The sequence below is a fragment of the Phyllobacterium sp. T2-21 genome (assembly GCF_055378485.1).
In genome coordinates this window covers 2,689,864-2,745,324 of the sequence record NZ_AP027912.1, presented here as the reverse complement: position 1 = coordinate 2,745,324, position 55,461 = coordinate 2,689,864, and the positions used below count along the sequence as shown (strand labels likewise).

Genomic DNA, 55,461 nt, shown 5'->3' with positions numbered 1-55,461 from the left:
CCTTTTGCGGAATTCCGGGTCCTGAGGATAGAAGTGGTTCTCCGGATCCTCCTCGGCATTAAGGTGGTAAAGATTGCCAAAGAACTCGTCGAAGCCGTGATTGGTCGGCAGATATTCATCTTTATCGCCCAAATGGTTCTTGCCGAACTGCCCGGTGGCATAGCCCAGCGGCTTGAGCAGTTCCGCGAGGGTCGCATCTCTCGCTTGCAAACCCACGCTCGCGCCGGGCAGACCCACCTTTGACAGTCCGGTGCGCAGGGTGCATTGGCCCGTAATGAAGGTCGAACGGCCCGCCGTGCAGCTCTGCTCCGCATAGTAATCGGTGAACATCATGCCTTCGCGGGCGACGCGATCAATGTTGGGCGTCGGATATCCCATCAAGCCAAACGAATAGGCACTGAGGTTGGTCTGGCCGATATCGTCGCCAAAGATGACGAGAATATTCGGCTTTTTGCCGCTCGGGGTCGGGGGCTGCTGTTGAGCCTGTGCGGTGCCGACTGACGGGCTTGACGCCATCATCGATGCGGCTGCGAGTGCCGTGCCGCCCATGAGAAGTCTGCGGCGACTGAGATTGAGTGGAGAGAAGTCTGTCTCAGATGTAGGGGAGGTCTCGTGGACGTCGTCAGCCGCGCTCATGGCTTGTTCTCCTTGGTTCAGACCGTTGGCCGGACAAATTGGAAATTCAGCATCCGGATAGTGATCGACGAAACCCAGGAAACAAGTACGTTACTGTTAATGTTGCCCTTCAACATGGCTCGGGCGGAGGTGGCAGCCAGTCAACGAAATTTGGAGGCTCGCGTGTCGCGCTGCGTAACCGAAGCTCAATGCGTCAAACCGATCATAGAAATCGATATGGCTGATGCCAGTTTATCAATCAAACAGATATGGTCTTTGACCTCGGCTTAGCACCAAACTTGACGGACACCACGCGGAGTGAAATTGCACCGTGAGGAGATTCCTTGCCATTTGTGGCGTTGATGTTGCCCAATCTAACGCGGCCTTAGTTGGGCACGCCAGGAATGTCATTCAAAAAGAAAAAGCCCAAACCATGAGTTTGGGCTTTTCGCTTTCTTGAGTTCCCCAACCCTTGGGAAACCCGTTTTCTCCGGAAATAGTTTTTCAGCTAAGTCTTTGACTTCGTTGGTAGCAGAACGGAACATTGGGTCCTAAATACAGAACTTTGGGTCTCCCACCAACAACTCGGCTGGTTTAGCTGCAGCCGGACGTGCTTCCGCATGTATCGCACTTCAGGCAGGTGCCGTTGCGCACCATGGTGAAGTTCGAGCATTCCGAGCAGCTGTCGCCGGTATAGCCCTGCATCATCGACTTGATGCGGCGGTCGGACATCACCTTCTTTGCTTCGGCCTTGGCTTCTTCCGCCGCGGCTTCGGCGCTGGCATCCCCAAACAGGGCGGAGGCAGCGGATGTGTCTTCTTCCAGCTGGTCCTTGGCGCGTTCCTCATAGTCACGCTTGAAGCCCGTGGCCTCGTCCTGCGCCTGGGCAATGGCCGGCTTGGTCGCGATGGCAACGGCGGAGCGGGTCGCAAGGGCCGTGACGTTCGACGCCATGACGGCCTTCGGTGCACCCGAGCCGAAACCCTTGGGATCAGGAGCGCCGGGGCTGACCATCTTCAGGACGGCGCCGCGGGTCAGACCCTTGGATACCGGCTCGGTCTTGCCTTCGGAGATGCCGCGGCCAAGCGAAGTATTGGAGAAGTCGGACTGATCGACATGGGCAAGATCGTGGCGGTCGAGATAGGAGACAGCCAGCTCACGGAACACATAGTCGAGGATCGACGTGGCGTTCTTGATCGCGTCATTGCCTTGAACCATGCCGGCCGGTTCGAATTTGGTGAAGGTGAATGCCTCCACATATTCTTCCAGCGGCACGCCATATTGCAGGCCGAGCGAGATGGCGATGGCAAAGTTGTTCATCATCGCCCGGAAGGCTGCGCCTTCCTTGTGCATGTCGATGAAGATCTCGCCGAGGCGGCCATCGTCGAACTCACCGGTGCGCAGGTAGACCTTGTGGCCGCCGACGACGGCTTTCTGGGTGTACCCCTTGCGGCGGTTCGGCAGTTTCTCGCGGTCGTGGATATATTTCTCGACGATGCGCTCGACGATCTTTTCGGTGACCTGCACCGCGCGGGCGGCGGCAGGCGCATCGATCAGCGCCTCGATGGCATCGTCCTCGTCGTCATCCACGTCGGCGAGCAGCGAGGAGTTCAGCGGCTGCGACAGTTTCGAACCGTCGCGGTAGAGCGCATTGGCCTTCAGCGCCAGTTTCCATGACAACATGTAGGCCGACTTGCAATCGTCGACGGTTGCTTCATTGGCCATGTTGATCGTCTTGGAGATCGCGCCGGAGATGAAGGGCTGGGCGGCGGCCATCATGCGGATGTGGCTGTCGACCGAGAGATAGCGCTTGCCGATCTTGCCGCACGGATTGGCGCAATCGAAAACCGGATAATGCTCTTCCTTCAGGAAGGGCGCGCCTTCCAGTGTCATCGCACCGCAGATGTGGATGTTGGCGGCTTCGATTTCCTTCTTGGAGAAGCCGAGTGCCGGCAGCATTTCGAAGGAGAAATCGTTGAGCTGTTCATCGGTGAAGCCGAGAACATTCTTGGCGAAGTCTTCGCCGACCGTCCATTTGTTGACTGCAAACTTGATGTCGAAGGCCGACTTCAACGCCGTGTTCAGCGTCGCGATGATCTCGTCCGTAAAGCCCTTGGCCTTCAGCGAACCCGGGTTGATGGCGGGTGCCTGGTTGAGATTGCCGTGACCGACGGCATAGGCTTCGATTTCAGCAATCTGGCTTTCGGAATAACCGAGCGTGCGCAGGGCTTCCGGCACGGCGCGGTTGATGATCTTGAAGTATCCGCCACCGGCGAGCTTCTTGAACTTGACCAGAGCGAAATCCGGCTCGATGCCCGTGGTATCGCAGTCCATGACGAGACCGATCGTGCCGGTCGGCGCGATGACGGTGGCCTGCGCATTGCGGTAGCCGTGCTTTTCGCCGAGTTCCAGCGCCTTGTCCCAGGCCGAACGGGCATGGGCGATCAGGTCCTGGTCCGGGCAGTCGGAAGCAATCAGCGCAACCGGGTTGACGGCGAGGCCCTCATAACCCTGGGTTTCGCCATGGGCAGCGCGGCGATGGTTGCGGATGACGCGCAGCATGTTGGCGGCGTTCGGCGCATAGCCGTTGAAAGCACCCAGCTCCTTGGCCATTTCGGCCGAGGTTGCATAGGAAATGCCGGTCATGATGGCGGTGAGGGCGCCGCCGATGGCGCGGCCTTCGGCGCTGTCATAGGGAATGCCCGAGGTCATCAGCAGGCCGCCGATATTGGCGTAGCCGAGACCGAGCGTGCGGTATTCATAGGAGAGGCGGGCGATTTCCTTGGACGGAAACTGCGCCATCATCACGGAGATTTCGAGGACGATGGTCCACAGGCGGGCCGTGTGCTCGTAGCCCGTCACGTCGAATTTGCCGTCCTTGCCGCGATAGGTGAGGAGGTTGATCGATGCGAGGTTGCAGGCCGTGTCATCGAGGAACATGTATTCCGAGCACGGGTTGGAGGCACGGATCGGGCCGGCCGCCGGGCACGTGTGCCAGTCGTTCATCGTGGTGTTGAAATGCAGGCCCGGATCAGCGGACGCCCAGGCGGCGTAACCGATCTTTTCCCAGAGGTCGCGGGCTTTCAGGGTCTTCATGACCTTGCCGTCCTTGCGGGCGGTCAGGCTCCAGTCGCCATCATTCTCGACGGCGCGCAGGAATTCATCCTTGAGCGACACGGAATTGTTGGAATTCTGGCCGGCAACGGTGAGATAGGCTTCCGAATCCCAGTCGGTGTCGTAGGTCTTGAAATCGATATCCGTGTAGCCCTGCTTGGCGAACTGGATAACCCGGTAAATGTAGTTTTCCGGGACCTGGTTCTTCTTGGCCGCCTTGATCTCGCGCTTCAGCGCCGGGTTTTTGGCGGGTTCGTAGCAATCACCATTGTCGGCTTCGCAGTTGACGCAGGCCTTCATGATGGCAGCCAGATGCTGCTTGACGATCTTGGAACCGGTAACGAGAGCGGCAACCTTCTGCTCTTCCTTCACCTTCCAGTCGATATATTCCTCGATATCGGGGTGATCGACATCAACCACCACCATCTTGGCCGCGCGGCGGGTCGTGCCGCCTGACTTGATGGCGCCGGCAGCGCGGTCACCGATCTTGAGGAAGGACATCAGGCCGGAGGAGCGTCCGCCGCCGGAAAGCTTTTCGCCTTCGCCGCGCAGGAACGAGAAATTGGAGCCGGTGCCGGAGCCGTACTTGAACAGGCGGGCTTCGCGAACCCACAGGTCCATGATGCCGCCTTCATTGACCAGATCGTCGGCGACGGACTGGATGAAGCAGGCATGCGGCTGCGGATGTTCATAGGACGATTTTGACTTCGTCAGCTTGCCGGTGTCCGGGTCGACGTAATAGTGGCCCTGGCCGGGGCCGTCGATGCCATAGGCCCAATGCAGGCCTGTGTTGAACCATTGCGGGGAATTGGGGGCGACGCGCTGGGTGGCGAGCATGTAGGCAAGCTCATCGCGGAAGGCGAGGGCGTCTTTCTCCGAATCGAAATATTTGCCCTTCCAGCCCCAGTAGGTCCAGGTGCCGGCAAGGCGATCGAAAACCTGACGCGCATCCATTTCCGAGCCATAGCGTGCGTCGGCCGGCAGCGCTGCCAAAGCTTCCTCATCGGCAACCGAACGCCACAGCCATGAAGGGACGGAATTTTCCTCAACCTTCTTCAGCTTGGCCGGTACGCCTGCCTTACGGAAATATTTCTGCGCGAGAATGTCGGCCGCGACCTGACTGAACTGGGCCGGCACATCGATATTCTCCAGACGGAACACAACAGAGCCGTCGGGATTCTTGATCTCGCTCGTCGCTACACGGAATTCGATGTCCGCATAGGCTGATTGATTCTCTTTGGTAAAACGCCGTTCGATCCGCATCTGCTTCGTCCTTGTCTCTATATATAGTGTTCGTTGGGCGCCATGTGAAGAGCTGCGCGCATCAAGAACACAAACCCGTCCTATCCGGATTCAGGAGCTGAATCCGGTGCTGTCGCCGCGACCTGTCCTCGATGCGGTTTTCACCGCTTCAGTCCTGGGCCCGGCGGCCCTTTTTTGACGCCTGTTTTGTGACTCGCCCCAAATGAGAATGTCACATTATCTGGTGTCTAACATACCTGTAAACACTAAATATTGTGTTAAGACACCATTTACCCAACAAATATTTCTCTGTGCACAATGGTATTCTTCCGGCTGCAGACACAGGTCATCACCGGCGTGCGCCATAGGGCGCAAGCTGTGAAAAACACTGCATAAACTGGGAAAAAGACCGGTCACATTACTCCCCGGTCACGCCACAAACGCAACGACTGCCCTATAAAAAGTGACTCGGGGTCGAGCGTCAAGAATTAGTTTTTTACATATTTGTGACCGCAACATCTTGTGTGTCACATATGTGGATAACGGGGAGAACTTTCGCTTGTTTTTCCGGTAGCTGGCTACGGATGGAAACGTGGCGCCAATGGCGTCCAACACCACCTATTGTGGGTTCTTGTCCTTCAGGCGCTCATATTCGAGGGCGTCGCGTGTGGCATTTTCCGTATCGCCCTTGGCGTTATAGGCAATGGCACGGTTGTAAAAGGCGGTGGGATAGTCCGGCTTGAGGCGGATAACGGCGGTGTAACCGGCAATCGCCGCGTCGAGATCGCCTTTCTTTTGAGAGGCATAGGCTTTGCCATACAGGCTGTCGATGTCTTCGGGGGCCAGTTTGAGCGCCGTGTCGTAGTCCTCGATTGCCTGATCGTAATTGCCCAGGTCGTGCCTGGCGTAGCCTCGGCTGTACCAGGCATCCTTGAAGTCCGGCTTCAGGGCGATGGCATGGGAATAATCGGCAACCGCAAGATCAAGCTTCTGGACATCCAGATAGGCGTTGCCCCTGTCATAATAGGCCTTGGCGCGCAGCTTATCCGGCGCGCTGTCAATCCAGTTGTTGCAGTTGCTGATTCGCTCTTCCGGCGATGATGATGCGGTCTCGTCGATGCAGCCATGCTCGATCTTCTGCAATTGCGTATTGTCGAGAGCGAGGGCAGGGCTGGAAAGGATGGCGATGATGGCGAGCGAAAGATTGAGGCGGATCATATCGCTCGTCCCGACCATCAGCGCGGGGTGACGAGCGCCGGATCAAAACTCGCAATGAGGGCCTTCAGTTCCGGTTCTTCGACCCGGCGGGCGCATTCTTCGACGCTGACCCATTCGAGGCGGCGTTCGCCGCGTTCGGGCCAGCTCTTTTCCTGATGGGAAAAATGCATGGGAAAGACGTCGACGACGAAATCGCCGCATTCGCCTTCCGACATGTCATGCTTTTCATAGCGATAGACACCGATGGAGAAGGGGGCGATATCACCGCGCGCACCGGCTTCCTCATAGGCCTCGGTCTTGGCCGAATGGGCGAAGGTTTTGCCAACCTGCGGCCAGCCCTTGGGCAGCACCCATCGCCCCGTGCCGCGACTGGTGATCAGAAGAATCTCTGTCTGGTGCTTTTTGACCCGGTAAACGAGAGCGGCAACCTGGCGGATTCTGCCGTCCGGCATTTCAATCCGCTTTTCCGTCACGATCTCGTTGGTGTAATTTAAGTTCAATGCTCCGCTCTTTTTTTGCGATTTGTTTCAATGATTGTGAACCGATTCTTGCAAATCGCAATCACTCTCAGGCTACTGTTCCTAGCTTATATGCGACTTGTGTCGATTTTTTGAACAGCAGTGCAAAAAAACCACAGCGGATCCTGCGGAGGCAATATCACTTCGAAGGCAGGGAATCCATTCTACGGAAGAATGAGAGGCAGCCGGAATGAACGGCGCCGGTCAGGATATACCATGGCCTCCAGCGAGGTCATGGTTCCATTCGTGTTTGGGCGGAGGCAGTTCGGGCTACCCCCGCAGGAAATGGCTGGTTAGCCCCGGTGTCCCTTGGTGATCGGTTCCTGATAGGTCAGGCCCATATCCCAGGGGAAATAGATCCAGGTGTCCTGCGAGACTTCCGTGACGAACGTATCGATCAGCGGGCGGCCCTTCGGCTTGGCGTAGACCGTGGCAAAATGCGCCTTGGGCATCATGGCGCGCACGACCGCAGCGGTTTTTCCCGTATCGGTCAGGTCGTCGATGACGAGAATGCCCTCGCCACCATCTTGCAGAAGGCGCGGATCGACGTCCTTCAGCACCTTGAGTTCGCCCTGTTCCTCATAGTCGTGGTAGGAGGCGATGCAGACGGTTTCGATCATGCGGATGCCGAGCTCGCGGCAGATGATTGCCGCCGGCACGAGGCCGCCGCGGGTGATGGCAACCATGGCGCGCCATTCGCGCTGCATGCCCGCTACACGCCAGGCAAGGGCACGGGCATCCCGATGGAACTGGTCCCAGGACACCGGAAAAGCTTTATCGGGAAGAGACATGGCGCACTCCATCAAGAAAACACGAAACAGGCGGAGCTAATCCGCTAGGGAATGCGTCTCGCAATAGCGGGAAATGCCTGCCCATGGCAAGCCGCTTGCGCAGCCTGTCCTTTGCAAGGGGGCAGAAACATGTGATTTACGGCTCTATCCGCTCAATCGTCAGCGTGACATCAGCGTCAGGCAGGGCATGTCCGATATGAACGAGCTCGTCACACCGCCGAATACCCATTCCTTGAGGCGCGACTGGCTATAGGCACCCATGACGATCAGATCCACCTTGTCGTCGGCAATCTTGCGGCGCAGGATCTTGTCGGCGGCCTCGCCATTGGATTCAATCGTGAAAGGATTGACGTTGACGCCGTGGCGGCGCAGGGCGTCCGAGAGCGGGGTGCCCGGAATATCCATGTTCGGGTCGGTGGTTTTCTTCGGATCGATCCAGACGACATCCGTGCGCTCGGCCTTGATCAGGAAGGGCAGGGAATCGAACGCCGCCCGCGAAGCCTCGCGCTTGCCGTTGAAGGCAACAAGCACGCGGTTGATTTTCGTGGGGAGTTCGATCTTGTAGGGGACAAACAGCACGGGACGCCCGCTTTCCATGACAAGCGGGTCGGTGACATCGTTGACGCTGTCCGGATCATCCGGGTCCGGTTGCCCGGCCACGATGATATCCGCACGCAGGGCGCTCTGGGTGACACCGGCCGACGGGCTGCTGCTCTCCGAGCGGACGATGCGGAACTCGTGGGAAATCCTGCCCTTGCCCATTTCCTTGTTGAACAGCGCAGAGATCGCCTCCGAATTCTCCTTGTGGCGCTGTTCGTGCGCCTCGAACAGGGTCGTATCGGCAAAACCGGTGGGATCTGCGTAAACGATGGGAGAGGGGATCGTGTAAAGGCCGATGATGTGGGCTCGTTCGCTTGAAGAGGCGATCAGCTTTGCCGCGCCCATAACCCTTGGCGCCTCGCGCTCGCTGCGGATAAAAGCGATGATCGTGCGAAATGCCATGCGGGCCTCCATCGGTTGACAGGTCGATCTTGCTATTCAGAGCATTATACGCTCCGAACGCAAGACCGGCGCGTGTGATTTTATCGCAGGTGCGAACCGGAACGTTGGCCGCAGGCCTATGGTTCCTCAGATTTGTTTGGCCGATGCGAGTTGGTCCACCATGGCCCGTACGGCCTGCTCTGCGGCGGCAAGCTTGTCCTCGTCACGGGCGCGGACAACCAATTCCGTTGAAAACCTGTTGTTTTCGTACTTCGGATAGGAGCCGATGATCGTATCGGGGTGCGCCGCCTGGATATCGCGCAGCGGTATGGCAATCGTGCCTTCGCCGAACGGGCAATTGACCGAACGGGAAAGCAGCTGCTTGCCGACCCTCAGCGTGGGAATCACATTGTCGAGCATCGCCTGAAAAATCGAGGGAACACCTGCCATCACGTAGACATTGCCGATGTTGAACCCGGGCGCGGTCGAGACGGGATTGTCGATATGCACGGAACCGCGCGGCATGCGCGCCATGCGCTGGCGGCTTTCGGTGAACTCCATGCCGCGCGCCGCGTAATTGTCGCCCATCAGCTGCATGGCCTTGGCATCATGCTCGCAAGGCACGCCAAATGCCTTGGAAACGGCGTCCGCCGTAATGTCGTCGTGGGTCGGGCCGATGCCGCCTGAGGTGAAGACATAATCATAGGCGCCGCGCAGGGCATTCAACGCGTCAACGATGCGGTCTTCCTCATCCGGAACAATCCGCACTTCCTTCAGATCGATGCCGACCGCCGTCAGAATATCGGCGAGATGGCCAATGTTCTTGTCCTTGGTCCGGCCGGACAGCAACTCGTCGCCAATGGCAAGCATGGCAGCGCTCACGACTTCATTCGTCATCTGGATTCTCCTATCGCGGGGGCGACCGTAATGGGCGCAAACAGCCGCCGCAAGCCATTTCAAATGGTGAACAGTTTGTCGCGACAATGTCTGTTTTAACGAACAGCGAAAAGCTTAACCTACGGGACATGGCGGCATTTTCCCGTCCAACCGATGTCAACGATGGAGACGATCATGGCCAAGGTGTTGGTGCTTTATTATTCAAGCTGGGGACATATGGAGCAGATGGCCTATGCCGCTGCGGACGGCGCACGGGAAGCCGGCGCCGAGGTCACTGTCCGGCGGGTGCCGGAACTGGTTCCGCTCGATGTGGCGAAGGCCTATCACTACAAGCTCGACCAGAAGGCAGAGATTGCCACGGTGGACGAGCTCGAAACCTATGACGCGATCATTGTCGGCGTATCCTCGCGCTTTGGCTCGATGTCGGCGCAGATGAAGAATTTTTTCGACCAGACCGGCGGTCTCTGGGTCAAGGGCGCGCTGATCAACAAGGTCGGCTCGGTCATGGCGTCTTCCGCCACCCAGCACGGCGGCCAGGAACTGGCGCTGGTTTCCACCCAGTGGCAGATGCAGCACCATGGCATGATCATCGTGCCACTCTCCTATGCCTATCAGGCGCAGATGGGCAATGACGTCGTGCGCGGCGGTGCGCCCTATGGCATGACCACGACGGCCGATGGCGACGGCTCGCGGCAGCCTTCGGCGCAGGAACTGGAAGGCGCAAAATTCCAGGGCAAGCGCGTTGCCGAGATCACCATCAAGCTGCACGGCTGATTGAATCAGCCAGCCGGCGCAAGCCGCCTGAGCGGTCCTGCCGCCAATTCATCAGGACGCAGCGTCAGTACGGACACACCGGAGGTTGTAACGGCAACGGTGTGTTCAAACTGTGCGGAAAGTAACCCGTCTCTCGTCACGACAGTCCAGCCGTCGGCTTGCGTTTTTACGGTCCGTCGGCCCTGATTGAGCATCGGCTCGATGGTGAAAACCATGCCCTCACGCAGGGTGAGGCCGGTTCCCGGTTTTCCGAAGTGCAGGATCTGGGGTTCCTCATGCATTTCCCGGCCGATGCCGTGGCCGCAATATTCATGCACCACGGAATAGCCATGGCGCTTGGCATGGCGTTCGATTGCCCAGCCGATGTCGCCAAGCCGCGCACCCGGTCGAACGGCGCGGATACCCATCCACATGGCTTCGTAAGCGGTGTGGACCAGCCGCCTGGCGGCCGGATTGACGCTGCCAACGAGATAGGTCTTGCTGGAATCTGCGATATAGCCGTTCTTCTCCAGCGTGATGTCGAAATTGACGATGTCGCCGTCCCGAAGCACCTCCGATTGGGACGGGACGCCATGGCAGACCACATCGTTCACCGAAGAATTCAGCACAAAACCATAGCCGTACTGGCCTTTGCTCGCAGGGCGGGCCTGAAGATCATGGACGATGAAACGCTCGGCCATTTCATTGACCTGAAGTGTCGACATGCCGATCAGCGAGGTTCGATCCAGCAGCCCGAACACGGACGCCAGCAGCCGGCCGGATTCGGCCAGCAGCGCCAGTTCCTGGGGCTGCTTCGTCATGCTTCGCTCGCGGCCAGCGGTTGCGCGGATACGCCGGCGGAACTGAGTTCGCGCTCGATGATCGCGGTGAAACTGAGCGTCGGATTGGTCTCGCAGAGCATGCCGATTTTGATCCAATAGGCGGCCTGCGCATTGATTGAGCGGCACGATACTTTGCTCGCCCTGCGCAGCTGATCGTGCAGATCGTCATCTATGCTCACGATGCCCATGGGTATCTCCATATATGGTTCATATATGAATCGCATATAGTATGGATATGAAAAGGCCAAGGGCAACGTTGCACAGCAGCATGATGAAACGTGCGGGGATGGGAAATGGTGCGGACGGCGGGGGTCGAACCCGCATGACCTATGGCCGAGGGATTTTAAGTCCCTTGCGTCTACCAGTTTCGCCACGTCCGCGCGCCTATGCTTTTCAACGGTTCGGACGATTCCGTCAACAGCCGTTTGCCGGAAAATCGGGGCTCGATCACGTTCCCACGCCCATGGTCCAATGACCGGGCCCCGAAGCCGGAAGCAACCGGCATGACAGAGGCGGATGAAGGGCATGGAAATTTAGTTGAAAGTTCAGTTTAATTTTGGGCGCTATTATCTTCACAAGAAAGCGCAAAAGGAAAGGGCGGGATACTGACCGATCCCGCCCCTTCACCCCACCCCAGGAATTGTTCTTGTTTTGGTGAGGCTTGAATATTCGTGTGAGATTTGCTGTTCAGATGCCGCCGTCAATCTTGCATTCCAAGCGCACGAAGTACTCAGCGCTCTGTCGTTTCACCACTCACAGGCTGCCGACCGCATTAATCGTAGACGTTATGCTCGATCTCTCCCTGAACATTGCAACTACAGTTAGCGACATTAGCCACTTGCATAGACTTGAAAAGGGACGCTGCTGTCCCTTTTTGAAATATGCCCGTTGCGCCGACCCAAACGTGCGCGAAGCATTTCATGCAACGGGATGTGCGGCGCGATCATCGACTGCACGTACTGGTGGATTTCCACATCCAGTTGGACTAGAAGCGGCTTATCCAAAAGTATGAGAGAACAATGTCCGCTATTCCGCTTCAATCTCCATTGCGCAGTGTCAGACAGCTGGCGTCGGAGAATCCGGGGCTGTTGTTTGTTCTGCTGTATTTCGCCTTTCAGGTGGTGTTCCTGACGATCATTTCCAACGGCGCCGGTGTCGATGATGCCGAGCAACTGGCCTATGTCGGCGCGCTGCAATGGGGCTATGGCGGTTCGCAGCCACCGCTTTATACCTGGATAAACAGTGTGGCGGGGGATATCCTCGGCATCCGCATGTCGACCGTCTTCCTGGTGAAGTTCGGCATGCTGGCGAGCCTCTTTGTCAGCGTTTATGCCGGCGCCCGGCTGCTGGGAATGCGCAAAGCCGTTGCAGCGGCCGGCATGGTCGGCGTGTTTCTCCTGCCGCAGATCGCCTGGGAATCACAGCGAACCCTGACGCACTCCGTCGGCGCGACCACCGGTTGCGCCTGGGCATTCCTTGCCTTCGCCTGGCACATGAAATCTCGCTCCTGGCTGTCTGCCGCCTTGCTGGGGCTGGGCATCGCTGCCGGACTCCTCGGAAAATTCAATGCAGGCTTTTTTCTCGTCGGCTTGATCCTGGCCGGGCTTTCCGTTCCGGCCTACCGGGCCGTTCTTCTGTCGTCCAAGTCCATTCTGACACTCGTTGCCTTTTTCGCTGCCGTGACCCCGACTGCCCTTTGGGCGCTCTCCCACATGGACAACCTTCTGGCGCGCTCGCACAAGTTCCAGATCAACGAGGGCGGGCAGTTCATCGCCAGCCGGTTGCACGGCGAATGGAAACTGTTCCTCAATGGCGTCCTCTTCTCCGGCGTCGCGCTGGTATTCTTTGCCGTCGCCTGGTGGCGGAGCCGGGCGCAGCAGGTCACGCCGAAGGCAGGTTTGAGCGACGGCGAAACCTTTCTCGGCCGTGTCCTGCTTTTCGCCCTGGCGGCCGTCTTTGTCGGCGTGCTCGTGAGCGGTGCCGCGGAAGTCAAGGATCGCTGGCTGCAACCGGTGCTTTTTCTGTCGCCGCTTTATCTGGCAATGCTGCTTGGCCGTTACATCGCGTCGGATCTGCCGCTGAAACGCTTCGCCATTGTCGGTGCGCTGTGCGGACTTGCGGTCATTCCGATACTGGCCGTCAATATCCTCTATGCCTATGAGGGCGGCGCTCCGTCCATCGGCCAGCTCGACTATGGCAAGCTCTACGCGGCGACACAGGCCGACGGACATTATGTGACCGTCGTTTCCGACGGTCCGCAATTGCCGGGCAATCTGCGTCTTTACGATCAGTCCTTGAGCCCGATCCACTGGGAGATGCCCAATGCGGCGGCCCGTATCCGTTTTCCCGCGCTGTTTGTCTGGTTCGGCGAAGCTCCGAACCCGGTGGTGCAGGGGCTGATGCAAGGCGCCGGCATGACCAACCCGCCCACGGACATCAAGCACATAACGCTCGGTTACAAATACTATCCGGATCAGACCAAGGTTGTGAGCTACGTGGTTGTTCCGGCGCGTTGACAAGCAGACGGATAGGCATGCCGCCCTTATCGTCTGACGCCGTGCGGCGATTGCCCCGAGATTTCAGGTTTTTTTCAACGATTGCGCTGGAATCACGGTTGCAGGCGTCTTTTTCGTATATGGATTATATTCGTAATGAGTGAGGTGATGAGATGAGCAGACAGGCGAGAACCAGCAACAAGCCGCAGGCATGGACAGAAGCAGCGCCCCTGCTGGTGGATGTCGCCATGGGCCGCAGTCATGCCGATCTTGTCGTGCGCAACGGCCGCCTTGTCAGCGTGTATTCCGGCGAGATTATTGCGGGCATCGATATCGCCGTTGTTGCCGGGCGGTTTGCCTTTGTCGGTCATGGTGCGGAACACTGTATCGGACCGAAGACCAAGGTGATCGATGCAGGCGGCCGCTACCTCGTGCCGGGCCTGTGCGATGCGCATATGCATGTGGAAAGCGGGATGGTCACCGTCACCGAATTCACCCGCGCCGTCATCCCGCATGGCACGACGTCCATGTTCATCGATCCGCATGAAATCGCCAATGTGCTTGGTCTGGAGGGCGTCCGGCTCATGCACGACGAGGCGCTGGCCATGCCGATCAACGTGCATGTGCAGATGCCGAGCTGCGTTCCCTCGGCGCCGGGCCTCGAAAATGCCGGTGCCGCCATCAGCCCGGCCGACGTGGCGGAGGCCATGACCTGGCCGAACATTGTCGGGCTTGGCGAGGTGATGAATTTCCCCGGCGTTGCCAACAATGATGCGACCATGCGCGGCGGTATCGATGCGACGGTCAAGGCCGGCAAGACCGTGGGCGGGCATTTTGCCTCGCCGGAACTCGGCCGTGCCTTCCATGGCTATGTGGCAGGCGGGCCGGAGGACGATCACGAGGGCACGCGCATGGAAGATGCGATTGCCCGCGTGCGCCAGGGCATGCGCGCCATGCTGCGCCTCGGCTCGGCCTGGTACGATGTCGCCAGCCAGATCAAGGCGGTGACGGAGCAGGGAATCGACCCGCGCAATTTCATCCTGTGCACCGACGACAGCCATTCCGGCACGCTGGTCAATGACGGTCACATGGACCGGGTGGTTCGTCACGCAATCGCACAGGGATTGAAGCCGGTGACGGCGATCCAGATGGCGACGCTCAACACCGCCCAGCATTTCCGGATGGAGCGCGAGATCGGGTCGATCACACCCGGCCGCCTTGCGGATTTCCTGATTGTTTCGGATCTCGCCAATCTGACCATCGACCGGGTCTATGGCCGCGGCGTGCTCCTGGCGGAAAAGGGCAAGCTTGCCGCCGACATTCCGGCCTATGACTATCCGGCCTTTGCCAAGAATACGATCAAGCTCGGCAAGAAACTCAATGCCAGGGATTTCGACATCAAGGCGCCGAAACCCGGCAAGCAGGTGACGGCGCGGGTGATCGGCGTCATCGAGAACCAGGCGCCGACAAAGGCGCTGGAGGCCGAACTGCCGGTGTCCGACGGCATCGTGCAGATGGACCGGCGCAATGATGTGTGCCAGATCGCTCTGGTGGAGCGGCATCGCGGCACCGGTGCCGTCGTCAACGGCTTTGTCTCCGGTTTCGGCTATACGCTGGATTGCGCCATGGCGTCGACGGTTGCCCATGACAGCCACCACATGATCGTTGTCGGCACCAACAAGGATGACATGGCGAAAGCCGCCAACCGCCTTGGCGAAGTCGGCGGTGGCGTGGTGCTGTTCTCCAAGGGACGCGAGCTGGCGCTGGTCGAAATGCCGATTGCCGGACTGATGTCGGACCAGCGGGCGGAAGTCGTTGCAGCCAAGGCGGACAAGCTGGTGAACGCTATGCGCGCCATGGGATGCAGCCTGAACAACGCCTATATGCAGCACTCGCTGCTGGCGCTGGTGGTCATTCCCGAATTGCGTATTTCCGATGTCGGCATTATCGATGTCAGAACATTCGAGAAGGTTGACCTGTTCCTATGACTGCATTCATCAAGGCTGTGGACCGCGCGACGGAAAAAATGCGCGCGCTGTTCCCGGAAACACCGCTGCAACTCAATCATTATCTTTCGCAAAAATATGGCGCGCAGATCTGGCTGAAACGCGAGGATCTGTCGCCGGTGCGCTCCTACAAGATTCGCGGTGCCTTCAATTTCATTGCGCATTACTTGAATGAGCACAAAACGGAAGATGCGACCTTTGTGTGCGCTTCGGCCGGCAATCACGCGCAGGGTTTTGCCTTCATCTGCCGCCATTTCGGCAAGCATGGTGTGGTCTTCATGCCGGTTACAACCCCGCAGCAGAAGATCGACAAAACCCGGACATTCGGCGGCGAGTTCATCGAAATCCGCCTCGTCGGCGACATTTTCGACCAGTGCTACGCGGCGGCGCAGGATTTTGCCGCCGACAACAGTGCGGTCATGGTGCCGCCTTTCGATCATGCGGATATCATCACCGGGCAGGCGACCGTCGCGCACGAGATCGCGGCGCAGCTTCCCGACAAGCGCAAGCCGGACCTGATCATCCTGCCGGTGGGCGGCGGCGGACTTTCTGCCGGTGTGACGCGCTATCTCACCGATCTTGGCTGGGAAACCCGGTTCCGCTTTGTCGAGCCTGCCGGTGCGCCCAGTCTCAAGCGCAGTCTGGAAGCGGGAAAGCGCGTCAAGCTCGATACGGTCGACAACTTTGTCGATGGCGCTGCCGTTGCTGAGATCGGCCGGGAAAACTTCAAGCTTCTCAAGGAGTTCACCGCGGATTCTGTGATGTTGATTCCGGAAAACCGCTTGAGTTCGACCATTATCGAAATGCTGAACATCGAAGGCATCGTTGTCGAACCCGCCGGGGCGCTCGCCATCGATGCCCTCAAGGATTTCAGGAAGAGCGACCTGAAGGGCAAGCGCATTATCCTGGTGATCTCAGGCAGCAATTTCGATTTCGAACGCCTGCCGGAACTGAAGGAACGTTCGCTGCGCTATGAGGGATTGAAGAAGTATTTCATCTTCCGTTTCCCGCAGCGTCCGGGTGCGCTGCGGTCATTCCTCGATCTGCTCGGTCCGGAGGATGATGTGGCGCGCTTCGAATATCTCAAGAAATCGGCCCGCAATTTCGGTTCGGTGCTGATCGGTATCGAAACCAAGAACAAGGCGAACTTCGACGCCTTGTTCAAGCGCTTTGACGAAGCGGGTTGGGCCTATCAGGACATCACCGACAACGAAACGATCGCCGGTTTGATTATTTAAGCTACTTATAGTTGCAGTTCGTTTTATCGAATGTCAGACTATTCACTGGGGCGATAGTCCAACGGGGTATGTTTTCAAATGACTGATATTCAACAGAAGCCAACATCGCATTGGCGCATCATTCTTGCTTTTATTCTTGATTTCATCACCGCCTTTGCCGTCCTCGGCTATGTCGTGGCGAGTTTTCTGGGTGGAAAGACCGAAAACGGCTTTTCTCTCAATGGATGGCCGGCGCTGGTCTTTTTCGCATTGATGATTGCCTATTTCGTTGTGGGGAAACGGGTCGGCGGGACGCTGTGGAAGCGCATTCTCGGCGTCAGGTAATGAGGCTGTATGGGGCGCAGAACGACCTACATCATTCTGTTTCGCGGCGTCGGCGGTGCAACATCGCTGCCGGTGCAGCCGTTGAAGGCCGCGCTTCTCGCCGACGGTTTCGAGAAGGTTGCCACCTATATCAATACCGGTAACGTGGTTCTGGTTTCGGACCGGACGCCAAAGCAGATTGTCGCAAGAGTCGCGGCTATCGCTTTGGAAAAATTTGCTTTTTCCAAATCCATCATGATCGTCAGCAAGACTGCATGGAAGAAGCTGATTGCGGGCAATCCGTTTCCTGACGGCGAAGGCAACAAACTGCACGCTTATGTTCTGGAGAAGCATCCCGACCGGGAGGCCGTGGAAGCCCTGGAGCGGAAAAATGCCGGGCCGGAGCAGTTCGCCATCGATGGCACGGTGCTCTATTATTACCCGCCGCAGGGTGCCCCGGAATCGAAACTTTTCAGCAAGATCGAGACAACGCTCAAAGTCGCCGCGACGGCACGCAACTGGAATACGGTGCTGAAACTCGCGCAACTGGCGGAACAAATCGACAGGGGAGCAGAATGACGAAATATGTGGTGCTGTTCAGGGGGATCAATGTCGGTGGCAACAAGATCGTCAAGATGGAGACCTTGCGCACCGTCCTGGCGGTGGCGGGATTTGGCGATGTCAAAACCTATGTGCAGAGCGGCAATGTCATTCTGTCGTCGGATCAGACCGCACGCCGCGTTGCCGAAATCATCGGAGAAATCTTTCCGCGCACCTTCGGCTTTCCGTCGCGTGTGACGATCCGCACCGTGGACGAGTGGAACGCCATGGTGAGCAAGAACGCCTATCCCGAAGCGCTCGACAACCCGAAAAACCTGCATGCGGTGATCATGGACGATGATCCGACGGATGCGGCGCTGGTGGAGCTCGCCAGCCGGGCCGCTGCAACCGAGGAGTTCACCGTGCGCAACAGGGTGCTCTATCTCTACACGCCCGATGGCTTCGGCAGGTCGAAAATGGCCGAGGCGCTCGACAAGGTACTGAAAGTACCGCTCACGGCGCGCAACTGGCGGACGGTTCTAACGCTGCAGAGCATGCTCGCTGCCATTTAGCGCTGTTTCCAGCACGCGCAGGATGCGCGGCTCTGCGCATTGGGCGACGTTGAAGCGCATGTAACTGTTGGCCGACTGCGTCTGGCTGAACACGTTGCCGGGCGCAAAAACGATCTTTTCCCTCAGACCTGCCTGAGCGACTTTTCCGGCGTCGATGCCCTCCGGCAGTTTGCACCAGAGAAACATGCCGCCGCGCGGTTCGATCCATGGCATCACGCCAAGCGCTTTGAGTTTTACACTGGTTTCACCCATGCTGTGGGCGAGGCGAGCCCGCAGATGGTCCATATGCTTGCGGTAGGTGCCATCCTTCAGCATCAGCAGAACGAGTTCCGACGACAGGCGTCCGCCGCCGAAGGAGGTGGCAATGCGCAGGTCGACCAGGCCGTCGATCCAGTCGCGGCGGGCGGCAATGAAACCGCAGCGCACGGAGGCCGACAGGGATTTGGAAAAGCTGCCCATGTGAATAACGCGCTCCAGCCCGTCGAAGGCGGCGAGGCGCGGCGCTGGTTCATGTTCGAAATCGGCAAAAATATCGTCCTCGACGATGGTGAGGTCGTGCTGTTCCGCCAGCTTGAGCAGGCGGTGGGCGATGACAGGTGACAGCACCGCGCCGGTCGGATTGTGCAGGGCCGAGTTGGTGATGTAGAGGCGCGGGCGATGTTCCGCCAGGGCTTCGGCAAACCGCTCGAGGTCAGGTCCATGCGGCGTATAGGGAACGCTGATGATCTTGACCCGGTGTGCCCGTAGCAGGGCGTGGAAATTGAAATAGCAGGGGTCATCAACAATGACCGCGTCACCCGGTCCGACGAGGGAGCGGCACAGGAGATCGATGGCCTGTGTGCCGGATTCAGTGATCATGATCTGGTCCGGGGCTGCTTCGATCCCATGTTCGGCCATGCGCCGCGACAGAAGCTGACGCAGCGGCTTCAATCCCAGGGGTGTCGCATAGTCGGTCAACAGGGCGTCGTCGGCGCGCGCCAGTGTCCGCAGCGCGCGGCGTACGCCAGCCTCCGGCATCCACGACGCCGGCAGCCAGCCGCATCCGGGTTTGGGCATGCCGTCATCGGCATCCAGCGACAGGCGTGAAACCCACAAGGGGTCGATGGCGTGATCAAGCCGCGGGCCGATCTCCGCCAGGGACAGCGGCGGCATATGCCCGGCAACATAAAAGCCGGAGCCGCGGCGCGACTGGATCGTGCCCTCAGCCGCAAGCCGGTCATAGGCTTCGACAATGGTGGATTTCGATACCTGCATCGTTGCGGCAAAGCTGCGGATCGAGGGCAGGCGCGCGCCGGGGCCGAGCGTGCGCGCGGCAATCCGCTGACGAATGGCCTGCATCACTTGCTCGACAAGCGTCGTGTCACGTCCGGCAATTTCGGTTTTTTCATCCATCTGTACCGCTCAACATACCATGACAGTTTTTCTATATTGTACTGTACCGTCTCTGGAAAATCCATGGCTGTGAGGTATCGGCTGGTGACTGTTCGGACAAGGGTGTTTCGGGCAAAACGAGGTGTACTGATGGACAAGATGACGAGCGGCTGGATCAACGGATTCGTCGGAATGGTGATTTTCAGCGGCTCGCTGCCGGCCACCCGCGTGGCGGTCGCTGATTTCGATCCGGTGTTCCTGACGGTCGCCCGTGCCACGATTGCCGCTTTGCTCGGACTGGCCATGCTGCTGGCGTTTCGCGAGAAGCGGCCGGCCAAGGCGGATCTCATGTCCTTGCTGGTGGTGGCGCTCGGTGTCGTCGTCGGCTTTCCCCTGTTGACGGCGTTGGCCCTGCGTCATGTCACGTCAGCCCATTCCATCGTGTTCATCGGTCTTCTGCCATTGTCGACGGCGATCTTCGGCGTGCTGCGCGGCGGCGAACGTCCGCGTCCGGTCTTCTGGGTTTTTTCCTGTCTCGGCAGTCTGTGTGTTGTCGGTTTTGCCGTTTATCAGGGGGGCTCAGCCTCGCTGACCGGCGATCTCCTGATGTTCGCGGCCATTATTGTCTGCGGCCTTGGCTATGCGGAAGGCGCGCGGCTGTCGCGCAGGCTCGGCGGCTGGCAGGTCATCTCCTGGGCTCTTGTCGTGTCATTGCCGCTGATGCTGCCGCTGACACTCTACATCATGCCGCATGACTGGAGCGTGATCGGGCAGGGCGCCTGGCTTGGCCTTGCCTATGTCTCGCTGTTTTCCATGCTGATCGGCTTCATCTTCTGGTATCGCGGTCTGGCGCAGGGCGGCATCGCCGCCGTAGGGCAACTGCAACTGCTGCAGCCCTTCTTCGGACTGGTTCTGGCAGCCACGCTGCTGCACGAGACCGTGGGCTGGTCGATGATCCTGGTGACAATGGCCGTCATCCTGTGCGTCGCCGGCGCAAAGCATTTCGCCCGGTAAACGCTGGGGTGAAGCGCAGGATTTCAACCGATCCCCTTGCAAAGTGTATCGTTACTGTTTACAAAAACCTATGATCTTGCGCTTTCGACACAAGGGACTGGAAACTTTCTACCGCACAGGATCGACCCGAGGTATACAACCGGCCCATGCGCCAAAGTTGCTGCGTGTTCTATACGCTCTCGAGAACGCTGTTCGCCCGGAAGAATTGAACTTGCCTGCTTACCGGCTACACCCGCTAAAGGGCGCATTGAAAGGCCACTGGTCGATTTGGATCAATGGCAATTGGCACGTGACATTCCGTTTTGATGGAAACGACGTGGAACTCGTGGATTATCTGGACTACCACTGAGAGGATGCTGCAAATGATCAAGACACCACCTCATCCCGGCGAATTGCTCCGCGAAGATGTCTTGGCACCGCTCGGCATGAACGTTACCGAGGCGGCAAGCCGGCTTGCCATTTCGCGCGTTACGCTTTCGCGCATTCTGAACGGAAAGGCTGGAATAAGCCCGGATCTTGCTGTTCGGCTGGAGCGGGCGGGTGTCAGTACAGCGCGCTTTTGGCTGACACTGCAGACCAGCTATGAACTCGCCAAGGCTCTGCAGCACGAGCAGCCTCCCGTTAAAGCCATTCAGGTGCCGGACGCTGCTTGACGGAAATCAGCCCTGTCCAAGGTCTCACGCCAGCCAGTCGTGGTCATTTTTTCTGGTTTTCCGCGGTTTTCAAGAAAATCATTCTTTGCCAGCGCGCGTGGCAGGCGGTATGCGCTGAAGCGCAACGTCGAGAACGCATGATGAAAGCACTCCTGTCCAATCTGAAGCGATTCCTGCCCGCGCTGGCGCCGGTCAGCACCATGGAACGCCTGCGCGCCTGTTTCGGCGCTCTGCTGGGCGTCTTTGTCACCGGTGTCGTCAGCGAGCAGGCGCTGGGCGCGACAACGGCTGTGCCGCTGCTGATCGCGCCGATGGGCGCTTCGGCGGTTCTGCTGTTTGCTGTTCCTTCCAGCCCGCTGGCCCAACCCTGGTCAATCATGGTTGGCAATACCATCGCAGCGCTGATCGGCGTGACCTGCGCAATGTGGATTCCTGATCTCGTCATCGCCTCGGCGGTTGGCGTGTCCCTGGCGATCCTCGCCATGATCGCCACTCGTTCGCTGCATCCGCCAAGCGGAGCTGTCGCCCTGACCGCCGTCCTCGGCGGTCCTGTCGTGCATAATCTCGGTTATGGCTTTGTGCTGTGGCCGGTCGGGCTCAACTCGCTGCTGCTGCTGATTGCAGCTCTGGCCTATAACAATCTCACCGGCCGCCGCTATCCGCACATCGTGCCCGTTCCGGCCGCCAATGTGCACAAGACGGCCGATCCGCTGCCGACGCGCCGCATCGGTTTTACCCCCGCCGACCTCGATACCGTGCTGCGGCAGTATGACGAAGTGCTCAACATCAGCCCGGATGATCTCGATGCCATCCTGCACAAGACCGAGATGCAGGCCTATCGCAGGCGTTTTGGTGAAGTGCGCTGCGAGCAGATCATGTCCACCGACCTTGCCACGGTGAAAGCCGACACACCATTGCATCTCGCCTGGGCCCTGCTGGTCAAGCATCGCATCAAGGCATTGCCTGTCGTGAATGCCCACCGCAACATCATCGGCATCGTCACCCAGACCGACTTCATGGAAAATGCCAACTGGGATCGGGATGGCGATCTGCATATCGGTCTGGCACGCCGCCTGCGCCGCGCCGTCAAGCTGGATCGCCGGGCGCACCGCACGGTTGCCGATATCATGACGAGCGAGGTGCAGTTCGTCCGTCCGCAGACACTGGTGACGGACCTCGTGCCAGCCATGGCGGACCGGGGGCTGCATCATTTACCCGTCGCCGACGACAATGACAAACTTGTCGGCATGGTCACCCAGTCCGATCTCATCGCCGCGCTCTACAGCGGCAACCTGACTGCCGGGCGTCCGGACGAGCCACTGACTTTGGCCGGATGAATCGTTTCACCGAAAGCGCTATTTTGCGGCGCACAATAAAATCGTTTGCTTTTTTGCCCAAGAGGGCCCATATGCCAGTCAGGCGCTTGGACCGGACACTCCGGTCTTCCGATTGCGGACTTCGTGGCGTCTAAGACCTGCTGGCACACTGTCACAGGCACGGCTGCGCAAGTCGCATGGAACCGGAGGGTTCCCCGCGTCTCGTCGTTCATCCCGAATATGTTACATGCAGGTTGCGCCCTGTGATGTGTTTATGGCCCGTGATTCCCATCGCGTCTGGCCAATGAAAGAAGATTGAATTGGAAAATATTGAAAACACCGGCTTTGCCGCCATGGGTCTGAATGCCATCCTGCTGAAAGCAGTCGAGGCAGCTGGAATGGCTACTCCCAAGCCCATCCAGCAACAGGCTATCCCGGCACAGCTCGCCGGTCAGGACATTCTCGGCATCGCCCAGACGGGCTCCGGCAAGACGGCGGCGTTCAGCCTGCCGATCCTGCAGAAGATCCTGACCATCGGCGACAAGCGCAAGGGCAAGACCGCCCGTGCGCTTATCCTCGCACCCACCCGCGAACTTGCCGTGCAGATTGAAGAAACGGTCCGCAAGCTCTCCAAGGGCGCGCATATTTCGACCGCGCTCGTGCTCGGCGGCGTGTCGCGCGTGGCGCAGATCAACAAGATGCAGGGCGGCGTTGACGTTCTCATCGCCACACCCGGCCGCCTGACCGATCTGGTGCGCGACAACCGCATTGACCTGTCGGAAACACGCTGGCTTGTGCTTGATGAGGCCGACCGCATGCTCGACATGGGCTTCATCAATGATGTGAAGCGCATTGCCAAGGGCACGCACAAGGACCGCCAGACTGCGCTGTTCTCAGCCACCATGCCGAAGGAAGTGGCAACGCTGGCCGAAAGCCTGTTGCGCAACCCGATCCGCGTGGAAGTGGCGCCGCAGGGCACCACCGCTGCCGAGATCAAGCAAGTCGTGCACATGATCCCGACCAAGCAGAAGAAGCAGGTCCTGTCGGCCATGCTGAAGGACGAAACGCTGTCTTCGGTCATCGTCTTCACCCGTACCAAGCATGGTGCCGATGCCGTCACCCGTGTTCTGGAGAAGGACGGCTATGACGTGGCTGCCATTCACGGCAACAAGTCGCAGAACGCCCGCCAGCGCGCCCTCAACGGTTTCAAGGACGGTTCGGTGCGTGTTCTGGTTGCCACCGACATTGCCGCGCGCGGCATTGACGTCGTCGGCATCAGCCACGTGATCAATTTCGACCTGCCGGATGAGCCGGAAAGCTATGTGCACCGTATCGGCCGCACCGGCCGCAACGGCGCATCGGGCAATGCGATCACCCTTTATGATCCGGCTGAAGAAGCATCCAAGTTCAAGGCCGTCGAGCGTGTCACACGCATGCGTCTGCCGCTTGCCGATTCGCCGATTGATCTGTCGAGCCTGCCGGCACGTGTTGCCAGCAATGATCAGCGTCCGGCACGCCGCGAAGGCGGCAATGGCGCACCGGCCAAGAAGCCGCATCGCGGCCAGGCACCCGGCAAGCCACGCGAACCGCGCGGCGAAAAGGTCTGGAGCAATGATGGCGGCGCCCCGGCGCAGAAACGCCCGATGCGCCGCAACAAGCGCAAGAGCTTCGGCGCCAAGGCAGCCTAAACCTCGCGACAAAGAATCAATCAGGCCGCCGGTACATCGTACCGGCGGCCTTTTTGTTGGCATCGGCTTGCCGTGATGCGGCAATGCCGGGAAATAAAGACCTGCATTTGCATGACTTTCTGCCATTCGGTGCTTGAATGGTGTGCTGCGGGCAAATAGGTTCAGGCCAAGCAGAATGAGGACTTGGCCCATGTTGAATTCAGTGATCGACGCCATCGGCAACACGCCGCTTATCCGCCTGAGCAAGGCATCGGCTTTGACCGAGTGCGATATTTACGGCAAGGCCGAATTTCTGAACCCGGGACAGTCGGTCAAGGACAGGGCGGCGCTCTATATCATCCGCGATGCGGAAAATCGCGGCCTGCTGCGTCCGGGCGGCGTCATCGTCGAGGGCACGGCGGGCAATACGGGCATCGGCCTGACCATGGTCGCCAAGACCCTGGGTTACCGCACGGTCATCGTTATCCCGGAGACACAAAGCCAGGAAAAGAAGGACGCCCTGCGGCTGCTCGGGGCTGAACTGGTCGAGGTTCCCGCGGTTCCCTACAAGAACCCCGACAATTACGTGAAAGTCTCCGGCCGCCTTGCTGAACAGATGGCAAAGACCGAGCCGAATGGTGCGATCTGGGCCAACCAGTTCGATAATGTTGCCAATCGTTTGGCACATGTGGAAACGACTGCGCCGGAAATCTGGCGCGATACCAATGGCAAGGTTGACGGCTTCATCTGCGCCGTTGGTTCCGGCGGAACCCTCGCGGGAACGGCAGCCGGGCTCAAGGCGCGCAACAAGGACATCAAGATCGGTCTTGCCGATCCGCTGGGGGCAGCGCTTTATTCCTACTACACATCGGGCGAATTCAAGGCCGAAGGCAGCTCGATCACGGAAGGTATCGGGCAGGGCCGCGTGACCGCCAATCTGGAAGGTTTTACCCCGGACTTTTCCTATCAGATACCCGATGCGGATGCGCTGGATGTGGTGTTTGATCTGGTGACGGAAGAGGGGCTTTGCCTGGGCGGTTCGTCCGGAATCAATATTGCCGGTGCTATCCGTCTGGCGCGCGACCTTGGTCCGGGCCACACCATCGTCACGATCCTCTGCGACTACGGCAATCGCTACCAGTCAAAAATGTTCAATCCTGAATTCCTGCGTTCCAAAGATCTGCCGGTACCGCGCTGGATGGAAGCGAAGACGGCCATATCCGTTCCGTTTGAAGGCAATCACTGATGGCATACGATACGACGATACTCTTCCGCGACGATTCCTATCTGAAGGAAATCGAGGCGACTGTCCTCGCCATCAATGAACGCGGCGGCATTCTCACGGACCAGACGATTTTCTATGCCACGTCAGGCGGGCAGCCCGGCGATACCGGCGTGTTGGTGCGGGCGGACGGCAGCACGATTGCCATTGCCGCGACAGTGACGGGCGAAAGCAAGGAAGAAATCATCCACGTGCCGGCGCCGGAGCAGCCGGTGCCTGCCATCGGCGAAAAGCTCGTCCTGCGTATCGACTGGGACCGGCGCTACAAGCTCATGCGCATGCACGCCGCCTGCCATCTGCTCAGCGTTGTCTGTCCGTTTCCGATCACCGGCGCTTCCGTTGCCGAGGATGACAGCCGGGTTGACTTCGACCTGCCGGATGCCGGTGTGACCAAGGAGGATGTGACGAAAAAGCTGATGGAACTGGTCAATGCCAACCATCCGATTTTTACGCGCTGGATTACCGATGAAGAGCTTGCGGCCAATCCGGGTCTGATCAAGTCGAAGAACGTGCGCCCGCCGACGGGCACCGGGCGCATCCGCCTTGTCTGCATCGGCAAGGATGCATCCATCGACTCGCAGCCTTGCGGCGGAACGCATGTGGCAACAACAGGCGAAGTCGGCGTGATCCATATCGGAAAGATAGAAAAGAAGGGCAAGGAAAACCGGCGGTTCCGTATCCGCTTCGGTGCCTCGCCGGAAGGAGAATGACCGTGGCTGACAAGAGCGCTTTTGTGGTTTCACCCGACTGGTTGCAGGAGCGGTTGGGCCAGCCGGGCCTGAGCATTCTCGATGCGTCGTGGTATTTCCCGTTTCTCAACCGCGACGCGGAGGGCGAATACAAGGCCGCGCATATTCCCGGCGCGGTGTTCTTCGATCATGAAAAACTGTCGGATCCGGAATCGTCCCTGCCACACACATTGCCAAAGCCGGAAGCTTTCGCGGCGGCGGTCAGCAGCATGGGCATCACCAACAGCGATACGATCGTCGTCTATGACGGGCCCGGCATGAACACCTCACCGCGCGTCTGGTGGATGCTGCGCGTCATGGGCGCAAAGAATGTCTTTGTCCTGGATGGCGGCTACGATAACTGGAAGAAGGATGGCCGGCCGGTCACCAGCGGCGTCACAAAGATCGCGCCATCGGCTTTCATCGCGGATTTTCAGGCGGAGAAGGTGGCGAGCTTTACCGACATGCGCACGATCGTCGATACGGGATCACGCCAGATTGCCGATGCGCGGGCGGCAGGCCGCTTTGTCGGCACGGACCCGGAGCCGCGCGCAGGGCTTCGCTCCGGCCATATGCCGGGTGCGCGCAACGTGCCGTCCTCGACATTGGCGGACAAGGGTTATCTGAAGGATATCGCCGGTCTGCGGCAAGTTCTGGATGATGCGGGCGTCGATCTTTCCCGTCCCATTGTCACCAGTTGCGGCTCAGGCATCACGGCCGCCGTGATCACGCTGGCGCTTGAATCCCTCGGGCACAAGGACAATATCCTCTACGACGGATCGTGGAGCGAGTGGGGTGCACACAAAGATACGCCGGTTGCAACCGGTGAAGCAGAGCAATGACCGAGGCCGCAAAGCCCAAAATACTGAAGACGCGTGTGACCCTGCTGGAAATGACCAACCGGCCGGTCTATTCCATTCCGACGCCAGCCAGCTTCAAACTGGCGATCATGTCGGCCAAGCGGATATCCCTGCCGTTTTATCGCTTTCTCTACGAGCAGGTCGGCAAACCGCATCACTGGTTTGTGCACCGGAACCTCAGCGATGAAGCACTGGCTGCCGCCATTCACCGGGATTCGGTTGAAATCCATGTGCTTTATGTGGACGGCTCGCCTGCCGGCTTTTTTGAGCTGGTGCTCAATCAGGAGCCGGGTGTGGCGGAAATCCTTTATTTCGGCCTTGTGCCGGAGTTTCAGGGGCGGGGTCTTGCAAAATTCTTCCTGAGCGAAGCCATCGTCACGGCGTGGATGAGCAGCCCGGAAAAGGTCATCATCGAGACCAACACGCTCGACAGTCCGCGTGCCCTGCAAATGTATCAGCGCATGGGGTTCAATCCCGTCGGCTTCGCCGATGCGGAAATCGAGGCCTGGCTGTAACGTTGAACTTCGGCACGACCCGTTCATGCACGCTTCATTTTTACTGCGCTATCTCTCCTTCGATAATTGATGCAGTGCAAACTGCCGGTCTGGAAAGGAGAATACACCCATGATCAATCGCCGTGGCCTGCTGCTTGGTCTTGCCGCCGCAACCGTTGCCGCGCCCGCGCTGGCGCAATCACGCCAGATGCCGAGTGCAGCCGAGATCGAGCGGCGGCTGGAAGCTGCCCCGCGCATGCGTGTGCCGGAAGAGCGCCGGGTGACGGTGCGGGAATTCAAGCGCCGGCCGGAACTGCGTCGCTATGCGCCGTCCATCGATATCCAGTCGATCAATTTTGCCTTTGGCTCTGCTGTCATTCCCCGTTCGGAGCGTGACAAGGTGGAGCGCATTGCCGACGGTCTGCAACGGGTGCTGCGCCGTCGTCGCGGCGAAGTTTTCCTCATCGAAGGCCATACGGATGCCGTGGGCTCGTACGAATCCAATCAGATACTGTCCGAGCAGCGGGCCGAATCCCTCAAGCGCGACCTGGTGCGTTACTTCGGCATTCCGCCGCGCGCGCTTGAAACGGTGGGATATGGCGAAGAATATCTTCTGGTTCAAACGGAATATGAGGACTGGCGTAATCGCCGGGTCACCATCCGCCGCGTTACCGATTTCATTCGTTAATATTGGGAACATGACGATACGTGACAGTGATGCCACGTATCGTCTCAATCATTTCGGAAAAGTTTTACAAGCATATCCGTGATCATTTAAAATTCATTCCGCCAATATTTCTGTGATTTTCCTGTGTAACACGCCGGCACCAGGATTTGTTGGCAGCGATAAGGTGACCATTTCCGCTCAGTTGGCAGGTCAACCGCAGAACTTTGACTTCTTCACTTTCAACATCACTGTCACACAATAGTCCGCAGGGCGGCGATGCTTCCGGGCTCGCCAGCCGATGCCAAGCGTGTGCCTGCCGCAGGCTGGATGGCAGCTGGTGAGCACTGAGACCGGCAGGAATCGGGTGGTTCGCTTGCCAGTTTGGGTGTTTGCTTCGGGTCAACGAAGGAGATTCCCATGAGCACGATCCGCTTTATTGCAATGCCGACGACACTGGCCCGCCACTATCAGGCGGGCGGTGCGGATGCGAACGGCCAGACACCGGAGACACATGTTTCCGATGGAGACGGCACGCCGTGCCGCCACTGCCTGCAGAACGTGAAAGCCGGCGACAAATATCTCATCCTGTCGCACAGGCCGTTCCCCGCACCGCAACCCTACGCGGAAACGGGGCCGATCTTCCTGCATGCGGAAGCATGCGAACGGTATGCGGAGACAGCGGATATGCCCGATATGTTCCGCAAGACGCGCGACTACATCCTGCGCGGTTATTCCCGTCAGGACCGGATTGTCTACGGCACCGGCGGCGTGATCCCCACCGATACTATTCCCGTGCGGGCGGCTGAACTGCTGCAGCGCGATGACGTGGCCTATGTGCACATGCGGTCGGCAAAGAACAATTGCTTCCAGTGCCGCATCGAGATGCACGAAGCCGACTGGGTTGTCTGAACGCTGCTCATGAAAAAGCCCGGGCAAAACCCGGGCTTTTCTTTGTGCGATTCAGGCTTCACGCAGCCAGAACAGCCTTGGCTTCCACCATTTCGAGGCCAAGCGCTTCGGCGACGGCCTGGTTGGTGATGCGGCCCTTGTGAACGTTCAGACCGTTGCGCAGATGCGGATTGTCGACCAATGCCTTGACGCCGCGGTCAGCCAGCTGCAGTCCATATTGCAGCGTGGCGTTGTTCAGCGCATGCGCCGAGGTGACCGGGACTGCGCCCGGCATGTTGGCCACGCAATAGTGGATGATGCCGTCGACTTCGTAGGTCGGCTCGGAATGCGTCGTGGCATGGGATGTTTCGAAGCATCCACCCTGATCGATGGCGACATCGACGATCACGGCGCCCTTTTTCATGCCGGACAGCATTTCGCGGGTGACCAGTTTGGGGGCCGCCGCGCCGGGGATGAGGACCGCGCCCACAACGATATCGGCGGAGAACACTTCCTCGTCGAGCGCTTCGATGGTGGAATAGCGGGTGTGGATGCGGCCATGGAACAGATCGTCGAGCTGGCGCAGGCGCGGGATCGAGCGATCGAGAATGGTCACGTCGGCGCCGAGACCGGCAGCCATCTGTGCCGCATTGATGCCGACAACACCGCCGCCGATGATGGTGACCTTGCCGGGCAGAACGCCGGGCACGCCGCCAAGCAGCACGCCGCGTCCGCCATTGGCTTTCTGCAGCGCTGTGGCGCCTGCCTGAATGGCAAGACGTCCGGCCACTTCCGACATGGGCGCGAGCAGCGGCAGGCCGCCGCGATCATCCGTGACGGTTTCATAGGCAATGGCCGTGACGCCGGAAGCCAGCAGGCCTTTGGTCTGTTCGGGATCGGGGGCGAGGTGGAGATAGGTGTAGAGGAGCTGGCCTTCGCGCAGCTGCGCCCATTCGGACGGCTGGGGCTCCTTCACTTTCACAATCATGTCCGATTGCTGAAAGACTTCTTCGGCGGTTTTGACGATCTTGGCGCCAGCCGCCTGATAGGCTCCGTCGTCGGCGCCTATTCCTGCTCCAGCTCCGGACTGGATAATGACCGTATGGCCGTGGGCGATGTATTCGCGTACGGCCCCCGGAGTGAGACCGACGCGATATTCATGGTTTTTGATTTCTTTCGGGCAGCCTACACGCATTTGCGCCTCCTCCTCTAGAGTCTGTTCAAAGTTCCCTTTTGCGGTGCGTATGACATCATGAATCGCTTCGCATGTCCTTGCTAAGCAATATCGACGGCATGCAATTTTTCGAATACTCTTGCGCCAAATTGGTTCTTTGTCGAAGAAAGATCGAACAATGTCGCTGGACAGGATTGATATCGCTATCCTTGATTGCCTGCAAAAGGACGGCCGCATGTCGAATGCAACGCTGGCGGAAAAGGTCGGGCTGTCACAGTCCGCCTGTTCACGCCGCTTGGATATTCTGGAGAAGACGGGTGTCATCCGCGGCTACCACGCACGTCTCTCCAACAAGATGCTCGGTCACCCGGTTACGGTGATCGTCAATATATCCCTCTCGGGCCAGGCCGACAAACAATTGCGCGAATTCGAGACGGCTGTGCGCCGCTGCCCCAATGTGCTGGTCTGCTACCTCATGTCGGGCGAGTACGATTATCTCCTGCGCATTGCGGCCAAGGATCTCGAGGATTACGAACGGATCCACAAGTTCTGGCTTTCGGCGATGCCGCACGTCACCAAGATCAATTCGTCCTTTGCCTTGCGCGAGGTGGCGGACCGCACCGGTCTCGGTGTCGAGACCGCGCTCATTGAAATCGCCGGAAGCTGATTGCTGACCGCGAAAGGCCGTGACAAACTCATCATAATTCGGTGATCCTCGCCCGCTAAAAAGCCGCTCATCATCCCTTGCCCTGGAGCCTCGTCATGCAAGAATCGTCTTCCGCTCTCACCCGCCGTTCCTTCCTGGCAAGCACGGCCGCAGCCGGGGCCGTGGCAATCCTCCACCCGTTTTCGGCCATGGCAGCGGCTTCGCAGGCGCATCTGCGCATCGTGGCGACCACCGATCTGCATGTGAACGTCTACCCCTATGACTACTACGCCGACAAGGCGAACGACACGATGGGGCTCGCCCGCACGGCATCGATCATCGCAAAAATCCGCGCCGAATCGACCAATTCGATTGTCGTGGACAATGGCGATTTCCTGCAGGGCAATCCGATGGGGGATTACATCGCCTATGAAAAGGGTATGAAGGCCGGCGACGTCCATCCGATCATCAAGGCGATGAACACCATCGGCTACGAAGTGGGAACGCTGGGCAATCACGAGTTCAATTACGGTCTCGATTACATGGACAAGGTTCTGGCGGGGGCCGGATATCCCTATGTCTGCGCCAATCTGGTCAAGGGCGAACTGGCGGCAACGCCAACCGACGATCCGCTCTACATGAAGCCTTACCTGATCAAGCAGTACGAGATTGCCGACGGAGCCGGGCAGAAACTGCCTGTGAAGGTCGGGTTTATCGGCTTTGTTCCGCCGCAGATCACGCTGTGGGATGCGCAGAACCTCAAGGGCAAGGTTGTGACGCGCGATATCGTCGAGGCCGCCAAAGCCTGGGTGCCGAAGATGAAAGCCGAGGGCGCCGATATCATCGTTGCGCTGTCGCATTCCGGCATTGCGGCGGGGCAGAGCAGCGGCATGGAAAATGCCTCGCTCTATGTGGCGGGCGTTGACGGCATCGATGCCGTCGTCACCGGGCACCAGCATCTGGTCTTCCCTGATCCGAAGGACTTTGCCGGTATTGAGGGCGTCGACGTCAAGAAGGGGACGCTGCAGGGCAAGCCCGCCGTCATGGCCGGTTTCTGGGGCTCGCATATGGGGCTGATCGACCTTCTGCTCGAGCGTGATGGCGACAAATGGAAGGTTGCCGATTTCACCACCGAGGCGCGCCCGATCTACGAGCGTGTTGAAAAGGCGGTCAAGCCGCTGGTCGAAAGCCGTCCGGACGTTCTGGAAGCCGCGAAGGCCGACCATGAGGCAACGCTCGCCTATGTCCGCCGTCCGGTAGGCAAGACGTCCGCACCGCTCTATTCCTATTTTGCGCTGGTCGCCGATGATCCGTCGGTGCAGATCGTCTCCAATGCGCAGACCTGGTACATCAAGGACATGCTCAAGGACACGCAGTGGAAGGATTGGCCGGTGCTGTCCGCAGCCGCACCCTTCAAGGCGGGCGGCCGCGGCGGTGCCGACTATTATACGGATGTGCCGGCCGGCGATATCGCCATCAAGAATGTTTCCGATCTCTACCTCTACCCCAACACGGTGCGTGCGGTTGCCATCACCGGGGCGGATGTGAAGGAATGGCTGGAAATGTCATCGGGCATTTTCAAGACCATCGAGCCGGGCAAGCCCGACCAGCCGCTGATCGACACAAGTTTCCCCTCTTATAATTTCGACGTCATCGACGGCGTGTCCTATCAGATCGATTTGTCGCAGCCGGCGAAATATGGCGCGAAGGGTGAACTCGCACATGCGCAGAGCAACCGCATCGTCAACCTGACCTTCGATGGAAAACCGATTGATCCGGCGCAGAAATTTGTCGTGGTGACAAATAACTACCGGGCAGGGGGCGGCGGCAATTTCCCCGGCATCAACGAGAGCAAGGTCATCTTCGTTGCGCCTGACACCAATCGCGACGTGATCGTGCGCTACATCATCGACCAGAAAACCATCAACCCGTCGGCTGATGATAACTGGAAATTCGCTCCGGTAAAGGGTGCCTCAGTGGTGTTCGAATCCGGTCCGAAGGGCAAGAATTTCCTTGCCGATGTGAAAGCTGTCAAAATCGAGGATGCGGGCGACGGGGAAAACGGTTTCACCCGCTACCGCATCACGCTGTAGATTCGACAAGCCTTTTGAGCTTGGCTGGCGCTTTTGCCAGCCAGGCGAGCCGGATGCGGTGCGCAAGTTCCGCATCGGAAATGGTATCGAGATGGATCAGAATATAGGGCCAGCCCTTGTAATGATCGGTCTCGAAATAGATGTTCGGCGCGCTTTCCATCAGGAGCGGCTTTTCCTCCAGCGGACAATGGATGGCGAATGTGTCCACGTCCCGGAGCCGCCCCAGGAACGCATTCCTGGTTTTCAGCGACGGTGTGCCGTGGTGGGTGCCCTGGGTCAGTTCCGGCAGGTGCAACGCATCCGCCAGCGCCCAGATGCGCTCGAAAATTTCATTGAGCGAGATCTCTGTCATGATCTGTAAAACACCTGTCGTACGTCGATATATTCCGATCTGAAACCCGCTTCGCAATAGAAGAGGTAAAACTCCCAAAGCTTTTTGAAACGGACGTCGAAGCCAAGATGCTTGAGTTTGTCCCATGAGTCCCAGAAGCGCGCGCGCCATTCGGCCAGCGTGCGGGCATAATCCTGCGGAAAGATGGTCTCGCGATAGAGGTTGAGGCCGAAATCCTTGCCAAGCGTCTTTAAACGGGCCGGTGTCGGCAGCATGCCGCCGGGAAATACATAGCGCTGGATGAAATCGGGACGCTTGCGATAACGTTCGAACGAGTTCTCGTTGATCGTGATGATCTGCATGCCGGCACTGCCGCCGGGGGCGAGGCATTCCTTCACCTTGCCGAAAAAGACCGGCCAGTATTTCTCGCCGACGGCCTCGAACATTTCGATCGAGGCGATATGATCGTATTGGCCGGTCTCGTCGCGGTAGTCCTGGAACTTGATTTCAACCCGGTCGGAAAGTCCGGCCTTGCGCATCCGTTCCGTCGCAAAATCGAACTGTTCGCGGCTGATGGTCAGACCAGTGACGCGGGCGCCGATCTCGCGTGCCGCAAACTCGGCAAAACCGCCCCAGCCACAGCCGATCTCGAGCACCCTGCTGTCCCTGGTAATGCCGATATTGCGGGCAAGCGCGCGATACTTCGCGGTCTGCCCGCTTTCAAGGTCATTGGCGCCTTCGGCAAACAATGCGGAGGAATAGGTCATCGTCGGGTCCAGCCATTCGCGATAGAAGGCGTTGCCGAGATCGTAGTGCGCAGAGATATTCTTGCGTGAGCGCGAGCGCGTGTTCTCGTTCAGCCAGTGACGCAATCTCTGCACGGTATTGGCGAACCAGTTCGCTCCGCCGGCAATGTGTTCGCCGATTTGCTGGTTGATGACAAACAGCTCAAGGAACGTGGTCACATCGGGGCTTTCCCAGTCGCCGTCCATATAGGATTCCGCCACGCCGATCGTTCCGGCCGAAAAGGCCCGGCGCGGCAAATTCCAGTTGTGCAGCACCAATGCCGCATCGGGACCGGAGCCTTTGCCGCCCACCTTGAACACCCGTTGGTCGGGGGTGGTGATGGTCAGCGTGCCGCGGGGGAGGTGCGCTGCGGCTCTCAGAGCGGCCTGAACCTTCAAAGGCAGGCCCTTGAGCGCCGCGCCGACATTTTCCGGTGTCAGCCATTTCAGCTGTGCCAGAGGGTCGGATGACGTGGGTATTCCTTGCTGTGCCATGTCGCGGTCTTTCATGCTTCCGGCGCAATCTTTGCCGCCAAAAAACAAATGTTCAAGAGCAATTCATCACGATGCAGTATAGCGCTGCAATTGGGCGGCGAAACGGAGTTTTACGCCGACGTCCCGCATTGCCGGCGATGGATCATTTCAGCCGGTGAACTGCGACGGCAGCAGAACACGCGTGTTCATCTGGGTCACCAAAAGTAAATTTCCGGGTAATTTTGATTCTATCGATTTCACCGTCAAGACAATCATTTCGCGATGCGCGACCGCAATGATGACGCGGGAAATGAAAATATCATGACGCTTATGTTGCAGAATATATCATGTACATTTGTTGCTTGCTGTATTCATAAGAAATTACTTCGATAGTGAAATAAAATGCAATAGACGGAAATATGTAATTTTATCAATGAATAAACATAATCTTTTGATGCAACGTAAAATCACAGTTTTTTGGAAATAAAGTGTCGCTTTTTGCATGATAGTACAAATTGCGACAGATGCTGCGAAAGACGAGCAATGTTGTCGACTGTTCGATAAGTTCTTTTAAAGATGTAATACTTAAGTATTATGGGGTTGAGAGCTACTGAGTCATTTATAGAGAATCGGAGGTGCCTGCTAGCGGCAAGCAAACCTTGAGGAGGATGAATGAGTTTCGGATATTCGGTGCGCAATTTCACGACAGTCGGGCTGGCCGCTTTGCTTGGCCTTTCCAGTCCGGCATTGGCCGCCACGGCAACCGGAAGTTTCACGGTCCAGATCACCATTCAGGCATCCTGTGTTTTTGTCAGTGCCACCACATTGACCTTCACTGCCGTGGGTGTGATCGCGGCGAATGACGATGCGTCCACCACGCTTTCCGTACAGTGTACCAACACGACGCCGTACAATATCGGGTTGAGTGCCGGGTTGGGCACCGGTGCCACGGTCGCTTCGCGCAAGATGACGGGGACCGGCGGCGCGCTGGTCAACTATACCCTCTATTCCGATACCAACAGAACCACCGTGTGGGGGCAGACCGTCGGTACCGATACGGTTTCAGCGTCAGGTAGCGGCGCGGCGCAATCCTATACGGTTTATGGGCGGGTTCCCGTCCAGACAACACCGGCGCCAGGCGCCTACACCGATACGATCACGGTGACGGTCACTTACTGAGAATAACATATGGAGGTGGACAGGATGCGATCCATGCTTAAAGGCATAGGAGCGATGGGGCTCCTTATGCTGTTTTGCGGCAGCGCCACAGCGACTTCGCTGCGTGTGGCCCCGACTAATCTGGAAATGATAGCGCCGGGAAGCGCGGCCGTGCTGACGCTGACAAACGAGGCAAAACGGCCGATCAACGTGCAGATACGGGTCTTTCGCTGGACGCAGACAAATGGCGTCGAGCAGCTCGAACCCACCAACGATGTGGTGGTCAGTCCGCCATCGACGGCTTTGTCCGCCAACAAGGATTATCTCGTGCGGGTTATCCGGGTCAGTAAAAAGCCGGTCACGCGGGAAGAAAGCTACCGGGTCATCGTGGATGAATTGCCCGATCCTGCCCGCCGCAAGTCCGGCACGGTCACTCTGGTCGTGCGCTATTCCATTCCGGTGTTCTTCAAGGGACCCGATGCTTCCGCGCCGAAAGTGGCCTGGACAATCAAGCGCTCCGGCAACGGGCTTGTCCTTGCCGCCCGCAACAATGGCGATACGCGACTGCGCCTCTCCGAGCTGCAATTGATCCAAAACGGCCGTGAAATCGCGACGAGGAAGGGGTTGGTTGGTTATGTCCTGGGCGGCGCTTCCATGGAATGGCCGGTTGGCGGTGGCAAGTCCGTGTCATCCGGTGCTGTTTCCATGAAGGCGCAAAGCGATTCTGGACCGCTTGATGTCAACGTTGCGGTCAGCGGCCGCTAGTCTTGTTGTGGCACTCTGCATAGGCCCGTGTATTCTTACCTCTGGACGGGCACAGGAAACCAATGCTCAAGACGTGGGGCAGACCGCGCCACAGCCCGGTATCTCCCAGGATCTCTATCTCGAGGTCTTCATCAATGATGAGCCGACCGGTCTGGTCGGCGCCTTCCACCAGCTGGAGGATGGAGGCCTCTCGGTAAGCCCGCAGGAACTGACGGATGTGGGACTGAAGCCGGTGGCCAAAGCGAAGGCCGCGGATGGCCCGATCCGGGTTGATCGCCTGCCGAATGTCCAGTATCGCGTCGATGCGGAAAATCAGCGGCTTTACATCACCACCGACGACAATGCGCGCGCGGCCAAAGTGGTTGATCTCAATCCAAAATCCGACGAGGACCGTCCCAAGCCGCAATCCAGTTACGGTGCAGTCCTGAATTACTCGCTCTTTGCCAGCAGCGACAATCTGTTCAAGGGCAATGCAAAGCCGTTTCAGGGCATTTCCGGCGGTTTCGATGCCCGCTTTTTCAGCCCGTTCGGCACGCTGACGCAATCCTTCACATCAAGTGCGAGCGACACGGATTTTCAGGGTTTCAAGCGTCTCAACACGACCTACACCTACTCCGACGCGGAGCGGCTGATCACCTACCGGGCGGGTGATTTCATTTCCGGCGGTCTGCAGTGGACGCGGCCGGTCTATCTGGGCGGCCTGCAGGTGCAGCGCAATTTCCATCTGCGTTCGGATCTGGTCACCATCCCGATACCGGTCATATCCGGATCTGCCGCGGTTCCCTCGACGCTCGAGGTCTACACCCAGAACGTCAAGACCTATAGCGGTACGGTACCGTCGGGTCCGTTTCAGGTGACGAATTTTCCGGTGTTTACCGGCGCGGGACAGGCACAGGTGGTGGTACGCGATACACTAGGCCGCGAGACAAAGACCACCTTGCCGTTCTATTCGTCCAATTTGCTGCTGCAGAAGGGACTGCTGGATTTTTCTGCCGAAGCGGGTTTTCCGCGGCGGAATTTCGGTACGGAATCCGATGATTATGTCGGCGACGCGATGGGGTTTGCCACGGCCCGCTACGGTGTTACCGACTGGCTGACGCTGGAAGGGCATTTTGAAGGCGGTGTCGATCTGCTGAATGGCGGCGTCGGCATGGCGTTTCCCATCGGCGGCTATGGTGTCAGTTCGCTGGCTGTTGCCGGCAGCAGTCATGCCGGCGACACGGGCTTTCTTGTCAACGGCTCGGTGGAACTCAGCTATCACAGCTATACGGTTTTCGCCCGGATGCAGCAGGCTTTCGGCAATTATGACGATGTCGCCTCGGTTTCTGCCGATACGCGGCAACTGGCGGTTTTCGATCCGACAGGCGTTGCGATTTTCAGCCCGCGTGTGCCGCGCTCGCTGGCCCAGGTGACCGTGTCGGGGCCGGGGCCGTTCGACCGTTCCAATCTCAATCTGTCCTTCACGCAGATTGAATCGGCCAATGGCGATCGGAACCGCATCGTCGGAGCCTCCTATACCCAGTCGATTTTCAAGAACAGTTCATTCTATGCGACGGCCTTTACCGATCTGGAAAACAGCGACAGTTTTGGCGTCTTTGCCGGACTGACGATCCCCTTTGACAACAACATCACGGTTTCAACCGGCGTCGAGCAGACTGCGGATGGCGTCTCCGGCGTTGTCGATGTCGCCAAATCGGAGCAGCTTGAAGAGGGCAGCTACGGCTGGCGGCTGAGGACACGGGAAGGCAATAATCCTGACCGGTTGGCCTCCGCGAGCTATCGCGGACGCTATGCACGGGTACAGGGGGATGTCGAACAGTTCGATGGCAATACCCGCGCGAGCGTCCAGATTGACGGTGCACTTGCCGCGGCTGCCGGCGGCGTATTCGCCACCAACCGCATCAACGATGCCTTTGCCGTGGTCGATGTCGGCGCACCGGATGTCGAGGTCCTGTCGGAAAACCGGCCGGTCGGCAAGACCAATCGCAGCGGCAAAATCCTGGTGCCGGACCTGAATTCCTACGAGCCCAATACGGTTGCCATCGACCCCAAAAATCTGCCGGTCGATGCCAGCATCGGATCGACACGCAACATCATCGTGCCCGCCGACCGCAGCGGCGTTGTGGTGGATTTCCATGTCAGCAAGACATCGGCTTCGGCCGTCGTTGATCTGGTCGATAGCGGCGGCAAGCCGCTGGAGGCGGGGCTGCGCGGGCATCTGGACGGTTCACCGGATGAATTTGTCATCGGTTACGACGGTGAAGCCTTTATCGACAAGCTGCGGGCCCGGAACAGCATCAGCGTCGATCTTCTGGATGGACGCAGTTGCAAGGCGCAGTTCTCCTACCGGCCGCAGCCGGGAACGCAGGTGAAGCTAGGCAAGGTGGTGTGCTCATGAGAAACTGGCTGGTCTGCTTCATCTGGCTTGTCGGATCTGTACTCCTGCCAGGCACCGCTTGGGGGCAAACCTGCTCCTTCTCCGTTCCCAGCATGGTTTTTGCCGGAAGCACCATTCCGGGAAGTGCAATCAACAGCATGACATCCGTGACGGCGAATTGTTCGGGCCTGCTTTCCCTTGGCCAGAAAGTGCTGATTTGCCCGAACCTCAATGAAGGCAGCGGCGGCGCAACGGCAAGTGCACGCATCATGGTGAATGGTGCGAATTCGCTCAATTACCAGCTGTATCAGGATGCCGCCCGCTCCATCGTCTGGGGCTCGGCAACCTGGCCCTATGCGGCGCGGCCGCCCGGATTTCTTGTCGCCTTCACGACGATTCTCGGTCCTTTGCTCGGCAGCGGCTCGACAACAATTACGTTGTACGGCCAGGTGCTGGCCAATCAGGCAACGGCGCCGGCCGGACCCTACACCTCAACCTTCACCGGAGCGAATGCGACGTTCAATTACCGCTATGATGATGGCAACGGCTGCACCACGGCTTCGGGCGCAACAGCGTCTCCTCCAGCGTTCACGGTGCAGATTACGCTTGCCAATGACTGCGCAGTGACGGCGCAGAATATCGACTTTGGTCCCAATGGATTGTTGAATGCGAATATCGATCAGACAGGCCAGGTGCGCGTAACCTGCACGCCAACGGTGCCGTACTCGGTTTCGCTCAGCCTCGGCAACACAGGAACAAGCCCAACGGCCCGCAAGATGGTCAATGGCGCGCAATCGATTACCTATGGTCTCTACCAGGATTCAAATCGAACTGTGCCATGGGGAAATACAATACCGACCAATACGGTTGCGCGCACCGGCGATGGAACAGCGCAGGGTATCACTGTCTATGGCCGGGTCCCGCCGCAAGCCACGCCGTCGCCGGGTACTTACAGCGATACGATCATTGTGACGGTCACGTATTAGATCGCAACCATCGCAGTATTTGATGGGATCGCGGAAAAGAAAAAGAGTTCTGAAAAAGCAAAAGGCCGGGAGCTACCCGACCTTCCTAAACTTGCCTCAACACCAGTGCCAGTACATCCGTGGTCAAAAATGGAAACAAGCTATTCGCTACACGAGAAGCACTACCCTGACATTGCGACAGAATAATGACGCCCGTAAATTAAGGAAGCGCGTACGCAGTACAAAATCGCGCTTGAACTCAAGGTGCTCCATCAAGGTAAAGACAGGGTTAATTCAAACCGGAAATTTAAAAAACCTGGCGAATGGTCTGCGTGCCGGTAACGCGAGCGCTCAAGAGTGTCTCATGCGCAGGCGGCTTGCCGTCAAATGCGATGCAATTGTCCGATCACTTTTGCGACAGCTGCGGGAAGATCCTCGGCAATCAGGCCGAAACCAAGGTCGTTGGCTGCCGCCGCGTGGACATGGACCGCCGCGCAGGCTGCCTCGAAAGGCGGCATGCCTTGTGCCATCAGGCCCGCCGTTACACCCGAAAGCACGTCACCCGATCCGGCGGTTGCCAAAAGCGGGGTGCCATTGCTGTTGATGACGGCCCGGCCGTCCGGCGCGGCGATGACGGTGTCGGCACCCTTGTAGACGATGACCGCATGGGCCTGCCTGGCGGCGGCGCGGGCGCGTTCGAGCTTTGACAGTGTATTCCCGTCGCCGATCCCGGGGAACAGCCTCCGGAACTCTCCTTCATGCGGCGTCAGCACAAGCCGGGTGTCCTGGGTGCCATGCGCCGAGGCGAAAAGCGCAGCGCTGTTGTCTTCGAATGAGGTGATCGCGTCGGCATCCAACACCAGATGGAGCTCCTCCTTGAGCAGCAGGAGCGCAATGTCCCGTGCGCGGGCGCCTATGCCAAAGCCGGGGCCGAGCACCATGGCCGAAGGTTTGCGTTTGCTCAGGAATGCGCGCAGCTCGCGGTCGGTTTCGCAGCGGCTCAGCATGATCGACGTCAGATGTGCCGCATTGACGGCAAGGGATTCCGCCGGAGAGAGCAGGGTAACGGCACCCGCGCCACTGCGCGCGGCTGCCAGCGCGGAAAGCCGCGACGCGCCTGTCGCCGTCGCACCCCCGGAAAACACGGCGACGTGGCCGCGCGTGTATTTGTGCGTTTCCACGCCGGGCGAGGGCAGCAGCGCGCGCCAATAGTCCGGCGTGTTCTCGAAACAGGCGGGCCTGATCATCGACAGAACGTCGTCACGGATGCCGATATCGGCGACGACAATGCGGCCGCACAGGCTGCGTCCCGGATAAAGCAGATGGGCCGGTTTCTTGCGAAAGAATGTGATGGTGCAATCGGCCTCGAATACCGCGCCAAGTGCCATGCCCGTCGCCCCGTCAAGGCCGGAAGGCACATCGATGGCGATGCGCGTGACAGCCGCCGCATTGCTCCGTTCGACAGCGGCGGCGGCCTTGCCGGCCAAGGGCTTGTTCAATCCTGCCCCGAACAATGCGTCGATGACGACGCTGCCGGCCCCCGGTTTGAAGCCGGAAAGTGCGGCCGGTTCGATGCTGCAATCGCGCCGGGCGCTTGCAGCGTCGGAATGGGCGCGCGGCTTGTCGTCACTCCACACATGAACATTGCCGCCGCTTTCAGCCAGAAGGCTGGCAACGACATAGCCGTCGCCGCCATTGTTGCCCGGACCGCACAGAACGTGAAAGGCCGGTGCATCGCCGTGGTGGTCCAGTACGTGGCGCGCGACGGCATAACCCGCCCGCAGCATCAGCCGGTATCCGTCGATCGATCCCCCGGCGATGGTCAACCGGTCGGCCTCGCCCATTTCCACCGGGGTGAGAATTTCATCAGTCATGTCGAACAATGCTTTCCCGATATGCGTTTTTCCGTGAAATGGTAGGGGCCTGCCGGGCGGGACACAAGCGGCAATTCCCGTGCTTGCCGGGATGCGGTGACGGGCGGGACGCTGATCGACAATTCTTGTCCGCCGATGCATCCAAAGCCTGTTTCATGCGTTTCTGCTTGGCAAACATTGGAGAAGATCATGCCTGCAACACGCATCAAGGAACATATGGAAGTCATCGGCGCCGATGGTGTCCATGTCGGAACAGTCGATCACGTGGACGGTGCCCGTATCAAGCTGACGAAAAAGGACAGCGGCGAGGGCTCTCACAGGGGCCATCATCATTATATCTCGACAGCGCTCGTTGCCGAGGTCGAGGGCAACAAGGTGCGGCTGTCGGCGAATGCCGATGTCGCCGTCATGTTTGAGGAAGAATCCTCAGGTAAGTAGGAAACAGGCCGTTTCCGGCGATGTTTTCAGGGATCAACTCGCGCCGAGCCGTATCAGCACGGCGCGCGGAATATTGTAATCCACGATAGCCGCATCGTGATTCCTCAAGCCGCACAGTTCGCGCTGGATAAAGTAGGCGTGAACGGCCCGTGCCGCTGCCCTTAACCGCATATCCCGTTCCGGCATGGCGGCAGCGGCCAGTTGTGCCAATGTCTGTTCGACTTTCTCACCGGCTCGACCCAGCGATGCCGCCATTTCACCCATGATTTCATAATCAAGGGCGCTGGGCGCACTGTCCCCAAAATGGGATGTCAGGTTTTGCGGCGGGCGAAGCGACATGGCAGAACATCTGGTTTGCTTGCATATCCCGGAATTTCAGCACAGGAAGCCCGTGCAAACAAGTCATTCGACGGTCTTTGCTGACCGCAACAGATACTTGCCTTGGCTATAGGCGGCGATCCCGGCGGAAGCAGTCACGCCGACAAGGATGTCGTAAAAGGTCTGGGGTATGCTTGCTGGCTGTAACCACGTGAAAATGAGCCAGCTGATCCAGAACGGATCGATGCGCAGATAATCATGGCCCACCCATATCCACATGGCCGCCGCGACAAGACAGGCACCCAATGCCACCAGACCATATCCCAACACTGCCCGCATGCTGTTCCCCGACGCCGCCGCTGTTGATGTTAAGCGCGCCACTGCTGGTCGTGCAAGGATGATCCTTGTCTTATCGGTAAGGTGGCAGCAACGCTGGTGTAATCTTCATTCGGTATGAGGGAAGCATGCATGGCCTTTCCAAAGGAGCGTTTTGGGCACTATCCTTTTGTGAAGAGTGCCCAACAGGGATATCTGATCATGAAATCAGCCGGTTTTCTTGTCGCCGTTGTCGGTCTATTCGGTATCGCGGCCGTGTCGCATGCGGGTGCGATTGCCGATCCGGTGGCACTCAAGCAACGCCTGGAAGCGCTGGTCAAGGGCAAGGATGGGCGTGTCGGCATTTGCGCGCAGGACCAGAGCGGCACGATGGTCTGTATCCGGGGCGAGGAGCGATTCTCATTGCAAAGCGTCGTCAAGCTGATCGTGGGAGCTGCAGTTCTCGACGCTGCGGATCAGGGGCTTGCAGACCTCAAGGCACCGATTGTTGTCAAACCGGAAAACCTGAGCTTATCCGTACAGCCCCTCGCCAAGATCGTGGAAAGGGAGGGTGTCTTTCAAACCAATGCCGACGACCTTGTCCGCCGCGCCATTGTCGACAGCGACAGTGCGGCGGTGGATATCCTGATCGAACGGCTTGGCGGTCCGGCCAAGGTCGATCAGTTTGCCGAGGGAAAAGGCATATTGGGCATCCGGATTGATCGCGACGAACGGCATCTGCAGACCGAAACCGTCGGCCTGCGCTGGAAGCCGGATTATGTGGATGCGAAAGTGCTGCAAAAGGCCATGAAGGCGGTTCCCGAGGCCGAGCGGGATGCAGCATTCGAGGCTTATCAGAAGGATCCTCGCGACACGGCAACGCCGCGGGCGATGACCGCGTTTCTTGCCGCCCTGATGAATGGCAAACTCCTCGCCGCGGGATCGACACAGCGGCTTCTGGCCATCATGGGCGAGACTGTGACATTTCCCGACCGGTTGCGCGCCGGCACGGGCGCGGGATGGTCCGTTGCCCACAAGACCGGTACGAGCCGGACATGGAAAGGCGTCAATGCCGCAACGAACGATGTGGGGATTTTGACGGCGCCCGATGGCGGAAAAATCGCCGTCGCCGTGTTTGTCGCCGATTCCCGCGAAACGCCGACCCAGCGCTCCGCCATCATCGCCGGTGCGGCGCAGGCCGTGACGGAAGCCTACCACTGACGCATGGTAGAAACCGAGATCAGGCGCCCGCCTGTTCCAGGATCCAGTCGCGGAACAGACGCAGTTTCGGTGAAAGCTGCCGGCCTTCGGGATAAACGAGATGATAGTCCCATCCGGTCGAGGCGCAGGTGTCGAACAGTTGAACAAGCCGGCCTGAATCGATTTCCGTCTTGAATATCCCCACTGAAACCAGCGCAACGCCGCCGCCCGAAAGCGCGAGATTGGCGATGATCTGCTGCGTATCGATGCCGAAGCCGGGTTTGGTCATGACCAACGGCCCTTCCACGCCCGCCTGGCGGAACCAGACCTGCCACCAGTCGTCGTCCGGCGTGATCAGGTGGTAGTTGAGCAGATCGGCCGGCTTTTGCGGGCGGCCGTATTTTTCAAGGTATGCGGGGCTGGCAAGCGGCGTGAAGCCGCCGGGAAGCAGCAGATGCGACTTCAGGCCGGGCCAATGCCCGATACCCATCCGCACCCCGCAGTCGATCCCTTCGGCGGCAAAATCCACCAGACGCGACGTGATGTCGAACCGCACGGAAATATCGGGAAACCGGGTCTGGAAGTCGACAATGCGCGGGGTCAGCCAGTTGCTGGCAAAGGTGTGTATGACAGAGACGACCAGGACGGAGTTTTGTTCCTCGCGGATCGCGCGGAACGTTTCGCCCAGTTCAGCCAGAGACCGGCGGATGACCGGCGCGACCAGTTCGCCCTTGCCGGTCAATGAAACCCCACGGGCATGCCGGTGAAACAACGGCGCGCCGGCAAATTCCTCCAGCAGTTTGATCTGATAGCTCACCGCCGACTGGGTCATGTTCAGTTCCTCCGCGGCCTTGGTGAAGTTTTGCAAACGGGCAACGGAGTCGAAAACGCGGATAGCTGGCAGCGGCAGGGAGGACATGATTTATCCATTAAATGGTTTGATGGCTCACATCGTATTTTACGTTGGTTCTCCCATAAATAAACAATTATTTATCCAGACATAGAAATGAGATTGATGACTTTAGGAGTCTGAAATGACCGAAGTGCGATATCTGGGCCTGAACCTGTCACGCGTGCCGCCCGAGCGGAAAAAGCAGGAAGCCGGCTCCATCGGCCGGCTGGCCGACCTTAACGAACATCTGCTTTGCGATATCGACCTGAGCCCCGCCATGCGCGCACGGCTGAAGCAGCCGGACAGAGACCACCGCTGGCTGGATTTCCGCCAGCCCGTCTAGCCCGCCGGGATTGCCCGCACATGGTCGTGATCAGGCGCAGCGAATGGTGCTCCATCGCAATTTTGCCACAGGCGCTTTTCAGATTGGAACCAGTCTGAATGATCGGCGTTTCTAGGCCATGAAAGATGCTCAGTTCAAACCGGTGACTGTCGAGTCACTTCATTCCTTCAAGCTGCGGAACATCGGTTCGGTCGCGGAAGCGGCTGAGTTTTTGTCCAGCGACTGGCCGGGAGAGCGGGGAAGAATTTACCTGCTCGCCCGGATGGCCTGCAATGAGGCGATGGAAGGCCATGCTTCGCCTGCCATGGCCCGCTCGGTTTTCGTCCAGGCAACCATGGACGCCGATATCTATGTGGAGAACACCACCTGGGTGCGCTAGCCTCAGCCATTCACGGTCAGAATGAAGAGGCGGGTCAATCCCGCCTCTCCATATCGGTGATATCAATACCATGGGTGTCAAACCACCATTGTGCCGGCTTGTCCGGATGTTTTGGTTTGAGCTGCACGTATCGTTCCTGCAACCGCTGCTGACGGATTAGTTCCTCCTGGAAGAACGGGTGATCCAGCGAGCCGCCCATCACTGCCAAGCGGCGCAGCAACTTGCGCAGGACGTAGCCCTGTTCCTTGTTGCCCGGCCGGTAGGCGCTGGCAATGATCATGCCGATGGCATCCTGCAGGATTGCCTGCGGCGCAGCGCGCGGTGTGCCGTTGATCAGCATATCCAGCCGCTCGAGCCCGAATCCGGCGTCAATGCAACTGCCCAAGGGATTGACGATGTTACCGATTTCGACCCCTTGCCTATAGAACTCGGTACAATAGCTACGCATATTGCCGTCGCTCCACAGGCATTCCGGATCAGGAACAACCGGAAGGCGCCCGCGATAGAACGGTGCCCATTCAGCCATCTTGTCCGGGTGGATCGTGACATGATCGGGCCAAGCACCGATACCGGCCAGAAAATCCAGCCAGAAATCAATGGCTTCTTCCAGCGTCATTTGCCGGAAGGAGAAAAGCCCGATCATGTTGAAATGGAGAAAATGCGTTCCATCGCCGATCTCGTCGAGATCTCCCAGCCGCAGGCAGGACTGGATATTGGCGAATGTGCCTTTGAAGGCTACGTCGGGAAACAGTGGTTTGTACTGTTGCATTCCGGCGCTACAGAACAGCGTCGTGCTGTCGAAAGGGCGGACTGACAAGTTCAGGGAAAAATCAATTCCACGAACCCGGCAGAATTCCTGATAGGTACGGATTAGGCGTCCCGCGATGTCATAGGCAACCTCCTTTTGTTTGGATGCGCGGCAAAGATAGGTGGGATTGCGGCGGAGGGCAAGGCGTCGGCGCATCCCGCCGGCGCGCGCTTGGCCGTGTTTCAGTCAAATCGTGGAAACAGCAGACACGCCAGCCACGTGGCAATGACGCATAAAGTGGTGATTGCAAAAAACAGACATGATGTCATCTCCAAGCCGTGTGACTAACATGGAGATTTCGAACTTTCAATTCAACTAAAGTACAGAAGTTCAGTTCAATGTCTTTTGCTTCACCGCCGGCTGTGCTCCGCTCAGCGGTCGGACAGTGCCAGCTTCAGGCCGAAGCCAATGAAGATTGCCCCGGCAAAGGCATCGATCGCGCGCCGTGCCCGTTGATAAGCACCCGCGACCGTGCGGTGGCTGAGCGCTGCAACCAGGCCTGCATACCAGATGGCCGATATGGTCACCATCACCACGACGGCCGCTGCACCGTGGGTCCATGGCGTGCCCGGCGCCATGGTGGCGGCAAACAGGCTGGCGACAAACAACGCTGATTTCGGATTGGCAAGGTTCGTGGCAAGCCCGAGGCGCCACGCGCCCAGCGGTGTCAGCCTGACCTTGCTCGCGGGGATGGTTATGTCACCCGCTGGCTGGCGCAATTGCCACAGCAGCCGCAGGCCCAGCCAGAGGAGATAGATGCCGCCCGCTATCTTCAGGCCCATATAGGCAATCGGGGCGGCCATGAACAATGACCCGACACCAAGCCAGCCGGCAAGGCCCCAGCACAGGGTGCCCGTGAGGGTGCCTGCCGCCGCCGAGATGGCGATCTTACGCGAACCGGTGAGGGTGCAACGCACGATCAGGAAGAAATTCGGCCCCGGCGTCAGCGCAGCAATGGTCCAGATGGCGGCAACGGTGAGCAGGAACATGATGTCTCCACGGGGATGTTTGGCTTGGCTATTCATAGCACTGATTGGCTTCCGGCTGTAAGAGCATTGGCAGCGCTGGCGCACGATGACCACAGGCGGGAAGGCAGAAAAGCAAAAGGCTCAGCAGCGTCAGCTGCTAAGCCTTTGAGGTGACTGGCTCCCCGGGCCGGATTCGAACCAGCGACCAACCGGTTAACAGCCGGTTGCTCTACCACTGAGCTACCGGGGAAGAGCTACTCAGTCATCAGCGAAGTGGCCTATAGCAAAAGGGTTTCGCTTTTGCAAAGGACCATTTCGTTTTTTTTCATCTAATGTGCACAACAAATGATGACATGCCGCTTTTGCGTTCCTACATCCCGGGTCTGTTGAACACGGAAAGGACGAGCAACCGCGTGACCGAACGCCCCGAAAACGCCAGTAATCATGGGCCTAATGCTGCCCACGAGCATTCCGCCACGCCAAAGCGCCGGCATATGCGCATCTTTGGCCGCCATGTGCCCATTCCACAATCGGTGGCAATGCGTCGCACGCTCGGCGGTGCGCTCATTGCCGGGGGAACACTCGGTTTTCTGCCGATTCTGGGTTTTTGGATGATTCCGCTGGGGCTTGTGGTGCTGTCGCATGATTCTGCGCTGGTCCGGCGCAAGCGCCGGCAGCTGGAAGTGAAGTTCGGCCGCCGCTGGAAAGGCAGCCGGGCTGCGGCGAACAGCAAAGCCTGATTCGCCTGGAACCGGCACGCCCTTGCAATGCTGTCCCTTAGAGGCGCCGGCGCGTCCCGGCTTCGGTGATGGCGGCGATCAGTGCGCGCAGGCCGCGTGTGACCGTCTTGTCGTGGCGAATGATCAGCGCGAGTTCCCGATGCAGGTGCGGCATCAGCGGGCGCACGGTAAAAGGCCGCCGCTGTTCCGGGTCACGCACCGACATGGCGGGCAAGATGGCCCATCCCAGCCCCGCGCGCACCAGTTCCTTGATGGCCTCGACGCTGCCCAGCGACATGACCGGCTGCAGGCTTACGCCACTTTGTTCAAACCAGCGGTCGATGATCCGCCGGGTATTGCCTGACGGTTCAAACAGAATCAGCGGATTCTTCGACAGTTCCGCCGCCGTCACCTCCGGCGGCATGACCACGCCGGCGGGGGCGACGGCAACGAATTCGTCGCGCAGGATCGATTTTATTTCCAGCATCCGGCCGGAGGCGGGCATCGTCACCAGCGCAATGTCGAGCACATTGTCTTCCACCGCCTTGACCATGTCCGGCGTGTTGCCGGTGCTGACGGTGATATCCAGCGACGGAAACCCTTGCCGCAGGCTGCGCAGGAGCGGCGGGAGCAGATAGATGCAGGCCGTGGCTCCGGTTCCCAGCCGCACGCGCCCGATGGTCTCAGTCGTGTATCTGGCCATGGCATCCAGGGCGCCCGAAACCTCCCTGTTGATACGCCCCGCATGGGCAAGAAGCTCGGTACCGGCGGCGGTGGGGGTGGCTTTGCGGCCGATTCGTTCGATCAGGCGGACGCCAAGCCGCTTTTCCAGCTGCCGCACCTGCAGGCTCACGGCCGGCTGGCTGATGTTCAACCGGTCGGCGGCGGCGGAAAAGCTGCCGAGCTCGATGACTTCGACGAAGGTGGCCAGTTGATCGAGGCTGAGGGAAGACACAAAGCTTTCCTTATAGTTCGTATAGGCGTTCAAAGCTTCTTTTATATCTTCTGTGATGCAGAATGCCACCGGGTTCCTTGGCAAGCAGGGGCAAAAACCAGGCGCGGGAGACAGCGTGTGAGCATTCGAGCAGGCAGAATCCGCACATTGTTGCATCGGGTGGATTGCTATCTCACGGCCGCGCCGCAATCGCGCCACCATCAGCTCGAGGCGCTGCGGGAGCTCGAACCCCACTTGTTGCGGGATATCGGCCTGACGCCGACCGATGTCCGGCGCGGAAAACCGGAGAAACATTCATTGGATAATCAATTACTTGCAGAAAAAACCTCGCCTCTTGAATCCGCCTCCGTGCAGGTGCGCGCTGCGGAAGACCGCGATATGAACCCGATACAGGCCATCTATGCCTATCACGTGCTCAATGGCATCGCTTCCTTTGAACTGGAGGTGCCTGCGGTGGACGAGATGGCGGCGCGCAGGGCGGGCGTGCTCGCTGCGGGGCTGCCGTATCTGGTGGCTGAGGCGAACGGACGCGTCGTGGGATACTGCTATGCAACGCTCTACCGGCCACGCCTCGCCTACCGTTTCACGGTGGAGGATTCGGTTTATATCGCCAACGGCATGGCCGGCCGCGGGATAGGGTCGCTGCTGCTCGGCGAGCTGATCCGGCGGTGCGAGGCGGGCAATTGGCGGCAGATGGTGGCCATCATCGGCAACAGCGGCAATACGGGGTCGCTGAAGCTGCACGAGCGGCTTGGGTTCGAGCCGGTTGGGACGCTGCGCTCCGCCGGCTTCAAGTTCGGCCAATGGGTCGATACGGTGTTGATGCAAAGGCCGCTGGGGCAGGGTGACGGGACTTTCCCGGCTTAGAAGGGGCGTTCTCGATGCGGGTGCCGATGAACCGTATTGGGGCTTGATCGAACTTGCTTATGCCCGATACGCCTGTCCCACCAGTGCACCGCCCGCACCTGTGCACGGCAAATTTCCAGCCGGATCACGCAACCGGCCGTGCGCCATCCGCTGACGCATTGACGTCGGGATATACAGTTTGAAGGATAATTTGGAGGCCTCGCCCGGAATCGAACCGGGGTGCAAGGATTTGCAGTCCTCTGCGTAACCACTCCGCCACGAGGCCTCGTCACTGGAGACAATACACAAGACACAAGCCTGTGAATCTCCGGTGCCGTTGTCTATGAGACGAAGTCAGCGGCGTCAAGTCATTCCAGACAAAATCCTTCCGCTACCGCCATATGGCCGCGATCAGCCAAAACGGCAATGCTGTCGCCGCATGCCCGGCCACGCCAGATCAATCGCTATTGGTATGGGGGCGGTTCAGCCTTTCGAGAGTGGTCTTGAATGGTACGGAAAAGGATAGGTGTTCTATAGTGGTGTCTGGCCGATAGAACGCACCGACCTGTACGCCACCCTTGAACCAGTAATCCCAATCGATTTCGTCGTCGTCCTGTTCCGTGTGATACGGAACTCCGAATTCGCGCAGTGCATCGGAACGGTTGCGAAGGGGACCGCGGGTGAAGGGAACAGGGCCATTATAGGCCTTTCGATCCTTCTTGGCTTTGTCATAGGCAAAGACACCCGACAGAACCGCCTTTCCTTCATCCTCTGGTGTTCCATAGGTCTCTTTGTAATCGGAGTGAAATTGGAAGGCGAGTTCGATGCCGAGGGGCTTGAGTTCAAGATGCCCGACACCGTGCCCACGCTGCACGCGGCCCTGCATCTGGGCAACATCAAACCCGGCAGATAAGAGAAGACTGGAGAGCCCAGCGCTTTGCTCGGTATGTCCAAGAAACGGCAAAATTTCACTCACGTTCATCGCGTCAAGGGTTCCTGCCATCTGTTCCCCCGACTGGATCACAGATTATGGTCAAGTTCAATTATACATGCGCTCAGAACACAGCGCTTCGACTGCTTTACAGGTAAGGGTTCACACAGTACCAATCGGTCATAATCCCGCCTCGTCTAATGGCAGGACACCGCCCTTTGAAGGCGGGAATCGTGGCTCGAGCCCATGAGCGCGAACCATCATATGGGTGGATTTCAAGCCGGTAATTCGAATCCAGCGGAGAGGAAGCCAATTGGAAATAACGATTGACGATGCGAAAGCGCTTGCCCGGCGGGCCTGTATTTCCGTAGGGGCAAGCAGTGCAAACGCAAATGCACTTGCAGATGCAACCGTTGCCGCTGAATGCAACGGACGCAGCGCCGTGGGGTTTCGGCATCTTCTGGATTATCTGGCCGCATATTCGGAGGGGCGCATCAACGGCAATGCCGAACCGGAGGTTGCATTTCCAGCACCTGCACTTATTCGCGTTGATGCCGCGGGGGGAATAGCGCATCTTGGATTTGATCTTGTGATCGATGAATTGGTCACGCGGTCGCGTACATTTGGGCTCGCGGCGCTCGCCCTGCACAACAGCTATACAACAGGTGAGCTGGGATATTATGTCAGGCGTCTTGCGGATGCCGGATTGGTCGCATTCGCGGCAACGAACAGTCCTGCCCTGATGGCATCGGGAAAGAGCCGTGAGGCCGTGTTTGGCACCAATCCCCTTGCTTTTGCCGCGCCAAGCGAGGATTCGCGTCCGCTGGTGATTGATCAAGCTTCCAGCGCCACAGCTTTCGTCACCATAAGGCAACTTGCCGAACAGGGAGAACAGATACCTGAGGGATGGGCTATAGACGCCCAAGGCAGTTCCACGACAGATGCCGGTGAAGCGATGCGGGGCGTACTCCTTGCCTTTGGCGGCACACGAGGTGCGAATATTGCACTGATGGTTGAAACGCTTGCCGCAGGATTGACTGGTTCCAATTGGTCTCTTGATGCACCATCCTTTTCGCAAGGCGCTCTTTCGCCAGGGGTAGGGTTGTTTGTTTTTGCCATACAACCCAATTTGCTTGCTCCAGATTTCCCGGCACGTCTTGCCGCCCAGCTGGACCGGCTGCACAGCAAAGGCATTCATATTCCGGGTCGCGCGCCTGTCCTGCCATCGATTGATCTGCCGGTTGATCTGCTCAACGCTTTGGAGGCCTTTAGCCTTCGTTCGCTCGCCCGGGATTGAATGCCTGCGGAAACGGTCCGCTGTCGTCGGGCAATACTAAGGGATTGACCTAAGTTTTTATCCGACCTATAACCCGTTTCCATTCAGATGGACACGGGTGCTTTCAAAGGAGGGGGCCATGATACCACAGACCGGCGGCGGCATGCCGCCACGCCAGCCCATGCCCGATCCGGCAGTCGTGGATCATATTTTCCGCGCGCTGTCCGACGCGACGCGGCGCGATGTACTCGAACGGCTTACCGTCCGCCCCGCTTCGGTATCCGAGCTCGCAGCGCCCTACGGCATGGCGCTGCCGTCTTTCGTCGAGCACCTGAAAGTGCTGGAGGGAAGTGGCCTGGTACGGTCACACAAGACCGGACGCGTCCGGACCTACGAACTCGAGGCGGAACGGCTCAAGCTTGCGGAAGACTGGCTTGGGCGCCAGCGCGTGCTGTGGAAACGCCGTCTCGATCAACTGGACAGTTATCTCATGAAACTCAAGGAGGAAGAATCCAAATGAAGCTACCCGACATCACGATCAATCCCAAACTCGATCTCGTGCTTGAACGCGACCTCGACGTCCCGGTGGAGCTCGTATGGCGCGCCTGGACGACACCGGAGCATCTGCGCCAGTGGTTCGCGCCAAAACCGTGGACGATCACGGCCTGTGACATTGACCTGCGGCCCGGCGGGACAGTCAATTTCACGATGCGCTCGCCGGATGGCCAGGAGTATCCCAATACCCATTGCTATCTCGAAGTGAAACCGCACGAACGCCTGGTCATCACCGACGCGCTGATCGGCGGTTACCGGCCGTCAGCCAATCCGTTCTTCACAGCCACACTGGACCTGGCGCGCAACGGAAACGGCACGCTCTACCGTGCGATCGCCATTCATGGCGATGAATCCAACCGCAAGAAGCATGAAGAGATGGGTTTTCACGAAGGCTGGGGCACCGTGGTCAGCCAGATGGTGGAATACATCAAGACCGGACGCATGCACTCCTGAGGGCTTTTTGACCATATCGGCGTTCAACGTATCCGGCGCGTTGCCGGTTGCGTTGAACGCCGGAAGCGTGGCGTTAACAGAGCCGCGAGCAGCGCACGGCCCGGCTTTCATGAGATGCCGGGCCTCTCATTTCAATGTCCTATAGGTGCTTTAAGACGGGTTCATTGCGGCAAAAGTCTCATCGTAGCGGCCCTCCCGCTCCGCCGAGCGCCGGGCACGGTCGCGTTCGACCAGAACTTCGCCTCTCGGATAGTTTTCCGCCTCCAGCAAGTGCATGACCTCGGTTACATAGGCGGCAACCGGCATGGCGCGGGGATCGGATGCCTGCCGGTCGCCGGTCAATTCCGTCTGAACATAAGGCGGTGCCAGCTCAAGCACGCCGACCGGAATATTGCGGAGCTGGTGACGCAGCGACTGCAGCCACGAGTGCAGGAAGGCCTTGCTGGCGCAATAGGTCGGAAAGTCGGTGCGGGGAATGAAGGCGAGGTTTGAACTGGTCGCGAGGATCGTCGCGCCGGGCCGGGTTTTAAGCAGCGGCAGGAACGCCGCCGTCACGCGCAGCACGCCCAGGATGTTCGTCTCGACGATCGACTGAGCGGCGGAAATGTCCCAGTCATCCGTCGTCATGTCCTCCGGCCGCGAGATGCCGGCATTCGCGATGAGCATGTTAAGCGCGGGAAAGCGTGTGCGAACCTCGCTGACAAGATGAGCCAACGAGTCCGGATCACCGAGATCAAGCGGGAGTCCCACCAGACCCGGCCGGGCGGCCGTAATCTCTTCAAGCAGGGATGCGCGCCGTCCCGTGATGATGACGCGGTTGCCGCGGTCGTGGAACGCTTCAGCCAGTGCGCGCCCGATGCCGCTGGTGCCGCCGGTGATGAGGATCGTATTGCCGGTCATTTGCATATCATGTTGCTCCTTGGTTTCAATCCGGACGTGAGGCCGACGGTCTGACCGTGTTCCGGCCTCTGTCTCGAGGTGTTGGCGCCAATGGAAGAAAGGGTTTTGCCGAACGGCTCCCCGTTGCTCGGGCCGCACGACATTGCGCCGCAGCATGCCCGATGCCGGGAACACAGCTGGAGCCGTCGAACGGCCGGAAATGGGAGGTGGGGAAAACGATGTCATACCATAAGCGCCTCTTGGACCGAGAACTCCCTGCTGGGATCCTCTCGACAAAGGACGCGTTGGATGACGGTAACGCCTACGACAGCTGGCTGCACGCGCAACTGTAATTTGCCAACTAGGCCCACATATCGTGCTTGTCAAGACGCTGCTGGACGCCTGGCATGCGGATGCTCGCTCCCCGCGGATAGCACATTGCGGTGTCTGGCCTGCATGCCGGCAAAGCAAAACCCGCACGGCCATTGCTGTGGGCCATGCGGGTTCGAATCAACAGACGGGGTTATTGAGGGAAGGCGCCGGGAACCAGATCTGCGGGGCGGCTGGCCGCAGCGATCGGTTGGGATTCGCTTGCGGATTTGTTCTTGGCCAAAGCCTCGCGAAGCAGCTGCCATTCGCGCTCGTGGCGCTGGTAGACTTCCTGTGGAACGGTCTTGATCGTCATTCTCTCATGCTCCGAATTGAATTGCCGGACGTGATAACGATCCAAATAGGCAAGAGTTCCGCAGTTCAAATCAACAATTGCGACGGTCTATTACAAAATTAGCGGAGATGACGGAGATTTTAATTTCAATTTTCAACAAGTGATGTGATGCCATTTGCACTCCACTGCAAAATGGTCAGTAAAATCGATTTAAAGTATTGTTACTGCTCCGCTTATTTCAGTTTTTATCGTCTGATGAGAGCGCATTGCGGATATTGTCCGCGTCTGAATCTTTGAACGCCGGGAATATATCATTGCCGATCAGGCTGTGGATTTCGCGCAGATACGGGCGCGCAGTCGCGGTCTGGCCGAGGGCGAGATAAGACCGCGCGATGGAAAGCGATGCCAGCGGTTGTCCGTGGCCGAGGCACCATTGACGGGCAATTTCGGATGTTGCGATGCTTTCGTCATATTGATCGACGTCGAAGAGCGCGGCGCCATAGCCGCTTTTGATCCAGAAGTTGATATCCGTCCCTTGCAGGTGCTCGTCCGCGATGCGCGAAGCCTTTTCCCAGTGTTTGACCGCGTGCAGATGGTCGCCGGCTGCGCCGAGACGAATGCCTTCATTGGCCTGATCGAAAGCTTCCCGTTCCCTTGGGTGCATGGAGTGGGTCATTGCTGGAGCACCCCTATGAAAGCTGCCGGGCCGGTGCGCACAACTAACTGGAGCGGCGTTCGGAATAGCGGCGATAGACGCCTCTGCCGGCGTTCTTGGCGATGTAGAGTGCCGCATCGCCACACCAGAGCAGGCTCTC

At 58.8% G+C, this 55,461-nt stretch carries 58 protein-coding genes and 4 tRNA genes (2 of these 62 cut by a window edge); 34 read left to right on the top strand and 28 right to left on the bottom strand.

The genetic code is table 11. From position 1 onward, the window contains the following. The 7 genes from ACZ5FP_RS13820 to ACZ5FP_RS13790 form a co-directional block, all read right to left on the bottom strand. A protein-coding gene (locus ACZ5FP_RS13820; protein WP_464663273.1) for an arylsulfatase crosses the window boundary here: on the bottom strand, positions 1-519 show its 5' end (the start). It extends 1,029 nt beyond the left edge of the window; only the first 519 of its 1,548 coding nucleotides appear in the window; the start codon lies at positions 517-519; the stop codon falls past the left edge of the window. Positions 520-1,209: 690 nt separating this feature from the next. Further along, positions 1,210-4,992, bottom strand: a complete 3,783-nt coding sequence (locus tag ACZ5FP_RS13815; protein WP_464660767.1) for a vitamin B12-dependent ribonucleotide reductase — start codon at positions 4,990-4,992, stop codon at positions 1,210-1,212. Positions 4,993-5,589: 597 nt separating this feature from the next. Further along, positions 5,590-6,189, bottom strand: a complete 600-nt coding sequence (locus tag ACZ5FP_RS13810) for a tetratricopeptide repeat protein (RefSeq protein WP_464660765.1) — start codon at positions 6,187-6,189, stop codon at positions 5,590-5,592. Positions 6,190-6,206: 17 nt separating this feature from the next. After that, complete coding sequence (locus tag ACZ5FP_RS13805) at positions 6,207-6,641, bottom strand: NUDIX hydrolase (RefSeq protein WP_464663271.1); 435 nt, start codon at positions 6,639-6,641, stop codon at positions 6,207-6,209. A gap of 359 nt (positions 6,642-7,000) precedes the next feature. Then, positions 7,001-7,498 carry a xanthine phosphoribosyltransferase gene (gpt, locus tag ACZ5FP_RS13800; protein WP_223613101.1) on the bottom strand — a complete coding sequence of 166 codons (498 nt, stop codon included), beginning with the start codon at positions 7,496-7,498 and terminating at the stop codon, positions 7,001-7,003. Positions 7,499-7,657: 159 nt separating this feature from the next. Then, a complete protein-coding gene (locus ACZ5FP_RS13795; protein ID WP_464660762.1) occupies positions 7,658-8,500 on the bottom strand; it encodes a universal stress protein in 843 nt (280 codons plus the stop codon). Between the two features lie 126 nt (positions 8,501-8,626). Further along, complete coding sequence (locus tag ACZ5FP_RS13790) at positions 8,627-9,376, bottom strand: competence/damage-inducible protein A (RefSeq protein ID WP_464660761.1); 750 nt, start codon at positions 9,374-9,376, stop codon at positions 8,627-8,629. A 174-nt stretch (positions 9,377-9,550) separates the two neighbouring features. Between ACZ5FP_RS13790 and wrbA the strand changes: the two genes are divergently transcribed. Further along, the gene (wrbA, locus tag ACZ5FP_RS13785) at positions 9,551-10,150 is read left to right on the top strand and encodes an NAD(P)H:quinone oxidoreductase type IV (protein WP_223613104.1); all 600 of its coding nucleotides are present in this window, start codon (positions 9,551-9,553) and stop codon (positions 10,148-10,150) included. Positions 10,151-10,155: 5 nt separating this feature from the next. Here the strand turns inward: wrbA and map are convergent, their stop codons facing one another. The 3 genes from map to ACZ5FP_RS13770 all read right to left on the bottom strand — a co-directional run bounded on the left by map (position 10,156) and on the right by ACZ5FP_RS13770 (position 11,351). Next, entirely contained in the window at positions 10,156-10,950 is a 795-nt protein-coding gene (map, locus tag ACZ5FP_RS13780) for a type I methionyl aminopeptidase (protein ID WP_464660758.1), read from the bottom strand. Further along, positions 10,947-11,159 (bottom strand): ParD-like family protein, encoded by a 213-nt coding sequence (locus ACZ5FP_RS13775; protein ID WP_288193223.1) that lies wholly within the window; start codon positions 11,157-11,159, stop codon positions 10,947-10,949. Before ACZ5FP_RS13775 ends, map begins: the two co-directional genes overlap by 4 nt. Before the next feature lie 106 nt (positions 11,160-11,265). Further along, positions 11,266-11,351: transfer RNA gene (locus ACZ5FP_RS13770), tRNA-Leu, on the bottom strand. 639 nt (positions 11,352-11,990) lie between these two features. Between ACZ5FP_RS13770 and ACZ5FP_RS13765 the strand changes: the two genes are divergently transcribed. The 6 genes from ACZ5FP_RS13765 (at position 11,991) to ACZ5FP_RS13740 (ending at position 18,125) form a co-directional block, all read left to right on the top strand. Continuing rightward, entirely contained in the window at positions 11,991-13,487 is a 1,497-nt protein-coding gene (locus ACZ5FP_RS13765; protein WP_464660756.1) for an ArnT family glycosyltransferase, read from the top strand. 152 nt (positions 13,488-13,639) lie between these two features. Further along, complete coding sequence (gene ade, locus ACZ5FP_RS13760) at positions 13,640-15,454, top strand: adenine deaminase (protein WP_464660755.1); 1,815 nt, start codon at positions 13,640-13,642, stop codon at positions 15,452-15,454. Then, a complete protein-coding gene (gene ilvA, locus ACZ5FP_RS13755; RefSeq protein ID WP_464660754.1) occupies positions 15,451-16,710 on the top strand; it encodes a threonine ammonia-lyase IlvA in 1,260 nt (419 codons plus the stop codon). Before ade ends, ilvA begins: the two co-directional genes overlap by 4 nt. Positions 16,711-16,788: 78 nt before the next feature. Further along, positions 16,789-17,034: an RDD family protein gene (locus ACZ5FP_RS13750; protein ID WP_223613110.1), complete on the top strand. Its 246-nt coding sequence runs from the start codon at positions 16,789-16,791 to the stop codon at positions 17,032-17,034. Between the two features lie 9 nt (positions 17,035-17,043). Further along, the gene (locus ACZ5FP_RS13745) at positions 17,044-17,592 is read left to right on the top strand and encodes a DUF1697 domain-containing protein (protein ID WP_464660753.1); all 549 of its coding nucleotides are present in this window, start codon (positions 17,044-17,046) and stop codon (positions 17,590-17,592) included. Then, positions 17,589-18,125 carry a DUF1697 domain-containing protein gene (locus tag ACZ5FP_RS13740; RefSeq protein WP_464660751.1) on the top strand — a complete coding sequence of 179 codons (537 nt, stop codon included), beginning with the start codon at positions 17,589-17,591 and terminating at the stop codon, positions 18,123-18,125. The genes ACZ5FP_RS13745 and ACZ5FP_RS13740 overlap by 4 nt, the downstream gene beginning before the upstream one ends. Here ACZ5FP_RS13740 and ACZ5FP_RS13735 read toward each other — a convergent pair. Beyond that, the gene (locus tag ACZ5FP_RS13735; protein ID WP_464660749.1) at positions 18,093-19,517 is read right to left on the bottom strand and encodes an aminotransferase-like domain-containing protein; all 1,425 of its coding nucleotides are present in this window, start codon (positions 19,515-19,517) and stop codon (positions 18,093-18,095) included. The two genes, ACZ5FP_RS13740 and ACZ5FP_RS13735, sit on opposite strands and share 33 nt — an antisense overlap. 129 nt (positions 19,518-19,646) lie before the next feature. Between ACZ5FP_RS13735 and ACZ5FP_RS13730 the strand changes: the two genes are divergently transcribed. From ACZ5FP_RS13730 to ACZ5FP_RS13680, 11 genes are all read left to right on the top strand, one after another. Then, positions 19,647-20,510, top strand: a complete 864-nt coding sequence (locus ACZ5FP_RS13730; protein WP_464660747.1) for a DMT family transporter — start codon at positions 19,647-19,649, stop codon at positions 20,508-20,510. Between the two features lie 70 nt (positions 20,511-20,580). Then, complete coding sequence (locus tag ACZ5FP_RS13725) at positions 20,581-20,859, top strand: type II toxin-antitoxin system RelE/ParE family toxin (protein WP_464660745.1); 279 nt, start codon at positions 20,581-20,583, stop codon at positions 20,857-20,859. 13 nt (positions 20,860-20,872) lie between these two features. Continuing rightward, positions 20,873-21,163 carry a HigA family addiction module antitoxin gene (locus ACZ5FP_RS13720; RefSeq protein WP_223613116.1) on the top strand — a complete coding sequence of 97 codons (291 nt, stop codon included), beginning with the start codon at positions 20,873-20,875 and terminating at the stop codon, positions 21,161-21,163. Between the two features lie 140 nt (positions 21,164-21,303). After that, positions 21,304-22,500 carry an HPP family protein gene (locus ACZ5FP_RS13715; protein ID WP_464663269.1) on the top strand — a complete coding sequence of 399 codons (1,197 nt, stop codon included), beginning with the start codon at positions 21,304-21,306 and terminating at the stop codon, positions 22,498-22,500. Positions 22,501-22,832: 332 nt separating this feature from the next. Next, positions 22,833-24,167 carry a DEAD/DEAH box helicase gene (locus tag ACZ5FP_RS13710; RefSeq protein WP_223613487.1) on the top strand — a complete coding sequence of 445 codons (1,335 nt, stop codon included), beginning with the start codon at positions 22,833-22,835 and terminating at the stop codon, positions 24,165-24,167. Between the two features lie 190 nt (positions 24,168-24,357). After that, positions 24,358-25,392, top strand: a complete 1,035-nt coding sequence (locus tag ACZ5FP_RS13705) for a cysteine synthase A (RefSeq protein ID WP_464660744.1) — start codon at positions 24,358-24,360, stop codon at positions 25,390-25,392. Next, positions 25,392-26,138 (top strand): alanyl-tRNA editing protein, encoded by a 747-nt coding sequence (locus tag ACZ5FP_RS13700; protein WP_464660742.1) that lies wholly within the window; start codon positions 25,392-25,394, stop codon positions 26,136-26,138. Before ACZ5FP_RS13705 ends, ACZ5FP_RS13700 begins: the two co-directional genes overlap by 1 nt. A gap of 2 nt (positions 26,139-26,140) precedes the next feature. Further along, complete coding sequence (gene sseA / locus ACZ5FP_RS13695; RefSeq protein ID WP_464660740.1) at positions 26,141-26,998, top strand: 3-mercaptopyruvate sulfurtransferase; 858 nt, start codon at positions 26,141-26,143, stop codon at positions 26,996-26,998. Further along, on the top strand, positions 26,995-27,531 hold the full coding sequence (locus tag ACZ5FP_RS13690; RefSeq protein ID WP_223613121.1) for a GNAT family N-acetyltransferase: 537 nt from the start codon (positions 26,995-26,997) through the stop codon (positions 27,529-27,531). The genes sseA and ACZ5FP_RS13690 overlap by 4 nt, the downstream gene beginning before the upstream one ends. Before the next feature lie 109 nt (positions 27,532-27,640). Beyond that, positions 27,641-28,198: an OmpA family protein gene (locus ACZ5FP_RS13685; protein ID WP_346308454.1), complete on the top strand. Its 558-nt coding sequence runs from the start codon at positions 27,641-27,643 to the stop codon at positions 28,196-28,198. Positions 28,199-28,594: 396 nt separating this feature from the next. Next, positions 28,595-29,086 (top strand): DUF1203 domain-containing protein, encoded by a 492-nt coding sequence (locus tag ACZ5FP_RS13680; protein ID WP_464660738.1) that lies wholly within the window; start codon positions 28,595-28,597, stop codon positions 29,084-29,086. Positions 29,087-29,144: 58 nt separating this feature from the next. Here the strand turns inward: ACZ5FP_RS13680 and ald are convergent, their stop codons facing one another. Continuing rightward, positions 29,145-30,260 carry an alanine dehydrogenase gene (gene ald / locus ACZ5FP_RS13675; protein WP_223613123.1) on the bottom strand — a complete coding sequence of 372 codons (1,116 nt, stop codon included), beginning with the start codon at positions 30,258-30,260 and terminating at the stop codon, positions 29,145-29,147. A 157-nt stretch (positions 30,261-30,417) separates the two neighbouring features. Here ald and ACZ5FP_RS13670 point away from each other — a divergent pair, with 157 nt between their 5' ends. Then, positions 30,418-30,906, top strand: a complete 489-nt coding sequence (locus ACZ5FP_RS13670) for an Lrp/AsnC family transcriptional regulator (RefSeq protein WP_223613124.1) — start codon at positions 30,418-30,420, stop codon at positions 30,904-30,906. Positions 30,907-31,001: 95 nt separating this feature from the next. After that, complete coding sequence (locus ACZ5FP_RS13665; RefSeq protein WP_464660735.1) at positions 31,002-32,978, top strand: bifunctional 2',3'-cyclic-nucleotide 2'-phosphodiesterase/3'-nucleotidase; 1,977 nt, start codon at positions 31,002-31,004, stop codon at positions 32,976-32,978. Here the strand turns inward: ACZ5FP_RS13665 and ACZ5FP_RS13660 are convergent. After that, a complete protein-coding gene (locus ACZ5FP_RS13660) occupies positions 32,968-33,330 on the bottom strand; it encodes an MmcQ/YjbR family DNA-binding protein (protein ID WP_464660733.1) in 363 nt (120 codons plus the stop codon). The two genes, ACZ5FP_RS13665 and ACZ5FP_RS13660, sit on opposite strands and share 11 nt — an antisense overlap. After that, positions 33,327-34,589 carry a class I SAM-dependent methyltransferase gene (locus ACZ5FP_RS13655; protein WP_464660731.1) on the bottom strand — a complete coding sequence of 421 codons (1,263 nt, stop codon included), beginning with the start codon at positions 34,587-34,589 and terminating at the stop codon, positions 33,327-33,329. Before ACZ5FP_RS13655 ends, ACZ5FP_RS13660 begins: the two co-directional genes overlap by 4 nt. Before the next feature lie 651 nt (positions 34,590-35,240). On the opposite strand from ACZ5FP_RS13655, the gene ACZ5FP_RS13650 reads away from it, so the two are divergent. The 4 genes from ACZ5FP_RS13650 to ACZ5FP_RS13635 all read left to right on the top strand — a co-directional run bounded on the left by ACZ5FP_RS13650 (position 35,241) and on the right by ACZ5FP_RS13635 (position 39,854). Then, on the top strand, positions 35,241-35,747 hold the full coding sequence (locus tag ACZ5FP_RS13650; RefSeq protein ID WP_464660730.1) for a Csu type fimbrial protein: 507 nt from the start codon (positions 35,241-35,243) through the stop codon (positions 35,745-35,747). 24 nt (positions 35,748-35,771) lie between these two features. Then, positions 35,772-36,491, top strand: coding sequence for a fimbrial biogenesis chaperone (locus tag ACZ5FP_RS13645; protein ID WP_464660728.1), 720 nt, complete (start codon positions 35,772-35,774; stop codon positions 36,489-36,491). 73 nt (positions 36,492-36,564) lie between these two features. Then, on the top strand, positions 36,565-38,889 hold the full coding sequence (locus ACZ5FP_RS13640) for a fimbria/pilus outer membrane usher protein (protein ID WP_464660726.1): 2,325 nt from the start codon (positions 36,565-36,567) through the stop codon (positions 38,887-38,889). Continuing rightward, complete coding sequence (locus tag ACZ5FP_RS13635) at positions 38,886-39,854, top strand: Csu type fimbrial protein (RefSeq protein ID WP_464660724.1); 969 nt, start codon at positions 38,886-38,888, stop codon at positions 39,852-39,854. Before ACZ5FP_RS13640 ends, ACZ5FP_RS13635 begins: the two co-directional genes overlap by 4 nt. Before the next feature lie 362 nt (positions 39,855-40,216). On the opposite strand, the gene ACZ5FP_RS13630 is transcribed toward ACZ5FP_RS13635, so the two are convergent. Beyond that, a complete protein-coding gene (locus tag ACZ5FP_RS13630) occupies positions 40,217-41,707 on the bottom strand; it encodes an NAD(P)H-hydrate dehydratase (RefSeq protein WP_464660722.1) in 1,491 nt (496 codons plus the stop codon). Between the two features lie 189 nt (positions 41,708-41,896). Between ACZ5FP_RS13630 and ACZ5FP_RS13625 the strand changes: the two genes are divergently transcribed. Beyond that, positions 41,897-42,145 carry a DUF2171 domain-containing protein gene (locus tag ACZ5FP_RS13625; protein WP_403175486.1) on the top strand — a complete coding sequence of 83 codons (249 nt, stop codon included), beginning with the start codon at positions 41,897-41,899 and terminating at the stop codon, positions 42,143-42,145. 33 nt (positions 42,146-42,178) lie between these two features. Here the strand turns inward: ACZ5FP_RS13625 and ACZ5FP_RS13620 are convergent, their stop codons facing one another. Further along, positions 42,179-42,484 (bottom strand): DUF6665 family protein, encoded by a 306-nt coding sequence (locus tag ACZ5FP_RS13620; protein ID WP_403175483.1) that lies wholly within the window; start codon positions 42,482-42,484, stop codon positions 42,179-42,181. Between the two features lie 63 nt (positions 42,485-42,547). After that, positions 42,548-42,802, bottom strand: a complete 255-nt coding sequence (locus tag ACZ5FP_RS13615; protein ID WP_464660720.1) for a hypothetical protein — start codon at positions 42,800-42,802, stop codon at positions 42,548-42,550. Between the two features lie 198 nt (positions 42,803-43,000). Here ACZ5FP_RS13615 and bla point away from each other — a divergent pair, with 198 nt between their 5' ends. Then, positions 43,001-43,999: a class A beta-lactamase gene (bla, locus tag ACZ5FP_RS13610; protein WP_464660718.1), complete on the top strand. Its 999-nt coding sequence runs from the start codon at positions 43,001-43,003 to the stop codon at positions 43,997-43,999. A gap of 19 nt (positions 44,000-44,018) precedes the next feature. Here bla and ACZ5FP_RS13605 read toward each other — a convergent pair whose 3' ends face one another. After that, positions 44,019-44,897, bottom strand: coding sequence for a LysR substrate-binding domain-containing protein (locus ACZ5FP_RS13605; protein WP_463012338.1), 879 nt, complete (start codon positions 44,895-44,897; stop codon positions 44,019-44,021). 115 nt (positions 44,898-45,012) lie between these two features. Between ACZ5FP_RS13605 and ACZ5FP_RS13600 the strand changes: the two genes are divergently transcribed. Both ACZ5FP_RS13600 and ACZ5FP_RS13595 read left to right on the top strand, forming a co-directional pair. Further along, on the top strand, positions 45,013-45,213 hold the full coding sequence (locus tag ACZ5FP_RS13600; RefSeq protein WP_464660716.1) for a hypothetical protein: 201 nt from the start codon (positions 45,013-45,015) through the stop codon (positions 45,211-45,213). 118 nt (positions 45,214-45,331) lie between these two features. Continuing rightward, on the top strand, positions 45,332-45,592 hold the full coding sequence (locus ACZ5FP_RS13595; protein WP_346308472.1) for a DUF982 domain-containing protein: 261 nt from the start codon (positions 45,332-45,334) through the stop codon (positions 45,590-45,592). 34 nt (positions 45,593-45,626) lie between these two features. Here the strand turns inward: ACZ5FP_RS13595 and ACZ5FP_RS13590 are convergent, their stop codons facing one another. From ACZ5FP_RS13590 to ACZ5FP_RS13580, 3 genes are all read right to left on the bottom strand, one after another. Beyond that, positions 45,627-46,556: an alanine--tRNA ligase-related protein gene (locus tag ACZ5FP_RS13590; RefSeq protein WP_464660714.1), complete on the bottom strand. Its 930-nt coding sequence runs from the start codon at positions 46,554-46,556 to the stop codon at positions 45,627-45,629. 215 nt (positions 46,557-46,771) lie between these two features. Then, on the bottom strand, positions 46,772-47,389 hold the full coding sequence (locus ACZ5FP_RS13585) for a LysE family transporter (protein ID WP_464660712.1): 618 nt from the start codon (positions 47,387-47,389) through the stop codon (positions 46,772-46,774). A gap of 154 nt (positions 47,390-47,543) precedes the next feature. After that, positions 47,544-47,618 (bottom strand) — tRNA-Asn (locus ACZ5FP_RS13580). A 244-nt stretch (positions 47,619-47,862) separates the two neighbouring features. Here ACZ5FP_RS13580 and ACZ5FP_RS13575 point away from each other — a divergent pair. Then, positions 47,863-48,108, top strand: coding sequence for a hypothetical protein (locus ACZ5FP_RS13575; protein ID WP_223613489.1), 246 nt, complete (start codon positions 47,863-47,865; stop codon positions 48,106-48,108). 37 nt (positions 48,109-48,145) lie between these two features. On the opposite strand, the gene ACZ5FP_RS13570 is transcribed toward ACZ5FP_RS13575, so the two are convergent. After that, complete coding sequence (locus ACZ5FP_RS13570) at positions 48,146-49,042, bottom strand: LysR family transcriptional regulator (protein WP_464660711.1); 897 nt, start codon at positions 49,040-49,042, stop codon at positions 48,146-48,148. Positions 49,043-49,159: 117 nt separating this feature from the next. On the opposite strand from ACZ5FP_RS13570, the gene ACZ5FP_RS13565 reads away from it, so the two are divergent. Then, positions 49,160-49,909, top strand: coding sequence for a GNAT family N-acetyltransferase (locus tag ACZ5FP_RS13565; RefSeq protein ID WP_464660709.1), 750 nt, complete (start codon positions 49,160-49,162; stop codon positions 49,907-49,909). Between the two features lie 191 nt (positions 49,910-50,100). Here ACZ5FP_RS13565 and ACZ5FP_RS13560 read toward each other — a convergent pair. Both ACZ5FP_RS13560 and ACZ5FP_RS13555 read right to left on the bottom strand, forming a co-directional pair. Then, positions 50,101-50,174, bottom strand: a tRNA-Cys gene (locus tag ACZ5FP_RS13560). A gap of 171 nt (positions 50,175-50,345) precedes the next feature. Continuing rightward, positions 50,346-50,891 carry a hypothetical protein gene (locus ACZ5FP_RS13555; protein ID WP_464660708.1) on the bottom strand — a complete coding sequence of 182 codons (546 nt, stop codon included), beginning with the start codon at positions 50,889-50,891 and terminating at the stop codon, positions 50,346-50,348. A gap of 116 nt (positions 50,892-51,007) precedes the next feature. Between ACZ5FP_RS13555 and ACZ5FP_RS13550 the strand changes: the two genes are divergently transcribed. The 4 genes from ACZ5FP_RS13550 (at position 51,008) to ACZ5FP_RS13535 (ending at position 53,103) form a co-directional block, all read left to right on the top strand. Further along, a tRNA-Gln gene (locus tag ACZ5FP_RS13550) sits at positions 51,008-51,079 on the top strand. An 8-nt stretch (positions 51,080-51,087) separates the two neighbouring features. Beyond that, positions 51,088-52,116 (top strand): Ldh family oxidoreductase, encoded by a 1,029-nt coding sequence (locus tag ACZ5FP_RS13545; protein ID WP_464660706.1) that lies wholly within the window; start codon positions 51,088-51,090, stop codon positions 52,114-52,116. Positions 52,117-52,276: 160 nt separating this feature from the next. Further along, positions 52,277-52,615: an ArsR/SmtB family transcription factor gene (locus ACZ5FP_RS13540; RefSeq protein WP_404928127.1), complete on the top strand. Its 339-nt coding sequence runs from the start codon at positions 52,277-52,279 to the stop codon at positions 52,613-52,615. After that, positions 52,612-53,103, top strand: a complete 492-nt coding sequence (locus ACZ5FP_RS13535; protein ID WP_223613142.1) for an SRPBCC family protein — start codon at positions 52,612-52,614, stop codon at positions 53,101-53,103. Before ACZ5FP_RS13540 ends, ACZ5FP_RS13535 begins: the two co-directional genes overlap by 4 nt. 150 nt (positions 53,104-53,253) lie before the next feature. Here the strand turns inward: ACZ5FP_RS13535 and ACZ5FP_RS13530 are convergent, their stop codons facing one another. From ACZ5FP_RS13530 to ACZ5FP_RS13515, 4 genes are all read right to left on the bottom strand, one after another. After that, on the bottom strand, positions 53,254-54,003 hold the full coding sequence (locus ACZ5FP_RS13530) for an SDR family oxidoreductase (protein ID WP_464660704.1): 750 nt from the start codon (positions 54,001-54,003) through the stop codon (positions 53,254-53,256). A gap of 502 nt (positions 54,004-54,505) precedes the next feature. After that, complete coding sequence (locus tag ACZ5FP_RS13525; protein ID WP_464660703.1) at positions 54,506-54,667, bottom strand: hypothetical protein; 162 nt, start codon at positions 54,665-54,667, stop codon at positions 54,506-54,508. Positions 54,668-54,884: 217 nt separating this feature from the next. Then, on the bottom strand, positions 54,885-55,322 hold the full coding sequence (locus tag ACZ5FP_RS13520) for a hypothetical protein (protein WP_464660701.1): 438 nt from the start codon (positions 55,320-55,322) through the stop codon (positions 54,885-54,887). Positions 55,323-55,365: 43 nt separating this feature from the next. Further along, a protein-coding gene (locus ACZ5FP_RS13515; protein ID WP_223613146.1) for a GGDEF domain-containing protein crosses the window boundary here: on the bottom strand, positions 55,366-55,461 show its end. The gene runs 456 nt beyond the window's last position; only the last 96 of its 552 coding nucleotides appear in the window; its start codon lies off the right edge, out of view; it ends in the stop codon at positions 55,366-55,368.

Coding starts and splice junctions, on each gene's coding strand:
- ACZ5FP_RS13525 (WP_464660703.1), bottom strand. CDS start 54,667: ATGACGATCAAGACCGTTCCACAGGAAGTCTACCAGCGCCACGAGCGC.
- ACZ5FP_RS13730 (WP_464660747.1), top strand. CDS start 19,647: ATGGACAAGATGACGAGCGGCTGGATCAACGGATTCGTCGGAATGGTG.
- ACZ5FP_RS13585 (WP_464660712.1), bottom strand. CDS start 47,389: ATGTTCCTGCTCACCGTTGCCGCCATCTGGACCATTGCTGCGCTGACG.
- ACZ5FP_RS13645 (WP_464660728.1), top strand. CDS start 35,772: ATGCGATCCATGCTTAAAGGCATAGGAGCGATGGGGCTCCTTATGCTG.
- ACZ5FP_RS13535 (WP_223613142.1), top strand. CDS start 52,612: ATGAAGCTACCCGACATCACGATCAATCCCAAACTCGATCTCGTGCTT.
- ACZ5FP_RS13735 (WP_464660749.1), bottom strand. CDS start 19,517: ATGGATGAAAAAACCGAAATTGCCGGACGTGACACGACGCTTGTCGAG.
- ACZ5FP_RS13805 (WP_464663271.1), bottom strand. CDS start 6,641: ATGCCGGACGGCAGAATCCGCCAGGTTGCCGCTCTCGTTTACCGGGTC.
- ACZ5FP_RS13740 (WP_464660751.1), top strand. CDS start 17,589: ATGACGAAATATGTGGTGCTGTTCAGGGGGATCAATGTCGGTGGCAAC.
- ACZ5FP_RS13540 (WP_404928127.1), top strand. CDS start 52,277: ATGCCCGATCCGGCAGTCGTGGATCATATTTTCCGCGCGCTGTCCGAC.
- ACZ5FP_RS13775 (WP_288193223.1), bottom strand. CDS start 11,159: ATGGGCATCGTGAGCATAGATGACGATCTGCACGATCAGCTGCGCAGG.
- ACZ5FP_RS13790 (WP_464660761.1), bottom strand. CDS start 9,376: ATGACGAATGAAGTCGTGAGCGCTGCCATGCTTGCCATTGGCGACGAG.
- ACZ5FP_RS13620 (WP_403175483.1), bottom strand. CDS start 42,484: ATGTCGCTTCGCCCGCCGCAAAACCTGACATCCCATTTTGGGGACAGT.
- gpt (WP_223613101.1), bottom strand. CDS start 7,498: ATGTCTCTTCCCGATAAAGCTTTTCCGGTGTCCTGGGACCAGTTCCAT.
- ACZ5FP_RS13715 (WP_464663269.1), top strand. CDS start 21,304: ATGAAAGCACTCCTGTCCAATCTGAAGCGATTCCTGCCCGCGCTGGCG.
- ACZ5FP_RS13530 (WP_464660704.1), bottom strand. CDS start 54,003: ATGACCGGCAATACGATCCTCATCACCGGCGGCACCAGCGGCATCGGG.
- ACZ5FP_RS13600 (WP_464660716.1), top strand. CDS start 45,013: ATGACCGAAGTGCGATATCTGGGCCTGAACCTGTCACGCGTGCCGCCC.
- ACZ5FP_RS13630 (WP_464660722.1), bottom strand. CDS start 41,707: ATGACTGATGAAATTCTCACCCCGGTGGAAATGGGCGAGGCCGACCGG.
- ald (WP_223613123.1), bottom strand. CDS start 30,260: ATGCGTGTAGGCTGCCCGAAAGAAATCAAAAACCATGAATATCGCGTC.
- ACZ5FP_RS13765 (WP_464660756.1), top strand. CDS start 11,991: ATGTCCGCTATTCCGCTTCAATCTCCATTGCGCAGTGTCAGACAGCTG.
- ACZ5FP_RS13670 (WP_223613124.1), top strand. CDS start 30,418: ATGTCGCTGGACAGGATTGATATCGCTATCCTTGATTGCCTGCAAAAG.
- ACZ5FP_RS13720 (WP_223613116.1), top strand. CDS start 20,873: ATGATCAAGACACCACCTCATCCCGGCGAATTGCTCCGCGAAGATGTC.
- map (WP_464660758.1), bottom strand. CDS start 10,950: ATGACGAAGCAGCCCCAGGAACTGGCGCTGCTGGCCGAATCCGGCCGG.
- ACZ5FP_RS13655 (WP_464660731.1), bottom strand. CDS start 34,589: ATGGCACAGCAAGGAATACCCACGTCATCCGACCCTCTGGCACAGCTG.
- ACZ5FP_RS13635 (WP_464660724.1), top strand. CDS start 38,886: ATGAGAAACTGGCTGGTCTGCTTCATCTGGCTTGTCGGATCTGTACTC.
- ACZ5FP_RS13665 (WP_464660735.1), top strand. CDS start 31,002: ATGCAAGAATCGTCTTCCGCTCTCACCCGCCGTTCCTTCCTGGCAAGC.
- ACZ5FP_RS13685 (WP_346308454.1), top strand. CDS start 27,641: ATGATCAATCGCCGTGGCCTGCTGCTTGGTCTTGCCGCCGCAACCGTT.
- bla (WP_464660718.1), top strand. CDS start 43,001: ATGAAATCAGCCGGTTTTCTTGTCGCCGTTGTCGGTCTATTCGGTATC.
- ACZ5FP_RS13555 (WP_464660708.1), bottom strand. CDS start 50,891: ATGGCAGGAACCCTTGACGCGATGAACGTGAGTGAAATTTTGCCGTTT.
- ACZ5FP_RS13700 (WP_464660742.1), top strand. CDS start 25,392: ATGGCATACGATACGACGATACTCTTCCGCGACGATTCCTATCTGAAG.
- ACZ5FP_RS13815 (WP_464660767.1), bottom strand. CDS start 4,992: ATGCGGATCGAACGGCGTTTTACCAAAGAGAATCAATCAGCCTATGCG.
- ACZ5FP_RS13590 (WP_464660714.1), bottom strand. CDS start 46,556: ATGCGCCGACGCCTTGCCCTCCGCCGCAATCCCACCTATCTTTGCCGC.
- ACZ5FP_RS13605 (WP_463012338.1), bottom strand. CDS start 44,897: ATGTCCTCCCTGCCGCTGCCAGCTATCCGCGTTTTCGACTCCGTTGCC.
- ACZ5FP_RS13795 (WP_464660762.1), bottom strand. CDS start 8,500: ATGGCATTTCGCACGATCATCGCTTTTATCCGCAGCGAGCGCGAGGCG.
- ACZ5FP_RS13520 (WP_464660701.1), bottom strand. CDS start 55,322: ATGACCCACTCCATGCACCCAAGGGAACGGGAAGCTTTCGATCAGGCC.
- ade (WP_464660755.1), top strand. CDS start 13,640: ATGAGCAGACAGGCGAGAACCAGCAACAAGCCGCAGGCATGGACAGAA.
- ACZ5FP_RS13705 (WP_464660744.1), top strand. CDS start 24,358: ATGTTGAATTCAGTGATCGACGCCATCGGCAACACGCCGCTTATCCGC.
- ACZ5FP_RS13745 (WP_464660753.1), top strand. CDS start 17,044: ATGGGGCGCAGAACGACCTACATCATTCTGTTTCGCGGCGTCGGCGGT.
- ACZ5FP_RS13710 (WP_223613487.1), top strand. CDS start 22,833: ATGGGTCTGAATGCCATCCTGCTGAAAGCAGTCGAGGCAGCTGGAATG.
- ACZ5FP_RS13650 (WP_464660730.1), top strand. CDS start 35,241: ATGAGTTTCGGATATTCGGTGCGCAATTTCACGACAGTCGGGCTGGCC.
- ACZ5FP_RS13625 (WP_403175486.1), top strand. CDS start 41,897: ATGCCTGCAACACGCATCAAGGAACATATGGAAGTCATCGGCGCCGAT.
- ilvA (WP_464660754.1), top strand. CDS start 15,451: ATGACTGCATTCATCAAGGCTGTGGACCGCGCGACGGAAAAAATGCGC.
- ACZ5FP_RS13690 (WP_223613121.1), top strand. CDS start 26,995: ATGACCGAGGCCGCAAAGCCCAAAATACTGAAGACGCGTGTGACCCTG.
- ACZ5FP_RS13660 (WP_464660733.1), bottom strand. CDS start 33,330: ATGACAGAGATCTCGCTCAATGAAATTTTCGAGCGCATCTGGGCGCTG.
- ACZ5FP_RS13810 (WP_464660765.1), bottom strand. CDS start 6,189: ATGATCCGCCTCAATCTTTCGCTCGCCATCATCGCCATCCTTTCCAGC.
- ACZ5FP_RS13680 (WP_464660738.1), top strand. CDS start 28,595: ATGAGCACGATCCGCTTTATTGCAATGCCGACGACACTGGCCCGCCAC.
- ACZ5FP_RS13595 (WP_346308472.1), top strand. CDS start 45,332: ATGAAAGATGCTCAGTTCAAACCGGTGACTGTCGAGTCACTTCATTCC.
- wrbA (WP_223613104.1), top strand. CDS start 9,551: ATGGCCAAGGTGTTGGTGCTTTATTATTCAAGCTGGGGACATATGGAG.
- ACZ5FP_RS13725 (WP_464660745.1), top strand. CDS start 20,581: ATGATCTTGCGCTTTCGACACAAGGGACTGGAAACTTTCTACCGCACA.
- ACZ5FP_RS13615 (WP_464660720.1), bottom strand. CDS start 42,802: ATGCGGGCAGTGTTGGGATATGGTCTGGTGGCATTGGGTGCCTGTCTT.
- ACZ5FP_RS13575 (WP_223613489.1), top strand. CDS start 47,863: ATGCGCATCTTTGGCCGCCATGTGCCCATTCCACAATCGGTGGCAATG.
- ACZ5FP_RS13750 (WP_223613110.1), top strand. CDS start 16,789: ATGACTGATATTCAACAGAAGCCAACATCGCATTGGCGCATCATTCTT.